At 44.6% G+C, this 57671-nt stretch carries 49 protein-coding genes, 1 pseudogene and 1 riboswitch (3 of these 51 only partly in view); of the genes and pseudogenes, 14 read left to right on the top strand and 36 right to left on the bottom strand.

The genetic code is table 11. The annotated features are described in order from the left end of the window. On the bottom strand, positions 1-7 hold the 5' end (the start) of the coding sequence (yxdM, locus tag RUW00_RS08955) for an ABC transporter permease YxdM (RefSeq protein ID WP_280144760.1). Its footprint begins 1862 nt before the window's first position; 7 of the gene's 1869 nt are visible here — the first part of the coding sequence; it begins with the start codon at positions 5-7; its stop codon lies beyond the left edge, outside the window. Continuing rightward, positions 1-755, bottom strand: partial view of an ABC transporter ATP-binding protein YxdL gene (gene yxdL / locus RUW00_RS08950; RefSeq protein ID WP_007614823.1) — the 5' portion only. The gene continues 19 nt to the left of window position 1, outside the view; the window shows 755 of its 774 coding nt (coding positions 1-755); its start codon is at positions 753-755; the stop codon falls past the left edge of the window. The genes yxdM and yxdL overlap by 26 nt, the downstream gene beginning before the upstream one ends. A gap of 143 nt (positions 756-898) precedes the next feature. Continuing rightward, positions 899-1876, bottom strand: a complete 978-nt coding sequence (gene yxdK, locus RUW00_RS08945) for a two-component system sensor histidine kinase YxdK (RefSeq protein ID WP_267543445.1) — start codon at positions 1874-1876, stop codon at positions 899-901. Further along, positions 1873-2560: pseudogene (gene yxdJ / locus RUW00_RS08940) on the bottom strand (two-component system response regulator YxdJ). Before yxdJ ends, yxdK begins: the two are co-directional and overlap by 4 nt. Positions 2561-2709: 149 nt before the next feature. Further along, complete coding sequence (locus RUW00_RS08935) at positions 2710-4149, bottom strand: sensor histidine kinase (protein ID WP_061861686.1); 1440 nt, start codon at positions 4147-4149, stop codon at positions 2710-2712. Beyond that, on the bottom strand, positions 4146-4868 hold the full coding sequence (locus tag RUW00_RS08930) for a response regulator transcription factor (RefSeq protein WP_014419282.1): 723 nt from the start codon (positions 4866-4868) through the stop codon (positions 4146-4148). Before RUW00_RS08930 ends, RUW00_RS08935 begins: the two co-directional genes overlap by 4 nt. 221 nt (positions 4869-5089) lie before the next feature. Here RUW00_RS08930 and RUW00_RS08925 point away from each other — a divergent pair, with 221 nt between their 5' ends. The 3 genes from RUW00_RS08925 to RUW00_RS08915 are packed head-to-tail and all read left to right on the top strand — an operon-like array spanning position 5090 to position 7507. Beyond that, the gene (locus RUW00_RS08925; protein ID WP_280144761.1) at positions 5090-6001 is read left to right on the top strand and encodes an ABC transporter ATP-binding protein; all 912 of its coding nucleotides are present in this window, start codon (positions 5090-5092) and stop codon (positions 5999-6001) included. After that, the gene (locus tag RUW00_RS08920) at positions 5998-6756 is read left to right on the top strand and encodes an ABC transporter permease (RefSeq protein WP_007614844.1); all 759 of its coding nucleotides are present in this window, start codon (positions 5998-6000) and stop codon (positions 6754-6756) included. Before RUW00_RS08925 ends, RUW00_RS08920 begins: the two co-directional genes overlap by 4 nt. Positions 6757-6772: 16 nt before the next feature. Then, positions 6773-7507: an ABC transporter permease gene (locus tag RUW00_RS08915; RefSeq protein ID WP_014419284.1), complete on the top strand. Its 735-nt coding sequence runs from the start codon at positions 6773-6775 to the stop codon at positions 7505-7507. Between the two features lie 263 nt (positions 7508-7770). Here RUW00_RS08915 and iolJ read toward each other — a convergent pair whose 3' ends face one another. The 10 genes from iolJ to iolA all read right to left on the bottom strand — a co-directional run bounded on the left by iolJ (position 7771) and on the right by iolA (position 19048). Then, positions 7771-8643: a 6-phospho-5-dehydro-2-deoxy-D-gluconate aldolase gene (gene iolJ / locus RUW00_RS08910; RefSeq protein WP_280144762.1), complete on the bottom strand. Its 873-nt coding sequence runs from the start codon at positions 8641-8643 to the stop codon at positions 7771-7773. Between the two features lie 2 nt (positions 8644-8645). Continuing rightward, positions 8646-9488, bottom strand: coding sequence for a 2-keto-myo-inositol isomerase (gene iolI / locus RUW00_RS08905; RefSeq protein ID WP_012118841.1), 843 nt, complete (start codon positions 9486-9488; stop codon positions 8646-8648). A gap of 87 nt (positions 9489-9575) precedes the next feature. Beyond that, a complete protein-coding gene (locus RUW00_RS08900) occupies positions 9576-10445 on the bottom strand; it encodes a sugar phosphate isomerase/epimerase family protein (RefSeq protein ID WP_007407833.1) in 870 nt (289 codons plus the stop codon). A gap of 19 nt (positions 10446-10464) precedes the next feature. Then, positions 10465-11499, bottom strand: a complete 1035-nt coding sequence (gene iolG, locus RUW00_RS08895; protein ID WP_014419289.1) for a bifunctional inositol 2-dehydrogenase/D-chiro-inositol 1-dehydrogenase — start codon at positions 11497-11499, stop codon at positions 10465-10467. 22 nt (positions 11500-11521) lie between these two features. After that, positions 11522-12817, bottom strand: a complete 1296-nt coding sequence (locus RUW00_RS08890) for an MFS transporter (RefSeq protein WP_205161014.1) — start codon at positions 12815-12817, stop codon at positions 11522-11524. Between the two features lie 12 nt (positions 12818-12829). Then, positions 12830-13726, bottom strand: a complete 897-nt coding sequence (gene iolE / locus RUW00_RS08885) for a myo-inosose-2 dehydratase (protein ID WP_209387762.1) — start codon at positions 13724-13726, stop codon at positions 12830-12832. A 15-nt stretch (positions 13727-13741) separates the two neighbouring features. Then, complete coding sequence (gene iolD, locus RUW00_RS08880; RefSeq protein ID WP_014419292.1) at positions 13742-15655, bottom strand: 3D-(3,5/4)-trihydroxycyclohexane-1,2-dione acylhydrolase (decyclizing); 1914 nt, start codon at positions 15653-15655, stop codon at positions 13742-13744. A 24-nt stretch (positions 15656-15679) separates the two neighbouring features. Further along, positions 15680-16672, bottom strand: coding sequence for a 5-dehydro-2-deoxygluconokinase (iolC, locus tag RUW00_RS08875; protein ID WP_007407838.1), 993 nt, complete (start codon positions 16670-16672; stop codon positions 15680-15682). Positions 16673-16695: 23 nt separating this feature from the next. After that, positions 16696-17511, bottom strand: a complete 816-nt coding sequence (iolB, locus tag RUW00_RS08870; protein WP_280144763.1) for a 5-deoxy-glucuronate isomerase — start codon at positions 17509-17511, stop codon at positions 16696-16698. Positions 17512-17584: 73 nt separating this feature from the next. After that, positions 17585-19048, bottom strand: a complete 1464-nt coding sequence (gene iolA, locus RUW00_RS08865; protein WP_280144764.1) for a methylmalonate-semialdehyde dehydrogenase — start codon at positions 19046-19048, stop codon at positions 17585-17587. Between the two features lie 444 nt (positions 19049-19492). Here iolA and RUW00_RS08860 point away from each other — a divergent pair, with 444 nt between their 5' ends. The 3 genes from RUW00_RS08860 (at position 19493) to RUW00_RS08850 (ending at position 22769) form a co-directional block, all read left to right on the top strand. Then, positions 19493-20248 (top strand): DeoR/GlpR family DNA-binding transcription regulator, encoded by a 756-nt coding sequence (locus RUW00_RS08860; RefSeq protein WP_007614879.1) that lies wholly within the window; start codon positions 19493-19495, stop codon positions 20246-20248. Between the two features lie 77 nt (positions 20249-20325). Beyond that, positions 20326-21258, top strand: a complete 933-nt coding sequence (locus RUW00_RS08855) for an aldo/keto reductase (protein ID WP_007407843.1) — start codon at positions 20326-20328, stop codon at positions 21256-21258. Between the two features lie 122 nt (positions 21259-21380). Then, positions 21381-22769: a sugar porter family MFS transporter gene (locus RUW00_RS08850; protein WP_007407844.1), complete on the top strand. Its 1389-nt coding sequence runs from the start codon at positions 21381-21383 to the stop codon at positions 22767-22769. A gap of 42 nt (positions 22770-22811) precedes the next feature. Here the strand turns inward: RUW00_RS08850 and htpG are convergent, their stop codons facing one another. Together htpG and RUW00_RS08840 are read right to left on the bottom strand one after the other, a co-directional pair. Next, entirely contained in the window at positions 22812-24692 is a 1881-nt protein-coding gene (gene htpG / locus RUW00_RS08845; protein WP_007614881.1) for a molecular chaperone HtpG, read from the bottom strand. A gap of 171 nt (positions 24693-24863) precedes the next feature. Further along, positions 24864-25112 carry a hypothetical protein gene (locus tag RUW00_RS08840; RefSeq protein ID WP_014306134.1) on the bottom strand — a complete coding sequence of 83 codons (249 nt, stop codon included), beginning with the start codon at positions 25110-25112 and terminating at the stop codon, positions 24864-24866. A gap of 127 nt (positions 25113-25239) precedes the next feature. Between RUW00_RS08840 and RUW00_RS08835 the strand changes: the two genes are divergently transcribed. Continuing rightward, on the top strand, positions 25240-26061 hold the full coding sequence (locus tag RUW00_RS08835) for an SDR family oxidoreductase (protein WP_007407847.1): 822 nt from the start codon (positions 25240-25242) through the stop codon (positions 26059-26061). Positions 26062-26117: 56 nt separating this feature from the next. On the opposite strand, the gene RUW00_RS08830 is transcribed toward RUW00_RS08835, so the two are convergent. The 4 genes from RUW00_RS08830 to RUW00_RS08815 all read right to left on the bottom strand — a co-directional run bounded on the left by RUW00_RS08830 (position 26118) and on the right by RUW00_RS08815 (position 30422). Further along, the gene (locus RUW00_RS08830) at positions 26118-26717 is read right to left on the bottom strand and encodes a response regulator transcription factor (RefSeq protein ID WP_007614886.1); all 600 of its coding nucleotides are present in this window, start codon (positions 26715-26717) and stop codon (positions 26118-26120) included. Further along, positions 26714-27850 carry a sensor histidine kinase gene (locus RUW00_RS08825; protein ID WP_014419302.1) on the bottom strand — a complete coding sequence of 379 codons (1137 nt, stop codon included), beginning with the start codon at positions 27848-27850 and terminating at the stop codon, positions 26714-26716. The genes RUW00_RS08830 and RUW00_RS08825 overlap by 4 nt, the downstream gene beginning before the upstream one ends. A 118-nt stretch (positions 27851-27968) precedes the next feature. Continuing rightward, positions 27969-29018 (bottom strand): Delta(5) desaturase DesA, encoded by a 1050-nt coding sequence (gene desA / locus RUW00_RS08820; protein ID WP_174532735.1) that lies wholly within the window; start codon positions 29016-29018, stop codon positions 27969-27971. A 246-nt stretch (positions 29019-29264) separates the two neighbouring features. Further along, entirely contained in the window at positions 29265-30422 is a 1158-nt protein-coding gene (locus tag RUW00_RS08815; protein ID WP_032875496.1) for a TetR/AcrR family transcriptional regulator, read from the bottom strand. 141 nt (positions 30423-30563) lie between these two features. Here RUW00_RS08815 and RUW00_RS08810 point away from each other — a divergent pair, with 141 nt between their 5' ends. After that, the gene (locus RUW00_RS08810; RefSeq protein ID WP_095271228.1) at positions 30564-31901 is read left to right on the top strand and encodes an aldehyde dehydrogenase family protein; all 1338 of its coding nucleotides are present in this window, start codon (positions 30564-30566) and stop codon (positions 31899-31901) included. Between the two features lie 37 nt (positions 31902-31938). Here RUW00_RS08810 and RUW00_RS08805 read toward each other — a convergent pair whose 3' ends face one another. Continuing rightward, on the bottom strand, positions 31939-33159 hold the full coding sequence (locus RUW00_RS08805; protein WP_280145421.1) for an outer membrane protein assembly factor BamB family protein: 1221 nt from the start codon (positions 33157-33159) through the stop codon (positions 31939-31941). A 130-nt stretch (positions 33160-33289) separates the two neighbouring features. Then, positions 33290-33709: a DUF5391 family protein gene (locus RUW00_RS08800; protein ID WP_014419307.1), complete on the bottom strand. Its 420-nt coding sequence runs from the start codon at positions 33707-33709 to the stop codon at positions 33290-33292. 142 nt (positions 33710-33851) lie between these two features. Here RUW00_RS08800 and RUW00_RS08795 point away from each other — a divergent pair, with 142 nt between their 5' ends. The 3 genes from RUW00_RS08795 to RUW00_RS08785 all read left to right on the top strand — a co-directional run bounded on the left by RUW00_RS08795 (position 33852) and on the right by RUW00_RS08785 (position 35933). Then, the gene (locus tag RUW00_RS08795; protein ID WP_007407855.1) at positions 33852-34163 is read left to right on the top strand and encodes an ArsR/SmtB family transcription factor; all 312 of its coding nucleotides are present in this window, start codon (positions 33852-33854) and stop codon (positions 34161-34163) included. A gap of 78 nt (positions 34164-34241) precedes the next feature. After that, positions 34242-35408 carry an MFS transporter gene (locus RUW00_RS08790; RefSeq protein ID WP_029972996.1) on the top strand — a complete coding sequence of 389 codons (1167 nt, stop codon included), beginning with the start codon at positions 34242-34244 and terminating at the stop codon, positions 35406-35408. Positions 35409-35477: 69 nt separating this feature from the next. Next, entirely contained in the window at positions 35478-35933 is a 456-nt protein-coding gene (locus RUW00_RS08785; RefSeq protein ID WP_004393190.1) for an RDD family protein, read from the top strand. A gap of 36 nt (positions 35934-35969) precedes the next feature. On the opposite strand, the gene RUW00_RS08780 is transcribed toward RUW00_RS08785, so the two are convergent. From RUW00_RS08780 to RUW00_RS08770, 3 genes are all read right to left on the bottom strand, one after another. Then, entirely contained in the window at positions 35970-36656 is a 687-nt protein-coding gene (locus tag RUW00_RS08780) for a VOC family protein (protein WP_267543438.1), read from the bottom strand. Between the two features lie 37 nt (positions 36657-36693). Beyond that, a complete protein-coding gene (locus RUW00_RS08775) occupies positions 36694-37584 on the bottom strand; it encodes a M48 family metalloprotease (protein ID WP_280144765.1) in 891 nt (296 codons plus the stop codon). Positions 37585-37732: 148 nt separating this feature from the next. Beyond that, positions 37733-38644 (bottom strand): restriction endonuclease, encoded by a 912-nt coding sequence (locus RUW00_RS08770; RefSeq protein ID WP_280144766.1) that lies wholly within the window; start codon positions 38642-38644, stop codon positions 37733-37735. 588 nt (positions 38645-39232) lie between these two features. Here RUW00_RS08770 and ahpC point away from each other — a divergent pair. Both ahpC and ahpF read left to right on the top strand, forming a co-directional pair. Next, positions 39233-39796 carry an alkyl hydroperoxide reductase subunit C gene (ahpC, locus tag RUW00_RS08765; RefSeq protein WP_004393188.1) on the top strand — a complete coding sequence of 188 codons (564 nt, stop codon included), beginning with the start codon at positions 39233-39235 and terminating at the stop codon, positions 39794-39796. 13 nt (positions 39797-39809) lie between these two features. Then, a complete protein-coding gene (gene ahpF, locus RUW00_RS08760) occupies positions 39810-41339 on the top strand; it encodes an alkyl hydroperoxide reductase subunit F (RefSeq protein ID WP_280144767.1) in 1530 nt (509 codons plus the stop codon). Between the two features lie 42 nt (positions 41340-41381). On the opposite strand, the gene RUW00_RS08755 is transcribed toward ahpF, so the two are convergent. Both RUW00_RS08755 and RUW00_RS08750 read right to left on the bottom strand, forming a co-directional pair. Then, a complete protein-coding gene (locus tag RUW00_RS08755) occupies positions 41382-42614 on the bottom strand; it encodes a Fic family protein (protein WP_065180360.1) in 1233 nt (410 codons plus the stop codon). A gap of 140 nt (positions 42615-42754) precedes the next feature. Then, positions 42755-44101, bottom strand: a complete 1347-nt coding sequence (locus RUW00_RS08750) for an amino acid permease (RefSeq protein WP_315956588.1) — start codon at positions 44099-44101, stop codon at positions 42755-42757. Positions 44102-44246: 145 nt separating this feature from the next. Next, positions 44247-44327, bottom strand: a riboswitch (glycine riboswitch). 298 nt (positions 44328-44625) lie between these two features. Here RUW00_RS08750 and fbp point away from each other — a divergent pair. Then, on the top strand, positions 44626-46551 hold the full coding sequence (gene fbp / locus RUW00_RS08745) for a fructose-1,6-bisphosphatase (RefSeq protein ID WP_014419314.1): 1926 nt from the start codon (positions 44626-44628) through the stop codon (positions 46549-46551). Between the two features lie 52 nt (positions 46552-46603). Here the strand turns inward: fbp and RUW00_RS08740 are convergent, their stop codons facing one another. The 7 genes from RUW00_RS08740 to RUW00_RS08710 all read right to left on the bottom strand — a co-directional run. Then, positions 46604-47068 (bottom strand): (2Fe-2S)-binding protein, encoded by a 465-nt coding sequence (locus RUW00_RS08740; protein WP_280144770.1) that lies wholly within the window; start codon positions 47066-47068, stop codon positions 46604-46606. Then, complete coding sequence (locus RUW00_RS08735; RefSeq protein ID WP_053573874.1) at positions 47061-47903, bottom strand: FAD binding domain-containing protein; 843 nt, start codon at positions 47901-47903, stop codon at positions 47061-47063. Before RUW00_RS08735 ends, RUW00_RS08740 begins: the two co-directional genes overlap by 8 nt. Beyond that, positions 47890-50220 (bottom strand): xanthine dehydrogenase family protein molybdopterin-binding subunit, encoded by a 2331-nt coding sequence (locus tag RUW00_RS08730; protein WP_280144771.1) that lies wholly within the window; start codon positions 50218-50220, stop codon positions 47890-47892. Before RUW00_RS08730 ends, RUW00_RS08735 begins: the two co-directional genes overlap by 14 nt. Positions 50221-50225: 5 nt before the next feature. Next, complete coding sequence (locus tag RUW00_RS08725) at positions 50226-50846, bottom strand: NTP transferase domain-containing protein (RefSeq protein WP_280144772.1); 621 nt, start codon at positions 50844-50846, stop codon at positions 50226-50228. Beyond that, positions 50843-51859 (bottom strand): XdhC family protein, encoded by a 1017-nt coding sequence (locus RUW00_RS08720; RefSeq protein ID WP_268540397.1) that lies wholly within the window; start codon positions 51857-51859, stop codon positions 50843-50845. Before RUW00_RS08720 ends, RUW00_RS08725 begins: the two co-directional genes overlap by 4 nt. 69 nt (positions 51860-51928) lie before the next feature. Beyond that, entirely contained in the window at positions 51929-52945 is a 1017-nt protein-coding gene (locus RUW00_RS08715) for an FUSC family protein (RefSeq protein ID WP_280145422.1), read from the bottom strand. Between the two features lie 995 nt (positions 52946-53940). Beyond that, positions 53941-57671: the 3' portion of a type ISP restriction/modification enzyme gene (locus RUW00_RS08710; RefSeq protein ID WP_095271269.1), read on the bottom strand. Its footprint extends 949 nt past the window's final position; only the last 3731 of its 4680 coding nucleotides appear in the window; its start codon lies beyond the right edge, outside the window; it ends in the stop codon at positions 53941-53943.

Genomic DNA, 57671 nt, shown 5'->3' with positions numbered 1-57671 from the left:
AGGTCATTTGCGTTTCCCCCCAGCATAGACAGCACATCAAGAATCTGTTCATAAAAGACTTGGCGGTTTTCCCCGCGGTAAATCTCATTAAACAGTTCGCCGTCTTTTATAAAGATGACGCGGCGGCAGTAGCTTGCCGCAACCGGATCATGGGTCACCATCAAAGCCGTGATATGATCATCCTGATTCAGGCTCTGCATCGTTTCCATGACGTCTTTTGACGCTTTGGAATCAAGGTTTCCCGTCGGTTCATCGGCCAGAATGAGTGACGGCTTATGAATGACCGCTCTTGCGATGGCGGCCCGCTGGCGCTGTCCGCCGGATACTTCAAACGTCCGTTTGTTGAGCAGGTCTTCGATTCCGAGCTTTGCCGCGATGCCGTGCAGTTTTTCTTCCATGACAGACGGCGCTTCTTTTTCAAGCGTTAACGGAAGCATGATATTTTCACCGATTGTCAGTGTGTCCAGAAGGTTGAAATCCTGAAACACAAATCCGAGCTGCTTGCGGCGGAAATGAGCGAGCTTTGTCCGCTTCAGGCGGTGCGGGTTTTCTCCGTGAATCAGGATATCGCCTGAATCCGGACGGTCGATCGTTGAAATGATATTCAAAAGCGTTGTTTTTCCGGAGCCGGACGGTCCCATCACCGCCGTGAACCCGCCTTCTTCTATTGAAAACGAAATTTGTTTTAAAGCTTGATAGGACACTTGTCCTTTATAGGTTTTATTTATATGTTTGACTTCAAGCATATTCGCCATGAAAATCCTCCTTATGGTTTTATTCTTGTTGATCTGGGCTGCTTTCATGTAGTGCCGGGGCATTTAACATAAAAATCCCCTTGACGTAAATCCATGTTATCAAGGGGAAACAAAACGAGCTATGTTGTTTTCTTAACGCAGCCTTACATTTTTGTAAGAAATGAAAATCGGACCGATGTCCCTTCACCGGGGGACGAGCTGATGTCCACCGTATGATTGAGCTTGCCCGTAATTTCTTTGACGAGATGGAGGCCGATCCCCGTAGATTCTTGGAAACGCCGCCCGTTTTCGCCGGTGTAATAAGGGTCAAACACCCGCTTGATATCTTGCGAGGGAATGCCGACACCGTAATCTTTGACTTCAAGCACCGTCCTGTCTTCATCGCGGAAGACATTCAGCTCAAGTCTGTCACTCTTGCCTGCCGAATACTTGACCGCATTTGTGACCACTTGGCCGATCGCAAATTTGAGCCATTTCGCATCGGTGTAAATCTGATGATCATCGCGAATGTCCATTTTCGGATAAACGCGGTATTGAATAAAGAATCGTTTATAGCTTTGAATGACTGATTGGAGAAGCTCTGATAAGGAAACCGCTTCGACTTTAAAATCCCGCTCAAACAGGTCAAGCCTTGATGAATAAAGAAGCGTCTCCAGCCCGAATTCAATCTGCCGAACCTCTTTTTTGATTTGTTCAAAGACGGGCTCATCTTCTTCCTGAATGATTAAATTAATGACCGACAGCGGCGTCTTTACTTGGTGCACCCATTGATTCATATACGTCACCCGCGCGTCAAGCTTGGCTTCGGTCTCATGAAGCTTCTGGTGCTGCAGCCGGACCAGCTCCATCTGCTTTTCATACAGCTCTGAACAGAACACCGAAGAACCGAGATACGGGATGTCCGTCCCTTCCTGCTCCGAGCTGAGCCAATGATACACGCCGCGGTCTTTGTACCAGCGGTAGGCAAGATAACCCGCCAAAATAAGAAGCTGCACGCCCAATATGTAAAACAGGTGGGAAAAAGAATGAAGACCCGCAAACCAGTAATAAAAGAAGACAAACAGCCCTTGAAGGAGAAAAAGCAGAATCAGCACGGCATGAGACCGGAGAAACAGCTTCATGACAGCGCCCTCAGCTGGTAGCCTTCGCCCCGCACCGATTCAATGGAAACAGGCGCATTCAGTTCCCGCATTTTTTTTCTGAGCCGCGTGATATACACGTTAAGTGTATTATCATCGACGAAAATGTCGGTGTCCCACGTTTTTTCCATGAGACGGTCTCTTCCCGTCACCTTTTCTCCCCGCTCCAGCAGCACTTCCAAAAGCTTGCTTTCTTTCTTAGAAAGCTCGCTTTTTTCGTCCTGAAAGCGCAGTTCAAACCGTTCCACAAATAGCTGCACACCGGCATATTCAACCACTTTCTCTCCCTGCTTGGCGGCGTACTCTCCGTATGCCCTGCGGATCTGGCTTTTGATTTTCGCCAGCACAATATCATAAGAAAACGGTTTTTCGATATAATCATCTCCGCCGTTTTCAATCGCCATCACCTGATCCATTTCCCCGCTTCTGGCTGAGATAAAAATGATCGGGCTTGTAGAATGCGCGGATCTGGCGGCACCAATAATAGCCGTCATAAGACGGCAGGTTGATATCAAGCAGCACCACATCAGGCTTTTCCCGCAAAAAAACATCAAGAACAGCCGTGAAATCCGCGGCGGCCACGGTTTGATATCCGTATTTTTCAAGGTAATTCTGCAATAGTCCGCGAATGTCTTCACTATCTTCCACAATCATGATTTTATTCATGCAACCATCCTCCAAAAGGATACGGCTTTTCGGAGCCCTCATTATTTGATGCCCCCATCATAATGCTTTCATCGGTTCTCTGCAACATGAGAAAGCGGGCCTTTATAAAAGACCCGCTTCTCCCTTTCTCAATGTAAGATCGATTATTTCTAATTGACATTGTTATACTTAGATGGCGGACTCGGAAAGGTCATTTTAAATCTTGTGCCAACTCCCGGCTGACTATATATATCAATATTTCCCCCATGTGCCTTGATAATTTGTTGAGCAATAGCCATTCCTAATCCAGTCCCTGAGTTATTTGACGAAGCGCTTATCCCTCTGAAATACCGATCAAATAAACATTCAACCGTCTCTTCGTCCATTCCTATCCCATCGTCTTCTATTATAATTTGTATTTCATTGTCATGTAACACGTCCTGATATAATATGACCTTTATTTTAGTGCCCGGAGGATTATGTTTAATACAATTAGCAATCAAGTTTTCAACTGCGCGCTTTAGGTACCTTTCATCCATATTAAAAAGTATCTTATTGTGACTGGATTCTAAAGCGAATCTCTTATTTTCTGACTCCGGTAGCAGCTTCATTTTTTCTAAAGTGTCATGAATTACTTTCACTACGTTTTTTTCTTCAAGATGGATTGGAAGCGACTCATTTTTCAATTGAAAAGTTAAGTTGAAATCTTCAATCAGCTTTTCCATATATTCGACACGTTCTTCCATTATTAAGGAAAAATCACGCACTTGCTGATTTTCCCACTCATATTCATTTGAAGATAAAAGAACCGTATATCCCTTAATAACCGAAAGAGGGGTTTTTAAATCATGTGAGACACCGGCCATCCACTCTTCTCGTGTCTTTTCCAATAATTCTCGCTCAGCCTTATTCCTTTGAAGCGTTGAGGTAAGTTCAGACAGAGCCTGCATTAATTCTTGATAGGTCTTATATCCAGATTTATTATGTCTATATTTGCTTGAATGAAACTTCCAATCATAAGGTTCTTCATATTTTTCTTTAGACAAATTCTCAATCCAAGATACAATAAACAGCAGGGGAGCACCTAGTTTTTTTCCGTAAAATATTGCAATGACAATCCCTGCCATAATAATAGAAACTATCCACAAGTTATTCACCCAATAGAAAAAAGGGTTATTTTTTTCCATCGGCTTTCCCAATACCCATGTTAAATCCTGATTGTTTTTCGTTTCATACCACGTAGATAATTGATAACCTTTTTTGGCAGGATACATGTAATCTGATATTAACTCTCCAAGAATATAATGCTTAGGTATATTTTTAGGTTTATTAAAAGAAAAAACCTCATCTCCTTGTTCATCTAAAATTTGAATCCACATCCGGTTCTCTAATAAATCTTCTTTTGCTTTCGTATTTATTGAAAATTGTTTATCTGCAACAACTGTTTGGTCAACAATTTTTTTTAAGGATAAGTGCGGCGTTTCCATTTTATTCTGACCTAAGACGAGGCTGAAAAATATGATACTGCCCACAATGAGCAGACCCCAAATAAACATGAGTAAAAAAAGTCTCGATACGAAGTAAAATGCTATCCTATTTCTCAGCTTCAAAATAAATCCTCATCTATAGGCTCTGCTTCAAATATATAGCCCTGTCCTCGAACCGTTTTAATCCATCTTGGTCTGCTCGGGTCTTCCTCTAATTTTTCACGTAATCGTCTTACATGTACCATTACAGTACTATCTCCGCCATAAAACTCCCCCCACACATCTTTATAAATTTGGTGTTTACTTAAAATTTGATTGGGATGTTCACAGAAATAAATCAGAAGTTTCATTTCCTGAGCAGGGCAATCTATTCTTGTCCCGTTAACAACAAGTCTTCCGGTATTGGGATCTATTTTAAAATATTCATAATCGTATACCTGTTTTAGAGGGTAAGAAGAAGAGAGTTGAGTCGTTCTCTTTAATTGGGCTTTTACACGAGCTACAATTTCTAGTGGATTAAATGGTTTAGTAATATAGTCATCTCCCCCAAAACTAAACCCTTGCAATTTATCTAAATCTGTTGTTTTTGCCGTTAAGAAGAGTATCGGCACATTTGTATGCGAGCGTATTTTGCTGCATAAGGTGAAGCCATCAGTGTCCGGAAGCATGACATCTAATAAAATAATATTTGGAAGTTCCTGATCGATTTTCAGAAGGGTTTCGCTCCCTGTCATAGCTGTGGAAATATTGCTGAAACCTTCCTTTTCAAAGCAAGTTATTAATAAGTTTAAGATATGTTCGTCATCATCCACCATGAGGATTTTGTTCTCTTCTAACGTCATAAGTTACCCTCCTTTTTTTCTCATTTTAAATGAAATCGAATACATAAGAGTTGGAAAAGGAAAGAATTTAGCTTTTGTTTAGATTTCAGAATATTCTTATCAAATAATCAATTTTACTATATGCAGTCAATAAACCAGGGATGTCGTTAAGTGAATGTTTAGGAAGAGTTTCGTTTGTGTTTAAAGAACATCGCTTATGATAAAAGTGAGGTGAGAGACAAATGAATGATCAAATAGTGGTAACACACGATCTGACTAAAAAGTATAAAAAGCATACTTCTGTTGATGGATTAAACTTAAGGATGAGGCGTGGCGAAATTTATGGTTTTCTTGGACCGAATGGTGCTGGTAAAACAACAACCATCCGAATGTTATTAGGTTTAATTAAACCAACAAAAGGAAACATCGAAATCTTTGGCCAAAACCTAAACAAGAATCGTTTGCAGATATTGCAAAGAATCGGGTCACTGGTAGAATCTCCAACTTATTATGGTAATTTAACAGGTTACGAAAACTTAGAAGCTGTTAGGAGGTTACGAGGACTTCCGGAACAACGGGTCAATGAAGTATTGGAAACTGTAAGGTTATCTAAAGTAGCAAATCGACTGACTAAGGAGTATTCCCTTGGAATGAAACAACGTTTGGGAATTGCAGTTGCCCTGTTAAGCAGTCCTGATTTATTAATTCTGGATGAACCGACAAATGGTTTAGATCCATCCGGTATCCAAGAAATAAGAGAGCTGATTAAAGAATTGCCTAAATCGGGAATGAGTGTTATTGTATCCAGCCACTTATTGAGTGAAATAGATCAAATGGCTACTCAAGTGGGAATTATCAACAATGGAAAAATGATTTTTCAGGACTCGATTGCAAGTTTACATCAAAAAAGAAAACCACTATTAAAAGTCGGTGTTAGTGACGTAATCGAAGCAAAAACAATATTAAACAGGAAAGGATTAAAGGTTGATTTACAAAAAAATTATTTGTGGCTGTCTCAAACAGAACCGGAATTCGTTTCAGAAATCAATTCCATACTTCTTCATTCAGGGCTGTCTGTATTTCGACTTGAAGAAAAGACACGATCACTTGAGGATATTTTTTTAGAATTAACCGGTACAGAGGGAAGTCTATGAAAAAGTTATTATGGGCAGATCAATTAAAACTGAAACGTTCGTCGTTATTGATTGTAGTCTTATTGGTTCCCTTACTCATTATAGCATATGAGTTGGTAAATCTTACCTATCGATCTGAATACGTGGAAAAACAAGCTGAAATGTTCCATGCTGGATCAATGTGGATGTATTTACTGTATGATAACAGTTTGTTATTTGGTCTGGGTTTTCCATTAGCCGCCACACTTTCTGCGTCAATAATAGCAAATATAGAGCATCAAGCAAACGGATGGAAGCAAACCCTTTCTTTTCCTGTATCTAGAATGCGAATTTATGTAAGTAAATTTATTTGCTTAGTAGTCAGTTTATTTATTTCGTCAACAATCTTCTTGCTCGGCATGGTACTGCTGGGCAAACTGGTAGGATTCGAAGGTAGTGTACCTTGGGGACTTTTGTTTGGAGATAGTTACAGCATGTTAGTTACAGTACTGCCTATAATGGCATTCCAGATATGGTTATCTATGGTGTTTAGCAACCAAGCATTCTCAATTCTTGTAGGATCAGTATCATCTATAATGGGTTTGTTTTTGGCAGCTGCTCAATCAACGAGATGGTTTCCGCTGGCTTATCCTAGTCAATCTTCGACAGTCATTCTGCAGTATGAAGGTATAGGATATAACCCAGATCTTTCATCTTACCTTTGCATTAGCCTTTTCTTAGGGATAATTATATTATTTCTAGGCTCTATTCATTTTGCTAAACGGGATGCTTTGTAAAAAGGAGGCGAAATACTTGAAAAACATTTTATTTGTAGAACGTTTAAAGCTTAAGCGATCAAAGTTATGGATCATCTACTTATTAGGGCCTTTGTTAGGTGTATCCCTGGCATACACTAACTTTATTAAAAACTATAACCTTTTTATGAATCCCGGAGACAATCCCTGGGTAGAGGCTTGGACACAAGTTGCCTTATTTATGGGCCCTTTTGTATTGCCTATCGTAGTGGGAATTTTCGCCGCCCTTGTTTGCAGGGGGGAACATGTAGGAGGCGGTTGGAAACAGCTTCTAGCCTTACCAGTCAAACACTCAGATATCTTTCTGGGAAAGTTTCTAACAGTGGTCCGCATGATATTCATTAGTATGTCCATTTTAATCCTCTTATTTATTGGATTCGGTTATATGTTAGGCATAAGCGGGAGTCTTCCTTTACTTACAATTCTAGGTTATGGAATTAGAGGGATCTTAGCTTGTTTACCATTAATTTTATTGCAGCTTATTGTTTCAATCAGGTCTAAAACATTTGGCATACCACTCGCTGTTAGCATTGTTTTTACATTACCGGCCATTATTATTGCCAGTACACCATTAGGTCAAGTATATCCATGGACACAGCCTATGTTAGCAATGTCACCCGAAGATGAATCACCGATTCAATCAAATTTCCTGTTTTACTCAATTATGGTAATAACGTGTCTCGGTCTCCTGGTTTACGGAATAAGAAGTTTTACTAAACGAGACCTTACGTAGGGTATATGCGGTATAAACTTATGACTTATAGATTATTTCAACAAAAAAGAAAGTTACCGACATCATCGATAAAGAAAAGGATAATAACGAATTCTAGTTTTCATAACTATAGTAAACGAGGGGGCAAGCTGTATACAATTCGCTTGGATTGAAAGGGCCTGTAAAGGTTGAACAGGTTGATTTGATTGTGATACTTTGGTGAAACGCAAGAAGGAAATAAACGGAAAGACGAAAGCACTCACGATGTTGTGAGTGCTTTTTCATCAGCCGACCTGCTGTTTTACGGCTTTACCGGCTGATCCGAACTCTCTCATTTTACTTCGCACTGTCTCTTCCACGGCTTCAATGCCGGGTGTCATGTAGCCGCGCGGTTCGTACAGATCTCCGTTTTCCTGAAACATGCGGCGTGTTTCGTCTGTCCAGGCTACCATACATTCCGTGTTGATATTGATTTTCGCGTGGCCGAGCGTGATGGCTTTTTTGACCTGATCCTGCGGAATCCCGGATGCTCCGTGAAGAACGAGAGGAATATCAGTCATGCGGGAGATTTCCTCCATTTCCTTAAATCCGAGATTCGGCTCGCCCTGATATTTGCCGTGGACGGAGCCGAGGGCGGCGGCCAGCGCGTCGATATTGGTTTCTTTGACGATCCGCTCACATTCGGCGACATCGGCATAGCGGACCCCGCCGACCAGCCCGTCTTCCATGCCGCCGACCGTGCCGACTTCTGCTTCTACTGAGACGCCGTGCTTAGCGGCATAATCGGCGACTTCTTTTGTCATCGCGATGTTCTCATCAATCGGATGATGGGAGCCGTCAATCATCACTGAGCTGAATCCGGCGTCAATGGCCTGTCTGCAGCGTTCCGCACTGCTTCCGTGATCAAGATGGAGCACAACGGGAACGGTAATCGCCATTTCTTCTATTAACGCGCCGACCATGGCGGAAATCGTTTTAAATCCGCCTAAATAGTCGACCAGACGATCGGAAGCCGCGGCGATGACCGGCGATTGCTCCTTTTGCGCCGCTTGCAGAATCGCCTTCGTCCATTGGAGGCCGTTGATATTAAACTGGCCGACTGCATAATGCTCCCGTTTCGCTTCTGCAAGAAGATGTTTCATGGTGACAAAAGCCATGTTCACGCCTCCTTCATGAAGTATTTTGATACGACGGCTTCCGTTGTTTCCTTTGCCGTTTTGATCGTTTCCTCCGCAGTCAGCTTATAATATTCAGGTCTGAACAGCTCTACGGAGACAACATCATTGAATCCGATTTCTTTTAACGCTGACAGATGGGCGTCTAAGTCAATCGCACCCTGTCCAGGCCAGACGCGGTCTTCATCCGTTAAAAAGCCGATCGGGAAGTCCTCTGTATCGTCGATATGATAGATGAAAATTTTCTTTCCGTCCGCCTGCTTCAAACTCTCAATATTGGAGCCCATCGCGTGGAAATGGAAGCTGTCAAACACCAGTCCGACATTATCGCGGCCGACAGCGTTCACGATGTCATACGCCTGTTCAAATGTATTGACCGTGCATTGCGGATGGCCGACAAATTCAAGGGCAATGTTTACGCCGTACGGCTCCGCGATGTCCGAAAGCTCAGTCAGCACCTCTGCGCTGCTCTTTTTGATCTCTTCTTTCAAGATTTTCCGCTCTGTCACAAGCGGCACGGCCACTACGTATTTCACGCCGAGCGTCCTGCAGGTTTCCATCATGCTTTTGAATTCCGAAATGATCTCCCTATAGCCCTTCTCATCACGGTTGTTGAAGAAAACCAGTGCGTTCAGGGCAAGCGGTTTAATGTGATGGGTTCGAAAATATTCCGCCAGATCGGCCAGTGAATGGTCTTTTAAGTATTCCGGCAGCTTATCCATTGTGCGGATTTCAATATAATCATAGCCGTGCTTTTCGCACAGTTCTAAATCCTGTTTCAGGTTTGAATTCTCCAGCGTAGTCGCTTCATTAAAGCAAAGTTTCATGTCAGCCTCTCCCATCCGCGTTTTCGATATGAAGGGAGTCCGGCTGGAGGGCTTTTTTGCCCCGCTCCGCCGAACTCCGTACTCAGCTTATGCCATACCCAGTTCTTCCTTTAATTTCTTAAGCGTGGTCCGGCTTGATTCATCCGCTCTTTCGCCGACCCAAGCAAAAACGGCGTTCGTCGCAATTCCGTCGAATTTCATCTCTCTCATCTTTCTGAAAATCGTCTCAAAATCAACCTCGCCTTGCCCGATGTCCAAATGCTGGTGAACCGTTACTTTCGCATCAGGCGGGTTGACGATGTAACGCAGGCCGTGCGCCGCTTTATGATTAAAAGTATCTGCAAATAAAACATGTGTAAGGCGGTCGCCGGCTTCATCAAACATGGTCGCAATATCGCCTTTTCCGTCATCATAGAAGAACGTATGCGCAGTCGAGTAGACAAGATTGATCCAATCCTTGTCAAGCGCGCGGATCATATCCATCGCGCCTTTGTGCGTTTCGATAAAATCGTATGGGTGAGCCTGAAGATTGAGTTTAACGCCTTCTTTTTCAAAAACGGGCAGCAGTTCATCCATGGATTTGATAAATTTTTCTTCACTTGTCAAAGGATCATATTTTGAACCGCTGAATTCACTGTTCATCAAATCCACTTCAAGTTCAACCGCAATTTCGATCGCCCGTTTCCAGTTGCGCACGGCGGCCTGTCGGCGGTCTTCATCAGGACCCGCCCAGTGGTAAAGCGGAAGAAGAGAGGACAGCTTCACACCTGTATCCTTTAAAAGGCGCTTCAATTGTTTGATTTTTGCTGAATCGACTTTCGGATATTTGTAGAAAGGACAAAAATCCTCGCGCGGGGACAGTTCGATATATTCGTATCCGAGTTCCGCCGTTTTATAGACCATTTCTTCTAACGTTAAATCATCGCGGTACATGGATGGATCTAAGGCCAGTTTCATTTCTTTCACTCCCGATCTATTATTTGTTCACAGTCGTAAATGATTGGTAGAATGCCGGTTTCTCTTGCAGCGCCACAGGCTCTTTCTGCCCGGATTCCTGAGCTTTTACGCACGCGTCAGTTGTCACTGCGGCAATATAACCGTCCCATGCCGTCGGACCGCTGACTTCGCCTTTTTTCCGGATCGAATCAATGAAGTCTTGAATTTCCACATCATACGCAGCCACAAATCGGCGCTGCCAATCCATCAGGATATCGGTGCTGAATGTCCCTTCTTTTCTCAAACTGATGCTTGACGGTTCCGGAAGCTTGATGACGCCGTCTTCCCCGACGATCTCACATTGAATGTCATAGCCGTATTTACAGTTCACGTAGATTTCGGCATTGATGACGATGCCGCCTTTTGTTTCAATGATGACCATCTGCGGATCTTTCAGATGCGGCAGCGCATTTTTTGATTTCTTCGGATAGATGACCTGTACGGATTCATAGTCGTCATTGACGAGCCAGTGGAGGACATCAATTTCATGAACGAGCGTATCGACGACGGCCATGTCCGTTGAATAATTCGATGCGACTGTCGGGTTGCGGTGCGCACAGTGAATCATCAGCGGCTCGCCGACCACGCGGTTGTCGATCGCTTCTTTCAGCTGAACGTAACCGCTGTCATATCTGCGCATAAAACCTACCTGCACCAATCGTTTTCCCGTCTTCATTTCTTCCTCGACAATGCGCATACAGCCTTCTGCCGTTGTCGCAAGCGGCTTTTCACAAAACACGTGCTTGCCGTGCTGAATCGCTTTCAAAACGCTGGACTCGTGAGCCGGGCCCCAGCTTGTCACTAAGACGGCATCCACATTTTCAGCAGCGAGGAGGCTGTCGTCATCAGGATAAACGGAGGCGTTCAAATTGAAATCCTGAACGGTCTGCTGCGCGGCCTCCTGATTCACATCTGTGACAGCGGTAATTTCCGCTCCGGACAGCTTATTTGTGATGCGGTTGATGTGCTCTTTTCCGATAGCACCGGTTCCGATAACACCTATACGTAAATTCATTGATCGCCACTCCTTCTGATAATCAAATAATGGTTCTCGTCTTTCTTTTCTCGCTGCCGTCCTGAGGAGCGCCGTAAAGTTCCTCCTGTATCTGTTCAAGCGACTTGCCGGACGTATTCGGCGCGAAGACAAGTCCGATGATCATACTGGCCGTCACACATATGAGCAGAATACCGGCCATAAAACCGATGCCGAATTGTGACATGATGACCGGCACAAATAAACTCCAAATGCCGATTGAAATACGGACGAGAAAGAACATGAGCCCTTGTGCTGACGCTCTGTATTCTGTCGGGAACAGCTCGCTTGCCCACAGCTGGTAGTTCGCCTGCTGGCCGGCTCCGTTATTGATGCCGATCGCTAAAACAAACAAAAGCAGCATCGGGAGCCCCTGAAACGGCAGTAAAAACAGCGACCAGCCGACAACGGCCATAAATGCGCAAATTCCGAACACCGTTTTCCGATATTTATCTGCAAAAGGCATGAAGATACAGGCGACGCCGAGCCCGGTGAAGATAAACAGGGCCATCTGCAGAATGTTGGCCGTATTTGCGGATACGCCGCCGACCTGCTGGTAGATGTACGGCATGAAGAACCCCATGACGCCCGCTGCGAGATTCCATACGAGAAACACACCCATTAAAAACAAAATGTTCTTGAAAAATTTCGGCTGAAGCAGGTCAAAATAAGATGTTTTTTTCACGGCGGCAGGCCGCTCTTCACTGTTTTTCCAGGCATCCGACTCAGGTAAACGCTTTCTTATCACATATGTGATCAGGGCGATCACCAATAGATGCGCAAAGACAATTTTATTTCCTAAAAGCCCGAGGTCACCGACCAAAACGGATAACAGCAGAACCACAACGGCTCCTGCGGCCCACGCCACCTGCGCCACTCCGCAATGCCTCGCCCGGTTTTTCTCGGGGGCGTTTTCCGCGATAATGGTCCATGAAGCCGTAATATCCGCGCCTACAGAAATCCCGATAATCATGTATCCGCATAACAGCATGGGAAAGTTGAATCCAAACAAAACCAAACAAATTCCTAAGGCGTAGACGAGCATACTGTTTGTGTATACAGCTTTTCGGCCGACCTTATCAGCCAAATACCCGCCGAGCAGCGCTCCGATGGCCGCTGATATCGCGTTTGCGCTGAAGGCGCCGAGCAATCCGATCTGGCTGTCGGACAGCTTTAAATAGCTGACCCACATAGATAAACCCGCTGATCCTGCCACGATGGAACCTGCATCAATGTAATTGGCTAATGCTGCGGCGATGGTCCTTTTGCTGAAAGCTGATTCCGCCTTGGCATTATTCATATAAGTCCCCCTCTAATTTGCAGGATCAAGCAGTTCACTGTCGATGTACTTTCTCGCAATCAGCGCGTACTCAAGCGGATTGGCGACTGCCGGGTCTTGTTCGGCTTCGATGACGATCCAGCCTGAATAATCATGACGGACGAGCGCTCGGTACACTTCGGTAAAATCGATGCATCCGTCTCCGGGAACCGTAAAAATGCCCTGTAAAAACGACTGCCTGAATGACTTGCCTTCCTGTCTGCACCGCTCCATAATGTCAAACCGCGCGTCCTTGAAATGAACGTGTCTGATCCGATCCATATGCTTGTTGAGAATTGTCATATAGTCTCCGTCCGAGATATAAGCATGGCCGGTATCATAAAGTAAATGGACATACCGCGGGTCCGTTCCATCCATCAGCCGGTCAACTTCTTCCGCCGTCTGGACGCCTGTGCCGAGATGATGATGAAAAACCATGTCCAGCCCGTATTCGTCAGCGATTTTCCCGAGACGGTTCAAGCCCTGGCACAGCGTATCCCATTCTTCATCTGTGAAGTGCGGTTTTTTCTTAAATACATCAATGTCCAAGCCTTGAACACTGTACGTCTGTTCAGAAACGGTGGTGACATCCGCTCCGACTTTCTGCAAATAGTCACAGTGTTCTGTAAATTGTTCAGCCGTTTTTTCAATACCGTCTTGAATGATAAAGCTGCTGAACCATTTCCCCGCAATCCGTAAGTTCCGGAGAGCCAGCTCCTTATTGAGGACGGAGGGTTCAGGGAAAAACCCTCCCACTTCCGTACCTTGAAAGCCGGCGACAACAATATCGCTTAACAAATGCTGCAGCGTATTCCCGGCTCCGATTTCCGGCATATCGTCATTGCGCCACCCAATGGGAGCGATGCCCCACAGAATATCTTGTTTGCCCATCGTGATGCCTCCCCTCTAGTACTGCTTCGCAGACTTCAGCTTCATCTCTTTCGCTTCGTATGCCCGCTGAACACTTTCCTGCTCCGACACTTCCGCCACGCCGACATGCCACCAGCTGTCATAGCCGTCCGTCATCGTTTTCGGCAGAACCTTCATTTCAATTAAAGTGGATACGTCTTGCGTTTTCGCATCTTCAAGCGCCGCTTTCAGTTCTTCAACCGTATTGGCTCTGTATGTTTTAGCGCCGTAGCCCTCTGCCACCTTCGCGTAATCAACGTTTAAAATCTGATTGTCCTCTGTGCGGAACTCGCAGAAATAACTGCCGCTCCCGTGATCCATCTGCAGGTTGTTGATACAGCCGAATCCCGAGTTGTCAAAAAGCAGGACATTGATTTTTTTGTTATATTGAAGCGCGGTAATCAGCTCTGAGTGCAGCATCAGAAAGCTTCCGTCGCCGACGAGTGAATAGACTTCTTTGTCGGGATGGGCCAGCTTGAGGCCGAGCGTGCCTGATACCTCATACCCCATGCAGGAATAGCCGTACTCGAGGTGGTACGTATTCGGGACGTTGGAATGCCACAGCCGCTGCAAATCTCCCGGAAGAGATCCCGCCGAACTGATGACGACGCTGTCTTCAGGAATCGTGTCATTGATGGTCAACAGCGCCGTTGTTTGCGGCAGCTCAGTCTCGAGCGCGTCGGCATACTCGTTTAACACGTCCTGTGAGAAATGGTTCTTAATTTCCGGTTCGAACGCGTCACGTGTAAAAGTGACCTTGCCGAGCCGGTCCCGTTCAGCCAGCCATTCATCTTTCCAATCTTTAATCGCCGTGCCGAATGCACTTTTATATCCGTCTAATAAGCCGTGCAGCCTGCCGAGCGTCACTTTCGCATCGGCTACGACCTGAAACGCGTCAAGCTTGTAAGCCTGCATGCGGCTGACATTGATATTCAAAAATTTTGCTTTGTCAAAATCAAACGCTGTTTTCGAGGATGTCGCAAAGTCCGTGTAACGTGTGCCGACACCGATGATCAGATCAGCCTGGCGGGCGGCTTTGTTTGCGGCGAGTGTGCCCGTGATGCCCATGCCGCCCAGATTGTTGGCGAAATCGGCTTCAACCGTTGACTTGCCGGCCTGCGTTTCGACAAGCGGAATGCCGTATGTTTCAGAAAGCGCGATTAATTCCTCACGCGCGCCGGAGTACTTCGCGCCTCCGCCCACTAAAATGACGGGACGGCTGCTCTCCTTAATTCTCTCCGCGGCGCCTTTCAGCTCACGCTCGCTCGGCTGCATCCGGTCAATGTAATGAACGCGTTTTTCAAAGAAGCTTTCATCAAAATCAAATGCTTCTCCCTCTACATCCTGAGAAATGCAGATGGTCGCCGGGCCCGCTTTTGCCGGATCTGTCATCACTTCAAACGCCCTGATTAAGCTGCTCATCAGCTGCTCGGGGCGGGTAATGCGGTCCCAATAGCGGGACACGGGCTTTAACGCATCGTTTGTCGTGACGGCGGCACTGTATTCCTGCTCCACCTGCTGAAGCACCGGGTCAGGCTGCCTCGTCGCAAAGGTATCGGCCGGAAGCAGCAGCACCGGGATATTATTGGCCAGCGCCGTACCCGCGGCAGCCGTCAAGTTAGCGGCACCCGGACCGACTGATGTCGATACCGCGTAAATTTTTCTTCTCAGCATCTGCTTGCTGTATGCCATCGCGGCATGCGCCATGCCTTGTTCGTTTTTGCCTTGATAGACTTTCAGGTGCCCGGCGTCCTGCTCAAGCGCCTGCCCGATCCCCAACACATTTCCGTGGCCGAAAATCGTGAAGATGCCCTCAACGAACGGCTCTTCTTTTCCGTCAACATGAATGTACTGCCGGTTCAAGAATTTAATCAGCGCTTGTGCTGTCGTTAAGCGAATTGTCTTACCCACAAACGATCCCACCTTTTATACGTTCTATTTACCGTTAAGACTGTGCTGCGCTTCAATCAGTTCGATGATTTCACCGGCAGCCGGCATTGCCTCTGAGGAGCTGTGTTTGCTGACGACGATGGAAGCGGAAGCGCTCCCGTATTTTAAAGCCGTTTCAATATCCCGGCCGCTGACAAGTCCGTAGATGAAGGCTGACGCATAGGAATCACCCGCTCCGAAGGTCTTCAGCACCTTTGTTTTATAGGCGTGCGCCCGGAAAACTTCTCCCGATCTGCTGTATGCGTATGATCCGTCAACGCCGTGCTTAATGACGACAAGGTCAGCGGAGTGCGCAAACAAATGGCGGACGGTTTCATCGTTATTTCCGCCGCTGCGGTTTTCCATTACGTCAAATTCGTCACGCGTACCGATGACGATATCAGATTGTTCCGCCACCAGCGTGTAGTACACGGCTGTTTCTTCTGCCGATTGCCATGTATACGGACGGTAGTCGAGCTCAAACACGACTTTTACGTCATGTTTTTTTGCGATATGCACCGCTTTTAAGACGGCTTCGCGCGACGGGCTTTTCGCAAGCGCCGTGCCTGACACGAGCAGCATTTTCGCGTTTGCGATGTAACCTTCATTGACTTCGGACGGCTCAAGATACAAATCCGCCACGTCATCCCGGTACATCAGAATGCTGCACTCTTCGGGACTGAGAATTTCCGTAAAAGCGAGCCCGGCTTTGCGCCCTTCTCTGTCAACGGTCATTTGTGACGTATCAACGCCCTTTCCCTGCATATAAGAAACGATGAATCTGCCGTGCTGATCATCCGGGATTTTGCCGATAAAACCGGCTTTTAATCCGAGCTTGGCGCTGCCGATCGCAATATTTGCCGGGGAGCCGCCGACATATTTAGAAAACGTCATCGTTTCTTCCATCGGCCGGTTGTATTCCGCCGCGTTCAAATCAATACACGCGCGCCCGATCGCGACAATATCAAACTCTTTTTCCTCATTAAATGTATATTTCATCGTTATCTGCCACTCCTCACTTGTTAGCGTTCCAGGATCCATTCATGGGCCGGATCATTATGAAACTTCCATTTTCGTGTCGGTCCCGCCATTACATTCAGGTAGTAAGAGGTATACCCGTCCGGAACACCAACCGGGTGATAGCCCGCCGGCACGATGACAACGTTTTCATTTTCTGCGGTCATCGTCTCGTCAATCGAGCGGTCGTCCGTGTACACACGCTGGAAGACAAACCCCTGCGGCGGGTCCGTTTCATGGTAATAGGTTTCTTCTAAAAAGGATTCAGCCGGCAGATTGTCTTGGTCATGTTTATGGGGCGGGTAGCTCGACCAGTTGCCGCTGTCCGTGTAAACTTCAACAACGAGAAGGCTGTTTGCCGATGGATCTGAATCGGGGAGAATATTATGAACGGTTCGTTTGTTTGCCAGCTTGCCGCGATGTTCCACACCGTTGTCTTCCGCTTTAATCAGCTTTGTCGGAAGCTGGTGTTCGGACGGAGAATAGCACAGCGCGACCCTCGCCCCGCTGACCGCTGTGATTTCAAAAGAGCGGTCATTGGACACATAAACGCTGTCCGTCGGTTTTCTTTCAAATACGCTTTCACGGGTGCCGATGCTTTCAAATGTCTGATCATAATCAGTGACGGTGATTTTTCCCGTTACCGCAACGATGCAGCACTCCGTCTTTTTCAAATCTTCTGTATATGCGGAACCGGGAGTGAGGTCAACGACTTTGAATCCGACGTATTTGAGGTCTGAATTGGCTGAATTGACGTCATGTATGATGTTCACGCCTTGAGACATCTCATCGGCCTGCGGTTTGCGCAGCAAATGACTCATGTTTATTCCTCCTTAATTGATGGTAAAAGAAAACCCGGACGGAATCACAAAGCCGTCCGGGCCGGCTGTCAGATCAATTGAAGTCAGGAGACGGGTATCGTGCCGTCACGACTTTTTTACGTGTATAGAAGTCGACGCTGTCTTTTCCGTTTGCATGCAATGTGCCGAAGAAAGAAGACTTCCAGCCTGAGAACGGGAAGAATGCCATCGGAGCCGGCACGCCAAGGTTGATGCCGAGCATCCCCGCGTCAATATTCTCACGGAAGTAGCGGATCGCGTTCGCATTTGAAGTGAACAGACACGCGCCGTTCGCAAATTCAGACTGGTTGGCGATGTCCACCGCTTCTTTTAAGTTTTTCACGCGGATGACCGACAGAACGGGCGCAAAGATTTCATCTTTCCAGATCGTCATATCCGTCGTCACGTTGTCAAAAATCGTCGGTCCGACGAAATAGCCGTCTTCCGTTGCGTTTTCACGCCCGTCACAAAGAAGTCTCGCTCCTTCTTCGATGCCTTTTTCAATATAGCTGTGCGTGCGTTTTTTGTTGTCCTCGCGGATGACCGGGCCTAAGAACACGCCGTCATCCAGTCCGTTTCCGATCTTGATGTCCGCTGCTTTTTCCTGTAATTTCGCCATAAACTCATCAGCGATTCCCTCTTCAACCGTCACAACCGCGCATGCCATGCAGCGCTCTCCTGCCGAACCGAATGCCGCACCGATAATGTTTGTCACCGTATCTTCAAGGTGGGCGTCATTTAACACGATCGTATGGTTTTTCGCGCCCGTTAACGCCTGCACGCGTTTCAAATGTTCGCTGCCTTTTTTGAAAACATACTCGCCGACGGGTTTTGAACCGACGAATGAGATGGCTTTAATCTCCGGATGTTCAAGAACGCCGTTTACGACGTCATGCGTGCCATGCACGACATTGAAGACGCCCTTCGGCAGACCGGCCTGTTCAAACAGCTCTGCCAGTTTTTCCGTTAACAGCGGCGTGCGCTCAGACGGCTTCAGAATGAACGTGTTTCCTAATGAAATCGCCATCGGGAACATCCAGCACGGAACCATCATCGGGAAGTTGAACGGTGCGATACCGCCGACCACCCCGATCGGGTAGCGGTAATTCGCCGCCTCTACATCCGTCGCAATAGAGGCAAGTGAATCGCCCATCATGAGTGACGGCGCGCCCGCTGCGAATTCGACGTTTTCAATTCCGCGTCCCACTTCACCGAGTGCTTCTGTCGTGTTTTTACCGTTTTCCAAAGTGATCAGACGGGCAAGCTCTTCTTTGTTCTGCTGGAGAAGTTGCTGATAGTTAAATAGAATTCTCGCACGGCGCGGCACTGCCGTCTTTGACCATGTTTGAAACGCCTCTGACGCTGAGCGGACGGCGTATTCCACATCCTCCCGCGTAGAAATCGGAACCTGGCACATCACTTCTTTTGTAGCCGGATTGACAACGTCTTCATATTGATCTGTCTTACTTTCAACCCATTCACCATTGATGTAGTTTTTCAGTTTTCTGATCTCTGCCATTCTCATTGCCTCCTTAAATAGTAAACATCCTGTTCAGCTGGATAATAACGGATGAATATATTCATCTTTTACATATAAAAGACATGAATTAAACGCTTACAAATGCTAAAATGATGGTGACTCCCAATCTTCCCATGTAAAAGTTGGTCATGTACCGGAAAAAGCAAACGGTTACATCTTTCACTTTTGATTTTACAGGTTATATTTTGGTCATTTCTTGGTTACATTGTAAGCCCAACACATCTTCAAGTCAATCTAAAAAATCAAAATTTTTTCATTATTTTTATCATACTTTTTTTGATCGGGAAAACAGGAACTTGGAGAACCGTGTCGAATCGTACAGTGTGAACCCTCTTTTTTATCATTTGTTAAGTAACTATTGATTAACTTCTGGTGTTTATTATATATTTTAATTACTTTAAGAATTCTAGAAGGAGTTTTTTTATGAAACTGATGCGGATTCAGGAGATGGAAGAATACATTCTCAAACACGGAGCCACTTCGCTGGATGAGCTGTGCGAGGTATTCAATGTCTCTAAAAACACGGTCAGACGCGATATTAATAAGCTTGCGGAAAAAGGGGTTATCAAAAAGGTGTACGGCGGCGTGACATCAGCCGAAAAATCTGTGCTCGTCCCTTTTGAGAACCGCACCATTCAACATCAGGATGAAAAAATCAAAATCGCCCGCTATGCGTCACGGTTTATCGAGGATCACGATCTTGTGTTTATTGATTCCGGCACAACGACCAAATCGATGCTGGAGACGCTTGATCCCGATAAGAATGTAACGGTTTTGACGAACAGCCTTGATATTATTAACGCGGCTTCATCCATGAAAAATATCGACCTGATCATCATCGGCAATAACTACAAACGGAAGACAAGGTCGTTTGTCGGCATTGATGATCCGAGCACACTCAATAAATACAACATTAACAAGGCGTTCATGTCCGCTACCGGGACAACGATCACCCACGGCCTGACGAATTCCGACTTACTGGAATACGAGGTGAAAAAGAGAATTTCCGAAAAGGCGAACGAAGTGTATCTGCTCGCGGATCATTCCAAATTCGGCAAATCCACACTTTTGACTTACGCGCCTTTCGACCGGCTTCACAGCATCGTCACTTCTCAGCAGCTCGATGAGGAATATACGAAGTATTGCCAAGAGCATCAAATCGACATTCACTTGGCATAGCGTTATAGTTAATAGAGAACGCTGCCGTATTTTTCCGGCAGTCGCTATGATATCCAATTTTTTCAGGGGGCGAAAACATGAGCAAAGTAACAATCGGCAAAACTGACCTAAAGGTATTTCCGATCGGTTTGGGAACAAATGCGGTCGGCGGACACAATCTCTATCCGAATCTGAATGAAGAAACGGGAAAAGAATTGGTCCGGGAAGCGATTAAAAGCGGCGTTACCATGTTAGATACCGCCTATATTTACGGTGTGGGCCGTTCTGAAGAATTAATCGGCGAGGTGCTGAAAGAATGCAACCGCGAGGATGTCTTCATCGCCACAAAAGCCGCTCACAGAAAAGAAGGCGATGACTTTGTTTTCGACAACTCACCGGCCTTTTTGAAACAATCGGTCGAAGACAGCTTGAAACGCCTGCAGACTGATTACATCGATTTATTCTACATCCATTTCCCGGATGAGCACACGCCGAAGGACGAAGCCGTTCAAGCATTGAATGAGCTGAAAAAAGAAGGAAAAATCCGTTCCATCGGCGTATCCAATTTCTCTTTGGAGCAGCTGAAAGAAGCCAATAAAGACGGCTTAGTCGACGTGATTCAAGGAGAATACAACCTGCTGAACCGTGAGGCGGAAAAGACTTTCTTCCCTTATACGACAGAACACGGCATCTCATTCATTCCGTACTTCCCGCTCGTATCCGGACTGCTTGCCGGCAAATACGACGAGAACACAACCTTCCCTGAAGGCGACCTGCGCAATGATCAGGCGCATTTCCAAGGGGAGCAGTTTAAAGAAAACATCAAAAAAGTCAACCAGCTCAAACCGATTGCCGAAAAGCACAATGCCGATACGGCGCATATCGTGCTTGCCTGGTACTTGGCGAGACCTGAAATCGATATCCTGATTCCGGGCGCCAAACGCGCGGATCAATTAAAAGACAACATGAAAGCAGCCTCCATTACGCTATCTGCTGAAGAAATCGCGTTTATCGACAAGCTGTTTTCCTAAGAAAAAAAAACACGCCTTTTAAAAGGGGCGTGTTTTTTTTATGTTTATATTTTTCTCTTCGGGGAATGAAATAGTTATCTAAATAAACTATTATGCGTTCCAAAAGATGAGGAGGATCATCTGTGAAGAAAAACACCAAAAAATACCTGATTTACTTTTTCGGAGCATTAGGCGGGCTGCTTTACGGCTATGACACCGGTGTAATTTCAGGGGCTTTGTTATTTATTAACAATGATATTCCTTTAAACACGCTGACCGAGGGATTGGTCGTCAGCATGCTGCTGCTCGGTGCAATTTTCGGGTCCGCCTTAAGCGGGACATGCTCTGACCGATGGGGCCGGAGAAAAGTGGTTTTCGTCCTTTCACTCATTTTTATTATCGGCGCGCTTGCCTGTGCGGCTTCGCAAACCGTCACTATGCTGATTATCTCCCGTGTCATACTCGGGTTAGCCGTCGGCGGCTCAACGGCGCTGGTTCCCGTTTATCTATCTGAGATGGCGCCGACAAAAATACGCGGAACGCTCGGCACATTGAATAACTTAATGATTGTAACTGGAATTTTACTCGCATATATCGTGAATTACATATTCACCCCGTTTGAAGCTTGGCGCTGGATGGTCGGTCTCGCCGCAGTACCGGCGGCGCTTTTATTAATCGGAATCGCGTTTATGCCGGAATCTCCGAGATGGCTCGTCAAACGCGGCCGTGAGCAGGAAGCCAGACAAGTCATGGAAATGACCCACGACAAAGAGGATATCGCCGTTGAATTGGCGGAAATGAAACAAGGTGAAGCTGAGAAAAAAGAATCTACACTCGGCTTGCTGAAAGCCAAATGGATCCGCCCTATGCTGCTGATCGGGATCGGCCTCGCCATCTTCCAGCAGGCGGTCGGTATCAACACGGTGATTTACTATGCGCCGACCATCTTTACAAAGGCCGGACTCGGCACTTCGGCGTCCGTTCTCGGCACGATGGGCATCGGTGTCTTAAACGTCATCATGTGTATCACCGCCATGATCTTAATTGACCGGATCGGCCGGAAAAAACTGCTGATGTGGGGAAGTGTCGGCATTACCTTGAGCCTGGCGTCACTATCAGCCATTCTCCTTCTGGCCGGCCTGTCAGCTTCAACGGCTTGGCTGACCGTGCTGTTTCTCGGCATCTATATCGTTTTCTACCAGGCGACATGGGGTCCCGTCGTATGGGTTCTGATGCCGGAGCTGTTCCCGTCAAACGCACGCGGAGCCGCAACCGGATTTACGACTTTGATTCTGTCGGCAACCAACCTGATCGTTTCACTGGTATTCCCGCTTATGCTGAGCGCCATGGGCATCGGCTGGGTATTCGGAATATTCTCAGTCATTTGCCTCTCATCCTTCTTCTTTGCCGCTTACATCGTTCCCGAAACGAAGGGCAGAAGTTTAGAAGAAATCGAAACGCACTTGAAAAAACGGTTCTCCTTAAAGAAGCGCAGCAAACAAAATCAAATTCTTAAACAGCGCACACTGTAATAAAAAAAGGAATCGCCCCCGCCGGGCGATTCCTTTTTAGCGTCATACCATAACTTTGCAGATGTCATTCGTAAACTCGACCGGATCATGGATCGGCAGCCCTTCAATCAGAAGCGCCTGATTGTACAGCAGGTTTGTGTATAATGCCAGCTTTTCCCGATCTTGTCCGTGCGCGTTCTTTAACGTCTCAAACACTTCGTGATTCGGGTTGATTTCCAGCACTTTTTCCGCTTTGACCTGCTGGCTGTCAGGCATGGCATTCAACACTTTTTCCATTTCGATCGTCACTTCGCCGTCTGTCGCAAAGCAGACCGGATGAGATTTTAAACGTTTCGATGCTCTGACGTTCTTTACTTTATCCGCAAGAATCTCTTTCATGCTTTCGAACAGGTCTTTATATTCGTTTTCTTCGGCTTCAGTCTGCTTTTCATCTTCGTCACTGTCGATGCCTAAATCGGCGCTGGATACGGATTTGAACTCTTTTTCCTCATAGCTTGTCAGCATTTTGATCGCGAATTCATCAATATCTTCCGTGAAATATAAAATCTCGTAGCCTTTGTCCGCCACCATTTCAGTTTGCGGCAGCTTTTCAATCCGCTCATATGAATCACCGGACGCGTAATAGATATATTTTTGATCCTCAGGCATTCTGGACACATATTCGTCCAGAGTGACGAGCTTTTTCTCCTTAGATGAATAGAAGAGAAGCAGATCTTTTAATACGTCTTTATTCGCGCCGAAATCATTATAGACGCCGAATTTCAGCTGTCTGCCGAAAGATTCATAGAAAGATTCGTATTTTTCCCTTTTGTTCTTCAGCAGGCTCTTCAGCTCGGCTTTGATTTTTTTATTGATGTTTTTCGCAATCAGCTTCAGCTGGCGGTCGTGCTGCAGCATCTCTCTGGAAATGTTCAGCGACAGATCCTCAGAATCCACCATGCCTTTTACAAAGCTGAAATGATCCGGTAGCAGGTCGGCGCATTTGTTCATGATCAGCACGCCGTTGGAATACAGCTCCAATCCTTTTTCGAATTCCTTCGTATAATAGTCAAACGGCATGTTTTCCGGAATAAACAAAATCGAATTGTAGCGCACCGCTCCATCGACGCTGATATGCACGTGGGTCAGCGGTTTATCAAAGCCGTAATGCTTCTCGGCGTAAAAAGCCTCGTAATCCTCATCCGTCAGCTCGCTTTTGTTTTTTCTCCAGATCGGCACCATGCTGTTGACCGTCTGTTCTTCCTGAACTTCTTCAAATTCGTTCTCGCTGCCCTCTTTCGGCTTGTTGACCGTCTCTTCCATTTTGATCGGGTAGCGGATAAAATCAGAGTACTTTTTCACGATCGCTTTGATGCGGTAGTTTTCTAAAAACTCATCATAGCTTTCATCTTCTGTGTTTTCTTTTATTTTCAAGGTGATTTCCGTACCGACGGTTTCCTTGTCACACGGCGCGATCGTGTAGCCGGCAGCCCCTTCCGACTCCCACACATACGCCTCGTCACTGCCGAGCGCTTTACTTTTCACCGTGACTTTATCAGCCACCATAAACGCCGCATAAAATCCGACGCCGAACTGGCCGATAATGTCATGGCCGTCTTTCGAGTCATTTTCTTGCTTGAAAGCGAGTGAACCGCTTTTCGCAATCGTGCCGAGATGCTGTTCAAGCTCGTCTTTTGTCATCCCGATACCGGTGTCTGTGACGGTGAGCGTTCTCGCTTCTTTGTCCGCCGTCACTTTTATGTAGTAATTGTCTTGATCAAACGTTAATGAATCATCGGTTAACGCCTTGTAATAGATTTTGTCAATCGCATCGCTCGCGTTGGAAATTAACTCGCGGAGAAAAATTTCCTTCTGCGTGTAAATGGAGTTAATCATCATGTCCAGCAATCGCTTGGATTCTGCTTTAAACTTTTTTTTCCGCACTTCAGATCTCTCCTTTAATTATGCTTTGATGTTATGTAAAATCTTTTCAGCATCTATTTATCATATACAGTGACAATTGTCAACTAGCATTAGCAGATGCATATATTGTAAATTTAACATGTTAATGGATTCATTTCACCCATTTTATCAATAAAAAAGAGAGAATGTTGATCATCCTCTCCTCTCTGCTTCTTTCCGGCGGCCGAATTCCTTCTTCATCCATATGTATGACGGGTAGAAAAACAAACTAAATAAGATAAGAGATCCCAAGTTTCGCAAAGACTCATGCAGAACATTTCTTACAGTGAGAGGAAATGTGATGTCCTGAAATAGAATAGAGATAACGGTGTAAATCACAAATCCCATAGGAACAATGGCATAACAATAAAACGCTATCTCCTTCTTATGCTGTATCTTCAAAATATGCAAACCTCCAATGATGTATATACATAATATTAACATATTTAATAGGTATTTAGAAACAGACCTCCGTATGTTTATCCCCCTATTCAGCGGGAACAGATATAAAAAAAGGAGGAATCGTAATATGGGAAGATTAACAGACAAAACCGCAATCATCACAGGGGCCGCGACAGGCATCGGACAAGCGACGGCACGGGTTTTCGCCGATGAAGGCGCCCGCGTGATCTGCGGTGACATCAATGAAAGCGAACTGAATGAAACCGTCAGCGCCATCAGAAAAAACGGCGGAGAAGCAGAAGCCTTTCACCTTGATGTATCAGACGAAGAAAACGTAAAGTCTTTTGCAGACGGCATTCAGCAAAAGTACGGAACAATTGATATTCTGTTTAACAATGCCGGTGTTGACCAAGAGGGCGGAAAAGTCCATGAATACCCGGTCGACCTGTTTGACCGGATCATCGCCGTCGATCTGCGCGGCACATTTCTGTGCAGCAAATATCTGATTCCGCTCATGCTCGAAAAAGGAGGCTCCATCATCAACACCTCCTCCATGTCTGGCCGGGCCGCAGACCTTGACCGCTCAGGCTATAACGCCGCAAAAGGCGGAATCACGAACCTGACGAGAGCGATGGCCATTGATTACGCCAGAAGCGGAATCCGCGTCAATTCCTTATCGCCGGGGACGATTGAAACGCCGCTCATTGATAAATTGGCAGGCACGACAGAAGACGAAATGGGCGAAGCGTTCCGTGAAGCCAACAAATGGATCACGCCGCTCGGCCGGCTCGGAAAACCGGAAGAAATGGCAGCCGTCGCGCTCTTCCTCGCTTCAGACGACAGCTCTTACGTAACGGGAGAAGACATCACCGCAGACGGCGGCATCATGGCATACACTTGGCCGGGAAAAATGCTGATTGATAAGAAGTGGAAGGAAGAGACGGAGTGACGGTAAAAAAGAAACAAGCCAGTGCAAAAACACTGGCTGAACAAGCTGAGGGCGGGTTACTTAAACCAGCCCTTTTCCTTTGATCGGGTAATGGCTTCAATTCGATTTTTCACTTCTAATTTATCAAGGATCATCGAAACGTAATTGCGGACTGTGCCGCTTTTAATGCTGAGGGCGTTTGCGATTTCTTTCGTGTTTTTTCCGTCTGCGACAAGCTCGAGCACCTCTTTTTCCCGTTCGGTCAGCGGGTTTTCTTCACTATAGATGTCCTCCATTAATTCAGGTGCGTAGACGCGTCTTCCTTTCATGACGCTGCGGATGGCGCTGACGAGCTCATCGCTCGGGCTGTCCTTGAGCATGTACCCGCTGACGCCTGCTTTTAGCGCCCGCTGAAAATAGCCGGAGCGGGCAAAGGTCGTCAAAATGATGATTTTCACACCGCTGTCCTTGAGTTCTTCTGCCGCTTCAAGGCCTGATTTCCCGGGCATTTCGATATCCATCAGACAAATGTCGGGCGCATGTTTTTCCACGAAATCGATGGCATCCTGGCCGCTTGTGCCTTGGCCGACAACCGTCATATCCTCTTCTAAATTCAACAGCGAACCGAGTGCGCCGAGCAGCATTTGCTGATCCTCGGCAATGAAGATGTTGATCATCTGCTACCATCCTTTTCTTTTGATTTTGAATCATTCGGGATTCTCATGGTCAGCTTTGTTCCGGCGGCTGTATCGATGGCTAAACTGCCGTTTGCGAATTCAAGACGTTCCCTCATTCCAAGCAGGCCGTGCCCCTTTGAAAAAAAGCGGTCTTCTTTGCATTGAAAGCTGCCGTCATCTTCCACCGTAATGACAACCTCTTTCCAAAGCTGCTGAATGGTGATGCGGCATACTTTGGCGCCGCTGTGTTTCACGACATTGGTGACGGCTTCTTTAATGCACATGCTGACGATGTTTTCGTTCAGCAAAGAGATATGTTTTGGCGCTTCTTTTTCTTCATACACAAATTCAATTCCTGCCGCTTCAAGAATTTGCCGAACATTGCCGAGCTCATCCTTCAATCGGATGCCTTTCATCGACGAGACGATTTGTCTGACCTCATTTAAGGAGGTGCGGGCCGTCTGCTGAACGCTTTTCAGCTCAGTGCGGGCCTGTTCAGGGTCCTTGTATATCAGCTTTCGGGCGAGGTCGCTTTTCAGTCCGATTAAGGAGAGCTTTTGTCCAAGTGTATCGTGAAGGTCCCGGGCGATGCGCTGCCTTTCTTCCAGCTTCACAAGATCGGCGATTCGTTCATTTGCATATTCTAATTTCTCCTCAAGGCGCTCTCTTGCCTTTCTGCTTCGAATGGTGAGCGGGAGCAGGATGGCACTGATCAGTGTAATGACGATAAACGGAATTTGGGTCAAAAACCACCCTTTTTTCAGAACAAGGCTGAAGTTGACGGCAACCGCCGCACTGATGATATGAATGTAATATAAGATGTAAAAAGGAACTTTGTCTCGGATATGGCCGATGAAGTAGGCGATAAAGAAGGCGAAATAAATATAGCTGAACAGCATAACTGAGCCGGTCGAAATGCCGATCAGAAGAAGCGCCCATAAGTAAAGCGGCCAGCCTTTTGCAACAAATGCAAAGCGGTATGCGCCAAAGAAAACAAGTGTGAAAATGATGCCGGCCACGATGACAAAGGTAGAAGAGCTTTTAAAAATAAAATAAAAAGGCAAGATGAAAAAAATCGTCCATATATAAGGAGAAATCCCATTCAGTTTTTGAAATTTAAAATACTTCTTCATCTTTGTTCCACCTTCTGCTGCTTGTGTCTACCATCACTTTATCAAAACACCGCCTTCATTGCATCCTCACGCATGAAGAGAAGGCCCTTTCTGATAAAAGAAAGAGCCGCGCGCCATATCAGGCATTTTTCTTTAAAGGTTCTTTCGGCACCGGATGGGGCGCCGGTTTTTTCCGCGCCTCCCGAAAGGTGACAAATTGCTTTTCGTCCTCATCCCACAGACGGAATTTCATGGATTCAAGACTTGTTTTAAGCGTAATGGTCGGTACGTTTTTTAAAGGCTCGTGCCCCTCATGAGCGGCTTCCAGCTTGTAGTTCGGCACTTTCGGGCTTAAGTGGTGGACATGATGGTAGCCGATATTGCCCGTCAGCCATTGCAAAAGCTTCGGAAGCTTGTAAAAGGAGCTTCCTTCTACCGCGGCCTGCACATAATCCCAATGCTCATCGGCTTCAAAATAAGAATCCTCAAACGTGTGCTGAACATAAAAGAGCCAGACGCCGATTGACCCCGAAATAAGGAAAATCGGACCCTGAACAAGCAAAAAGTTTTCCCAGCCGACAAGCAGGCACGTCGCAGCAGCTAATAAGACAATCGCCGCGTTCGTGAAATAGGTGTTCCAGCGCTCCTTGCGGCGGGCGCCTTTTACATTGAAACGGTTTTTAATCAGAAATACGTAAATCGGGCCGAGAATAAACATAATAAACGGATTGCGATAAAGTCTGTAGCGTATTTTTGTCCAAGCTGACGCTTCGTTGTATTCCTTGACGGTCATCATCCAAATATCGCCGGTGCCCCGTTTATCTAAGTTGCTGCTCGTCGCATGATGAATGGAGTGGCTGCGCTGCCATTGAAGGAACGGAAACAGTGTCAGCACACCTGAAATAAAGCCGAACAGCCGGTTCAGCTTCTTTTGTTTGAAAAAGGATTGATGGCAGCAGTCGTGGAAAATAATAAAGATTCTTGTCAAAAATCCCGCTGCTATAACAGTAAAGGCGAGGGTCAGAAGATAGGAGACATTGAGGCTGAAGTAAGCAAGAAACCAAAGGGCAAAAAACGGCACAAACGTGTTGAAAAGCTGAATGACACTATGCTTTGTATCGGCGCCGGAAAATGCGGCAACCTGCTTTTTTAAAGACGCTTGTTTTTGAGTTGCGGCGTGATTGATCATGAATGTCATGTCCCTTCTTTTTCATTATGATCCCAAGTATAACGGGGCGCCAGACGCTTTTGTAGTAGCAGCCATCATGCCCCGAATATGACATTTGTCATGTTTGGCGGCAGAATGCTGATCAGGCGTCATATAGAAGGTTTCTTTTTTATAAGGGATAAAGCCGGACACTTCATAGCGGCACTTCTCAAAGAAAACAGCAAAAAAGAACCCGGCCTGTTTTCGGCTGAGTTCTTTTCATCATCCTCACAGCAAAATCACCCGATACTTCTTCACATCCAAAAACTGCAGAAACTCCCGGGCCAGCATGTCCGGCGCGTGGTCTTTTCCTTCATGAAGACGATATTGAATCAAACCGACGAGCATGGACGCGACATAATATGCATAGAGTTTTTTGCCCGCCTGAATGTGCAGAGGCTGATGAAGATAAAACGATTGCAGCGCTCTGAACATTTCCGGGATGACGTCAGGCACTCCCGAACCCTCTCTCAGAAAATGGACGAGCGGCATGCCGTCCGACAGTGCGGAAAAGAGACGGACGAGCGCGGCTTCCGCTTCTTCCATGGAACAGTCGGCAGGCTCTCCTTTTACCGTCAATAATCCGATCAGATCCCGGCATGATTGATGGATGATCGTTTTCAGCAATGCTTCTTTGTTGGCGTAATGGTCATAAAAAGTGGCACGGCGGAGGTTGCTTTGACGGGCAATATCGGAAATCGTAATCGCCGCGTACTCTTTTTTTTCCGCCATTAAGCCGATCATGGCTTCTTGCAAGGCCTGCCTCGTCCGGGTCACCCGGCGGTCGGCGGGCTTTTTTTCTTCTTGTTCCGGCACCCGGCGGCCGAACAGCCAGTAAAACCGTTTTTGAGAAATCAAATCCCACACCTGTCCGCTGATCGCTTCCGGGGATGCCCCGGGCTCCTCATTCAGCCAGTACAACACAATGGCATACGTATATAAAGCGCGGTAATGAATGTACATATCCTGTTCAGTCGGTGAGAAATCCGCATTGACCGGTGACAGCAGCACATCATGCCGGAACACATCTTTTAAAAAAGCATGAAAGTGAAAATACGGCATTTTATGACGGTCCATCATCGTTTGAAAAAACTCCCGATGCCGGTCAACAAAAGACAGGGTCGGATGCACTTTTTGCCATCCGCCATGTAAATGAAGCACATCTTTATTCTTCAGCGAATCATAAAGCGCTTCGCTCAGCCCGTCTTTCATTTCTTCCTCTATATCCTCTAAAATCGCATATTTATCTTCGTAATAAAGGTACAGTGTCCCCCGGCTCACATGCGACCGTTCGGCGATGTCCTTCATGGTCACACGGCGGATATCCCGCTCTCCAAGCATGGCCAAAAGCGCTTGTTTGATGTCAGTTGTCACAGAATCCGGCATAAGAGACACTCCTTTCATTAGACAGATCACCGCAATTTGTACGGTAACGTATAGATGTGTTTACGCTGTCTTTGCCGCAAAAACACATCACATTATAATAGGCCCTGAAGAAACAAAAAAGCAACCAGAGGAGGAAGACCGATGGATCAGCATATAAAAGCAGACATCAAACGCGTCTTTGAGCTTCAGAAAAAAAATCAAAAAACGCTGCGTGCTTCAACAGCCGGGCAGCGCAGAGAAAAGCTTCAGCGCTTTTTAGATGCCGTCACCGCACATGAAGAAGAAATCATCGAGGCGATCAGACGGGACGTCCGCAAGCCTTATCATGAGGTGAAAAGAGCGGAAACGCAGGGAACGATCAAGGCGATTAAAGATAATATGAACAATCTCGACACCTGGATGGCGCCGAAACGCGTCGGCTCATCCGTCAGCCCCGACGCTGACGGCGTATTAATGTACGAGCCAAAAGGCCTTACCTTAATTCTCGGCCCATGGAATTATCCGTTTATGCTGACGATGGCTCCGCTTGCGGCTGCCATTGCGGCCGGCAACAGCGCGATTGTGAAGCTGTCCGATTTTACGATGGAGACGAGCCATATCGCCGCGACAGTTATTCGCGAGGCATTTCAAGAAGAAGAAGTCGCCATTTTTGAAGGTGAGGTCGATGTCGCCACAGAACTGCTCGACCAGCCGTTTGACCACATTTTCTTCACCGGAAGCACGAATGTCGGTAAAATCGTCATGACGGCAGCGGCGAAGCACTTGTCGTCCGTCACGCTTGAGCTTGGCGGAAAGAGTCCGACGATCATCGACAGCGGCTATGATTTGATGGACGCGGCGAAAAAAATCGCCGTCGGCAAATTTGTCAATGCGGGGCAAACATGTATCGCTCCTGACTATCTCCTTATGAAGAAAGAAGTGCAGAGCACCTTTACAGATCTCCTGCAAACCATTGTCAATGCAGGTTTTATGGAGGATGATCATACGGTTGACCGCAACAAATTCACGCAGATTGTCAACGACCGCAACTTTAACCGTGTCAAAGCCCTGTATGATGATGCCATTGAAAAAGGGGCGAAAACGGCGTTCGGCGGCGTATTCGATGCGCATGACCGCACGATTTCTCCGACCGTGCTGACAAACGTCACGCCTGATATGAAGATCATGCAGGAAGAAATCTTCGCACCGATTCTGCCGATTATGAATTACGAAGATATCAGTGAAGCCGTTGATTACATCACTGAACGGGACAAGCCCCTTGCCTTGTATGTATTCAGCCATAATCAGGAGCTGATTGATTATGTTCTGCAGCATACGACGTCCGGCAATGCTTCTGTCAATGATGTCGTCGTTCATTTCACTGACGTCAACCTTCCGTTCGGCGGTGTCAATACGAGCGGGATCGGTTCATATCACGGTGTGTACGGCTTTAAAGAATTTTCTCATGAAAAAGGCGTATTTATTCAAGCCTCTAAATAAAAAAAGAATCCGCGCAGATGACGCGGATTCTTTTTTATTATTTTTTTGCCCCGAATGCGAGCAGTTTCGTATAAGTGCCGACATAGAGCGTGCCGTCTTCAGCCAGAACCGGGGAGGAAATGACATTGCTGTCTGTTTGATAGCGCCATTTTTCATTACCGTCAGCGTCAACCGCATAGACGTTTTTATCGTCAGAGCCGAAGTACACATTGCCGTCCGCAGCAATCAGCGGCGCCGTTCTTACAGGCCCGTCCGTATAGAAAGACCAGTTCATATTGCCGGTTTTGCTGATGGAAAACAGCTCGCCGCTTCCGGAACCGATATACACATTGCCGTTATGGTCGATCGCTAATGAAGAGCTGGAGAAACCGTTTAACGGGAACGTCCACTTTACAGCACCTGTTGATGTATAGGCGTATAAGTTGCCGTCCTGGTTTCCGGCGTAAACGGTGCCGTCTCTATCAATAACCGGATAGCCTTTAAACCCGTTGGACGTCGTTTTTGACCATTTCACTTGGCCTGTTCCGGAATTGATCGCGTAAAAGATATTATTGTACGTTGCCGTATACAGCGTTCCGTTTGATGCTAACACGGGAGCGGAGCCGACCACGCCGTTTGTTTTAAACTTCCACTTTTGCGTCCATGTCGAAGGCGACGTCGGTTTAATCGCATAGATATAGTTATCCAGCGTCGACACATACAGCGTGCCGTCAGAGCCGATAGCCGCATCTGAACTAGGCGCTCCGCTCAGCGGAACCGATGTTAAAATGTTTCCGGTTTCTTTGTCGATGAAATATAGTTTTTTATCGTGAGAAGGAAGATAAATGACACCGTTTGTTCCGAGCACCGGAGTCAGCGTATAGGTCGTCCCGAGGTTTTCCGTCACCCATTTCACAGTACCGTCCGGATGATACGCCGTCAGCTTCCCGTCTTTTGATTGAATAAATACGGTGCCGTCCCCGTCAACCGCGGCTCCCGCACCGTTTTGAGGATTGGCCGGAACATTCTTTTCCCATTTTAATGCGCCATCGGCAGTGCTTGTAAACCGGCTTTCTCTTGACCAGTTGAACATCGTCGGAGACATCGCCTGCGCGTCATACCGTCCCGCCAAGAAACCGGATGCCGCATGATTTTGTTTAAATACCGTTTCCGCAGCTTGAGCAGCCGCCGGATGCAGCCATTTTGCCCCCGGCAGATCAGAAACCGCTCCCACAGATAAAGCCGCAGCAACCGCAGCGCCGGCCGCCAATGTTTTCATTCGCAATGAAGCTGTCTTTTTTTTCAATGTCAGTTCCTCCCGTTTCTATTAAAAGCTGCTATATCACTTTGATCATACCATAATTAACCTATGAAATATTTGTATTTTCAGTATATTTATAGAACAAATGTCACATAGCCTGCTGATGCTTCGGGGATGATCGAAACGCGGCAATATACCACACCACGTTGACGATAAAAGCCGCGCCTGACCAAACGAGAAGACCGTAATAAAGAGACAGCTCCTGCCCTAAGGAAATTGCGGTCAATAACGTCACCAACAAGACAGCCGCGCAAATGATAAACCCGATTCCGCAAAAAACGGCCATGATGATTTTCATGACACGAATACCGAGAATATACATAATGAGCGGGACCGCATATATAACAAGGATCTGGCCGACGGCGGCCCACATGCCCGCGGAATTAAAACGATTCGCGTTCGGCCCCGTTTCCGCAAGCGGAGAAAGCGAGACGAGGACCGGCAATAAACAAAACAGCAGAGCGGAAAGCAAGGTCACCGCAACCGTATTTTTTTTCTTTTGATTCATGTGAATATCCTCCTGACAATAACCCGGCTTTTTTACCGGTAATCTGATAATATGTTATATTTTAGCACGATTTTTACTTAATTTGAGAATGTTTTGTTAAAAACGAATTTACAAATCCAGAAAAATAGATATAATAAACGTTATGGAACCGATATTGATTCATAAAGCGTTATCTAACAAAACACGAAGTGATATTATGACGTGGCTTAAACACCCGGAGGACCATTTTGATGAAAGACCTTATCTTGATCAGGGACTCAGTTTCCGCACCGGAATTTGCGTCGGTGATATTCAGGCAAAGTCGGGGCTTGCGCAGTCCGTCATCTCCAGCTACCTGCTGACCATGCAAAAAGCCGGCCTGCTGGAATCCGAACGAATCGGAAAATGGACCTATTACAGAAGGAATGAAAAACAAATTAAAGCCTTTGCTGACTATGTTCAGCACCAGCTATAACCATGAAAGGAGGGCTTTTTTTGTCCTAACATATCTATTTTTCTGTATATGTAGTTATAAAAGGAGGCATACATAACAATGAAAAAAAGCAGCTCCATCTTCATTCTGTTTTTGGCATTAGGGGTTTTCGGAATTATCACGACCGAAATGGGCATTATCGGCGTTCTTCCGCAAGTGGCGGACAGATTTCATATTTCTGCTTCAAAAGCGGGGTGGCTTGTCAGCATTTTCGCGTTCATCGTCGCTGTGTCGGGACCGTTTTTAACCTTGCTTGCTTCAGGCATAAACCGGAAATACATTCTGCTTTTGGCGGTGCTGATGTTTGCCGTTTCAAATGCGGTCTACGCGTATACGGCGCATTTCAGTGTCATGCTGGCGTTTCGGATCATTCCGGCTTTATGCCACCCGGTGTTCTTTTCTGTAGCGCTTGCGGCCGCGGCCCGGCTTGTCCCCGCCGGCCAATCCGGAAAAGCCGTAACGAAAGTCTTTTCAGGCATCACCGCCGGCTTTGCGTTCGGCGTGCCTTTCACGTCTTATCTGGCGGATCGTCTCTCCCTTGAATCAGCATTCCTATTCGGCGCTATCATCAGTCTCATCGCATTCACGGGCATTCTTCTCTTTTTGCCATCCATGCCGGTCACAGAAAACATGTCTTTCAGAAGCCAGCTCGGCATCCTTCGCAAGCCGGTCTTGTGGCTTAATATCGCTGCCGTCACCTGTCTCTTTGCGGCCATGTTTTCTGTCTACAGCTATTTTGCGGAGTACCTCGGACGGGTGTCCCATATGAACGGCACATGGGTCAGCTTCATGCTGATGAGCTTCGGAGTCATTATGATAGCCGGGAATTTCGTCTTCGGCGCTTTGTTATATAAAAATATGAAAAAGACCGTCATCCTGTTTCCGCTTCTTTATACAGCCGCCTACTTGCTCATATACGGGTTTGGGACGTCTTTCGCGCCGATGGCCGTCCTCGTCTTCGTATGGGGCGCCGTTCATTCCGGCGGGCTCATTGTCAGCCAGACATGGCTTACTGCGGAAGCAAAGGAGGCCCCCGAATTCGGCAACAGCCTGTTTGTCTCTTTTTCCAACCTCGGCATCACCATCGGAACGGCGGCGGGCGGCTGGTTTATTTCCCATTTAGGAATCCATCAGCTGATGTGGTGCGGCATCATGTTTGCCCTTCTGGCTTTCGGGCTGATCATGGGACGCTTGGCATGGGGAAAGAGGCTGCTCGCAGAAGCTTAAGCTCCGTTGCAAAATCCGGAATGATTACGTATAATATTCCAGATTAAAGCAAGGGAGAGAAAAAGATACATGGAAAGACCGGCAGGATTTTGGATTCGGTTTCTGGCTTACGTCATTGATCAAATCATCATAGGAATTCCGATTTTTATCATTCAATTTATGGTCTCTTTTTTATTTGCGGCAGGCGTTGCGGCGGCTGACCCCTTCATGACCGAAAATCAGTTTAACATCTCTTTTCTGGTGTTCGGCGTCATCCCGATTCTTGTGAGCTCTTTTGTGATCAGTATCTTATATTTCAGCCTGCTCACGGCCTCAAAGATGCAGGGGACACTGGGAAAAGCATTGCTCGGCCTTAAGGTCGTCAATGAAGATGGCGGACGCATTTCCATCGGCCAGGCCTTCGGACGCGCTTTCGCATATATCATATCTAAGCTCATTCTTTATATCGGATTCATCATGGGCGCCTTCGGAGAGAAAAAAACGCTGCACGACATCATGTGCAGCACCCGTGTTGTCTATAAATAATGTCCCCAAGTCCGGGCCTTTTGAGCCCGGGCTTTTTTATGACGGCTGTGCCCGCCTGATGTCAATGCCGCCCTTTCCGTCAGCCTCAATGCGGATCGTCCCGTTCACAACGACAGACAGCGGATGGAACTCCGCATGCTGATCAGAAAAAATCCAGCGGCGGCCGCTCGGCCCTAAAAGCAAAAACGCCCCATCATTGTAATCACCCATAAAATGAAACCCGTTTTCACTAAGAGGCGCATGCTTTCTCACCGGAATGCCGAAACGCTGCAGCTCCCTCCCGGTTGATACGACCTCGGCAGCCGTCAGATTCACCTCACCGATATTCAGAACGGACTCAATCGAAAAACGTTCCGCGCTTGGCGGCGATGTGTCTCTCGCGATGAATTCCGCCAGATTGTTGGACGGATCTTTAAAATAAAAGGAACGCGCCTGAATATGGGAGAAATACACCTCATCCTCCCCATCTTCCGTTTGAAAAACGACTTTATCCTTTATCCACGCCTTCGCCTCATCAAAACGATTATTCGGAATGTTAAACGCAAAATGATACGTCGGTTGAGAGTGAGAATCGGCGCGCCTGAATTCCAACTCACTTTCTCCCGCCTTGATGGTAAACGAATCACCGGACTCATCAATTAAAGGAAAACCTAACACCCGTTCATAGAAGTGTTTCGTCTCCTCCAACGCACAACTGTACAAAGTAATGTTATTTATTTGCATGATCATACCCCCTTTGGTTATAAAGACAATGAATGCATCAATATTCTTGTCTGACTCCGTTCAAAAATGATTCAATATTCTCAATTCGGTAAGCAGTATAGGGGTGAGTGGAAGCTAATAAAGCGATAAAACCTTTTCGAACGTCAATATGTTCACGTTCAATCCGATAGAAAAATTCTAACAGCTCATCTCCGAAACCCGCTTTCGCAGCTACTTCATCTGCCCGATATTCAAAATCTCTGCTTCCGATATTCACAAAATAAAATCCCAAACGGCAGTACGTTATGTAACACCATCCGACCAGCCTGAAGAATATATTTAATAACCCCCCAGACACAGAAGGATTTGATCCGCCGTTCAGAAGCCCTTCAATACACCCCAGAATAAAACATATAAAGAATCCCATCACATACAGCGGCAACAGTGCGATACTCAAAATAGTAAAACTGGAATTAAACATCACAAGGTGTAATGTGTCTTTAAAAGCAAGATGCGCATACTCATGGGCCAGTACCGCTTTTAGCTCACCATCACTTAAATTTCTCATAGTCGCCGAAGTCAATCCTATCGTTTTAAACCCCAGTGCAAATGCATTAATACCCTCATCATCTATTAAAAAAAGATCCGCTTTTTTCACATGAGGATAATGTCTTTGTACGCTTATAAAAACTTCATCGTTTAACCTTTCAAGGTACTCCTTTTCTCCAATGGTTGCCGGGCGCCTTAACCCGGCCCTTATTCTATTTCTCCAGTCCCCAAAAAGTCCGTAATTCATAAAGAATAACAATCCGTAAACGGATAAAAAAAGAAGAACCGTTGGAAAAAGCGCCAAAGGAAATAATGTTCTGAAGATCATAATTGAAATCAAAACTGTCAGCCCAGACCAAACAATGTATAAATAATTGAACTTTGTTTTTCTAACTTCCATTTTTGATCACCCTTTTTTTATTATGTTTGAATGATTTACCACTACTTAAACTGTCTTTTTATTATCGGTTCCGAAAATAGCATTGTAAAGATGTTCATCCAATTTTTTCCGAAAAAGAGGTGCTGTTTTTAACAGCACCTCTTTTTAATCACTCTTCAAAATAATCCAGGTCTACTCTCTTGATAACAAAAGTATTCTCTAAACTAACCCCGATATTATAGTTGAACATTAAATCCGTCAGCCTCTCCCCATCAATTAATATAATTTTTTTATCGATCACTTTAACATATTCTTTTGCGCCATCAGTAAATACAGATGTAGTAATAAACACACCCTTTTTCGCTTTTTTCCCATCCAGGCTGCCCGCAAATTTTTGTATTTCCGGCCTTGAAACAGAATCTTTCCACCTCTTGGCTTGAAGATAAATCATATCCAGCCCTAAAATGTCTTCTTTGATAACTCCATCTATGCCGCCATCTCCAGATCTCCCTATAGCCGTGCCTGCATCTGTTAATGAACCGCCGTATCCAAGAGCAACAAGCAATTCTACGACTAGTTTTTCAAAAAAGGCAGGAGAACATTTGTATATTTGGTTCAGTAACTCTTCTTTAATCTCATTTTTAACAGCATTATAATTCTGTTCAATGATTTCATTGGGAGTTCTGGGCTCTGAAGTAATCGACGGCTCACTTTCCTGTTGATTGCTGTCTTTACCCGTTTGTTTGAATCTCTGAAAGCTCTTATACTTCATTAGAAATCTATTATCTATACTGGCGACACTCGGGTCATTAATTATTTCTAAGCCTTCGCTGGTGATCTGAAAAACACCCCGTCTGACAATGTCGATTAAACCGGCTTTACTTAAATATGTTCTTACCCAACCGATTCGATTATGAAGTACTTTTTGGTTTCCGCTGGGTAATAATTTTTCTGCATCTTCCTCTGACAGGTTTAACTCTTTTGCTAATTTCACGTATAAGTCTTGTAATCTGTGCTCCTTTTTATCTGAAAGAATCTTTAAAAAAGGGTACATAAATTCTTGATATCCTGGTATGGTCAACTTCTACACTCCTATTTAACGTCTTTGTTAAAACCGGCTTGATATTTATATTATTTTTGCGTTCCTAACACCCCTGCGTAAAACCATCTTCATTTCACACTTAAATCTCTTTCAAAATCACTCATGATGATATATGAGGTATAGCTAATATGAGAACATCCGCTATCCATAATTGAATAAGTTCAAAACAAATATATATCTTTAAATTCCAGTCACCGGACTCATCATTTTTTTTAAAACCTAACACCCATTCACAAAAGTGTTCCTGAACAAAGTTACTTTATTTGCATGACCGTCCCCTCTTTGGTTTATACTACCATATAGAGGGTGGATTCTTGATATTATTCTGCACCAATTGAGAATCCCCCTTTCGCCCGGCGCTAAACATGACAAACAGCGCCAAACCGCTTATACCAGGCGTTTTTTAACGTCTGAAGCAAAAAAAAGCAGAAAATAATACCCCATATAGCTTGACAAAAAATAAATGTTATTTAATAATCTATATATAATTAGAATTATTATTGAAAGATAAAGTGAATGCTTTGTCTTTTTAATATATTTCAAATCACATTTCAGGAGGAAGATATTATGTCTTTAATCGGAAAAGAAGTACTGCCATTCGAAGCAAAAGCTTTTAAAAACGGTGAATTCATCGATGTAACAAACGAAGATTTGAAAGGTCAATGGAGCGTTTTCTGCTTCTACCCAGCGGATTTCTCTTTCGTTTGCCCGACTGAACTTGAAGATCTTCAAGGACAATACGCTGCACTGAAAGAATTAGGCGTTGAAGTATACTCTGTTTCTACAGATACTCACTTCGTACACAAAGGCTGGCATGACAGCTCTGAAAAAATCGGCAAAATCACTTACGCAATGATCGGTGACCCATCTCAAACGATCTCCCGCAACTTCGACGTTCTTGACGAAGAAACTGGTCTTGCTGACCGCGGAACATTCATCATCGATCCTGATGGCGTGATCCAAACAGTTGAAATCAATGCAGGCGGTATCGGCCGTGACGCAAGCAACCTTGTAAACAAAGTCAAAGCAGCTCAATACGTTCGTCAAAACCCAGGTGAAGTCTGCCCGGCTAAATGGGAAGAAGGCGGCGAAACACTTACACCTAGCCTTGATTTGGTAGGTAAAATCTAAGGAGTGCATTCCATTGGTACTTGATGCAAATATCAAAGCACAATTAAATCAATACATGCAGCTAATTGAGAACGACATTGTTCTCAAAGTAAGCGCCGGTGACGATGACACTTCTAAGGACATGCTGGCTCTCGTTGACGAGCTGGCTTCCATGTCATCTAAAATTTCAGTTGAACAAACTGAATTAAACAGAACACCGAGCTTCAGCGTTAATCGTACCGGAGAAGACACAGGCGTTACATTCGCCGGTGTTCCTCTCGGCCACGAATTTACATCATTAGTGCTGGCATTGCTTCAAGTCAGCGGCAGAGCGCCTAAGGCTGATCAAAAGGTCATTGACCAGATTAAGAACATCAGCGGAGAATACCGCTTTGAGTCTTATATCAGCCTGACGTGCCACAACTGCCCTGATGTCGTCCAAGCATTAAACATGATGAGCGTGCTGAACCCGAATATCACACATACAATGATTGACGGCGCGGCATTCAAAGAAGAAGTAGAAAGCAAAAACATCATGGCTGTTCCGACTGTTTTCTTAAACGGTGAATCTTTCGGAAGCGGCCGTATGACCATCGAAGAGATTCTCGCGAAAATGGGCAGCGGCGCAGATGCGTCTGAGTTTGCCGACAAAGACCCGTTTGACGTTCTTGTTGTCGGCGGCGGACCTGCCGGCGCAAGCGCGGCGATCTACACGGCGCGTAAAGGCATCCGCACCGGTGTCGTCGCTGAACGCTTCGGCGGCCAGGTACTCGACACCATGAGCATCGAGAACTTCATCAGCGTCAAAGCGACTGAAGGACCGAAGCTCGCCGCAAGCCTTGAAGAGCACGTGAAAGATTATGATATTGACGTCATGAACCTTCAGCGTGCGAAACGCCTTGAGAAAAAAGACCTCTTCGAACTTGAACTTGAAAACGGCGCTGTACTGAAAAGTAAAACAGTGATCCTTTCAACAGGTGCCCGCTGGCGCAATGTCAACGTACCTGGTGAGCAAGAGTTCAAAAACAAAGGTGTTGCATACTGCCCGCACTGTGACGGACCATTGTTTGAAGGCAAAGACGTAGCCGTTATCGGCGGCGGAAACTCCGGAATCGAAGCGGCGATTGACCTTGCAGGTATCGTCAATCACGTGACTGTGCTGGAATTCGCGCCTGAACTGAAAGCAGACGAAGTCCTGCAAAAACGTCTTTACAGCCTGCCAAACGTCACTGTGCACAAAAATGCACAAACGAAAGAAATCACTGGCGATCAAAACGTAAACGGCATTACGTTCGTTGACCGTGAAACAGGCGAAGAAAAACACGTTGAACTTCAAGGTGTATTCGTCCAAATCGGTCTCGTGCCTAATACAGAATGGTTAGACGAAACTGTCGAACGCAACCGCATCGGCGAAATCATCGTCGATAAGAGCGGCGCGACAAGCGTTCCCGGCCTATTTGCCGCAGGGGACTGCACAGACGGCCCGTACAACCAAATCATTATCTCCATGGGATCAGGTGCAACTGCCGCTTTAGGCGCATTTGATTATTTGATCCGGAATTAATGTGAAAGCCGCCATTCATATGGCGGCTTTTTTAAATATGAATTAAGAAGGCAGTATCTCCTCTAAACAATCCTCCCTGATTTTATAAGATTTTGGCCTTCTGCTTACCAGCTCAACAAATCCTTGCTGTTCTAAATAATCCATTACTCTGTTAATTTTATGTCTCGATTTATTTGAGAGCTCCATTAAATCTTGCACCGACAGCGTAACCTGATCATTTACAAATACATTAATCGTGATAATGATATTAAAAATATCACGTTCATCTTTATAATCAGCCCATTGATCGCTATCAATATAGTTCCTAATTCGTTTCAGTTTCATTAAATTAAATTCAAGATCCTCAATAATCCCTTTTTGTCCTGACAGAAGCAATTCCAGCATATCCATTAAATAAAAAGTCAGCTCTCCCCGGTTTAAAGGTGCGGGAATTTCCTCTAATGCCTTATAATACTTATCTTTGTTCTTATTAACTGCGTAAGAAAAAGTGATGGCTGAATATTTTTCTAAGTATCGGGACAAATAACTCCCAACGATAAGGCGTCCTGTTCTTCCATTGCCGTCATAAAAAGGATGAATGTATTCATAGTAGTAATGAGCTGTCATGTAACGATACAGCTGGGGATGTGTTTCATCATGAAGATAAGCAATTAAAGCCTCAAGCGCTTCTGTTATCTTCTGTTCAGAATTAACGCCGATATGGGTGGTCATGTTCCCATCGTTCACTTCAACATAGCCTTTTCTGAATAGCTCACCATCCGGCGCATCTTCTGCTCCGATTTCATCTGCGACCAGCTCGTCATATAATTCCCTAAAGTCATGAATGCTTGTAAACGACGGAATTCGGTCTATAAATTGATATGTTTTCATCAATCCGACAAACCGCTTATGTGAGGGCTCGGATTGTTCTAACGCTTTAAGAGCCTCTTTCAATTCTTTTTTTGTACTGCGGATTCCTTCAATTTCATTATTACTCTGTGCTTCATTAATAATTAATTTATCAAAATAAGGTTTGACGGCAAATTCGGGGAGCTGACTGATAAGGGATGAAATTTTGGAACTGTTTAACAACACTTCATTATTCAGCTTCATGAGTTTATGTGTATTCACATAGAATAACTCAAATGAATCGCCCGTGGGTCGGCCTTTTCGGAACCCCCGTATGTTTAATGATGTTGAATAACTGCCATAGCTGCTTGTTCTCTTTTTACATTCTTTCTCATATGAATCAGCATCCATTTTATAAAAAAGCTTAGATAACTTCTCATACTTCATATTACCACCTCGCTTAATTTAAAATTATACACTTTTTTAAAATTATACAATCATTATAGCCTGATTTCTAACAAATATTCCCGCTTTCCAATCAAAACAAAAAACGGCGTACTGCATGGCAGTACACCGTCTGAAGCAATTCAATCTGTCTTTCTCCCTCTCGCCCGATAGATAAGAAATAATCCAATAAACCACAGCGGCGTTAGCAGCAAAGCCGGGCGTGTTGCATCCGCAAACAGCATAATCACCAGAATGACGGCAAACAGCGCCAGCACGGCGTAATTGATAAACGGCGCAAACGGCGCCTTGAAAGACGAGCTTGCGTGTAAGTCCGGACGGGTTTTCCTGTATCTGATATGACAGACAAGAATCACGCCCCACACCCAAATGAAACAAATCGCGCTGATGGTTGTCACGATGCCAAAAGCCGCTTCCGGTATCAATTTGCTTAAAAGAGCGCCCGCTGACAGCACAATAACCGATATCCATAATGCGCGGCTCGGCACATGATTTTTATTCAGCTTCGCAAAACTTGCAGGCGCCTGTTTCGTTTTGCTTAAGTTATACAAAATCCGGCTTGTTGAAAACATCCCGCTGTTACAAGCAGAAGCAGCAGACGTTAATACGACAAAATTAATAATTCCCGCGGCTAACGGGATGCCGACCAGACTGAAGGTCCTCACAAAAGGACTTTCCGCCGCATTCAGCTGCATCCACGGGTTAATACATAAAAGAATGAGCAATGCCCCGACGTAGAAAAATAAAATCCGCAATGGAATTTTATTGATAGCGGACGGAATATTTTTTTTCGGATTTGACGTTTCCGCCGCCGACACACCCACTAATTCCACACCGACATAGGCGAAAATCACCATCTGGAACGAAAGCAAAAAACCTGAAAGTCCGTTCGGAAACAAGCCGCCGTGCTCCCACAGATTCGCCGCTGAAACCGTTCCGGTATGCGTTTTGAACCCAATCACCAGCAGAACCACACCGATGACAATTAACGCGAGAATCGTGACTACCTTAATTAAGGCGAACCAAAACTCCAATTCTCCAAAAATCTTAACCGTTAACAGATTAAGCCCTAATAAAATGAGCAAACAGATAAGTGCCGGAATCCACTGCGGAATATCAAACCAATATTTCACATACACACCGACGGCGATCACATCCGCCATAGCCGTCATAATCCAGCAAAACCAGTAGGTCCAGCCGGTGACAAACGCTGCACGCGGCCCTAAATACGCCTCGGCAATATCCGTTAATGATTGGTAGCCCGCTTTAGATAACAGCAGTTCTCCCAGCGCCCGCATGACGAAAAAAAGCGCAATTCCTACAATAAAATACGCAAAGATGATAGAAGGACCCGCCAGCTGAATCGCCTTACCGGACCCTAAAAACAATCCGGTGCCGATCGTGCCGCCAATGGCGATCAGCTGCACGTGCCGATTCGATAAGTCCCTCTTTAGCTCTCGTTGCTCCACATCTGACTCCTCCTTACCTCTCTAGTGAACGACGAGCAAAAAAAGCCAATAAAAAAAGAGATTGGATGCCCTCCAATCTCATGGTCATAAGAATATCAAATTATATCTGCGCCGCCGACAATCAACAGCATGACAAATACATATTCGGTACTCTTCTGTCCTTTTGCCTGAGATTGTGAACCCTTCGGCGCCGCGGAAAACCCGCGGTCTCTCCAGAAGCCGCTCCTGCTGTAGTGCGACCCACAGCAATCATAGCCTGCTACGTATTGAGTTTCTGATAGAAATACCTATCAGCTAACTTTTTATTTTAATGGAAGTTGAATTCATTGTCAATAGGGGGATGAGCTCACGGCGTTATCCCGGTCCAATTTTCGATGCCTGAAGCGCCGTATTTTCCGTTTTCATTGTCTCAAAAAGGCGTTATGCGGTACTATCATATAAGGTCTAATGATTTAAACATTATGTCATACTTTAAATTCACCTTACCATACAATGGCTCGTAAATAAAAAGGGGATGGACGAGATTGGAAACGAAATATTTAGATCTGCTCGCACAAAAATACGATTGTGAAGAAAAAGTGGTCACGGAAATCATTAATCTGAAAGCGATACTGAACCTGCCGAAAGGAACCGAGCATTTCGTCAGTGATCTGCACGGGGAGTATCAGGCATTCCAGCACGTGCTGCGGAACGGTTCAGGAAGGGTAAAAGAGAAGATCCGCGATATTTTCAGCGGCGTCATTTACGATAGAGAAATTGATGAACTGGCGGCTTTGGTCTATTATCCTGAGGACAAACTGAAGCTGATCAAACATGACTTTGATACGAAAGAGGCATTAAACGAGTGGTATAAAGAAACGATTCATCGGATGATTAAGCTCGTTTCTTATTGTTCTTCCAAGTACACCCGCTCCAAATTGCGCAAAGCGCTGCCCGCCCAATTTGCTTATATTTCTGAAGAGCTTCTGTACAAAACAGAACAAGCCGCCAACAAGGAACAATACTATTCCGAAATCATAGAACAGATCATTGCGCTCGGCCAGGCCGATAAGCTGATCACCGGTCTTGCCTACAGCACGCAGCGATTGGTGGTCGACCATCTGCATGTTGTCGGCGATATTTATGACCGCGGACCGCAGCCGGATAAAATCATGGAAGAGCTGATCAACTATCATTCAGTGGATATTCAATGGGGGAATCACGATGTTCTCTGGATAGGCGCTTATTCCGGCTCAAAAGTATGCCTGGCAAACATTATCCGCATCTGTGCCCGCTATGACAATCTGGATATTATTGAAGACGTTTACGGCATCAATCTGAGACCGCTATTGAACCTTGCCGAAAAATATTACGATGATAACCCGTCTTTCCGCCCGAAAGCGGACGAAAACAGACCGGAAGATGAGATTAAACAAATCACAAAAATTCATCAGGCGATCGCGATGATCCAATTCAAGCTTGAGAGCCCGATTATTAAGAGACGGCCGAACTTTAATATGGAGGAACGTCTGTTACTGGAAAAGATTGATTATGATCGCAATGAAATCACGCTGAACGGAAAAACATATCAGCTGGAAAACACCTGCTTTGCGACGGTGAATCCTAAACAGCCTGACGAGCTGTTAGAAGAAGAAGCGGAAGTCATGGACAAGCTGCTGTTCTCTGTTCAGAACTCCGAAAAGCTGGGCCGCCATATGAATTTTATGATGAAAAAAGGCAGCCTTTATTTAAAATATAACGGCAACCTGTTGATTCACGGCTGTATTCCCGTCGATGAAAACGGCAGCATGGAAACGATGATGATAGAGGATAAAGCTTATGCGGGTCGTGAGCTGCTCGATGTATTTGAACGGTTCTTACGAGAAGCGTTTGCCCATCCGGAAGAAACCGATGATCTGGCGACAGATATGACGTGGTACTTATGGACAGGCGAATACTCTTCCCTCTTCGGAAAACGCGCCATGACAACCTTTGAGCGGTATTTCATTAAAGAGAAGGAAACGCATAAAGAAAAGAAAAACCCGTATTACTATTTGCGTGAAGACGAAGCAGCCTGCCGAAACATCCTGAAGGAATTCGGCCTCAACCCGGATCATGGCCATATCATCAACGGCCATACACCGGTAAAAGAAATCGAAGGCGAAGATCCGATCAAGGCAAACGGAAAAATGATCGTCATCGACGGCGGCTTCTCCAAAGCCTACCAATCCACAACAGGCATCGCCGGCTACACACTCTTATACAACTCTTACGGCATGCAGCTCGTCGCCCATAAACACTTCAACTCCAAGGCCGAAGTGCTGAGCACCGGAACCGACGTCTTAACAGTGAAACGATTAGTCGACAAAGAGCTGGAGCGGAAGAAAGTGAAAGAAACAAACGTCGGTGAAGAACTGATGAAAGAAGTGGCGATTTTGGAGAAGCTGCGGGAGTATCGGTATATGAAGTGAAGAATATGGAGTTCAGAGATGATTCTCTGGGCTCTTTTTTTACGGTTACGAACTAAGAAGTCCCTTTCCCTGTATATAAAACGGATTTAACCGCTTCTTCAATCTCCCTATAACCCGTACATCTGCAAATATTGGACTCCAGCCAATTTTTTATCGTGTCATCACTTGCATTCGGCTCAGTATTCACTAAAGCATGACAATTCATGAGAAACCCCGGTGTGCAATAACCGCATTGAAACGCGAATTTTTCAATAAAGGCCTTTTGAATCGGCGTATTGATCAGTCCTTCAATTGTCGTAATGTCCTTTCCTTCCCCTTCTGCCGCAAGCATTAAGCAAGATTTCATCGGCACCCCGTCCGTTAATACCGTACAGGCGCCGCAATCCCCATTTAAGCAGCCCGGCTTTGCACCAGTTAATCCGAGACGAAGACGAAGAGCAAATAACAAAGTATCAGCCGGTCTGACCGTAATCTGTCTTTCCTCGCCATTTACTTTCAACGTAATAGGATCAGACATTTGGACCTCCTTCTAATTCCCGTAAGGCATCTAAAATTGTATGTTGCAAGACAAATATTCGGTATTCACTTGAGCCTTCTGCATCATCAAGAACAGGTTTGGGTACATATTGTAAAGACCTGCGTACTCTTTCTTCGGCTGATCGGCTTTTATCGTTAAGCACAGCCTCCATTTCAGCAGAACGAAACGGAAATGGACATACGCCGCTGAAGGCCATTCTGATCTCATCATCTTTTTTCAGCGCACAGACTGTCACCAATGGATACCCGACATTCCACTGCTGTCTTCTTTTGATACTGACAAATGGCAGGTCAACGTACGCTCGATCGACAACGACATGAAATAAAAAATCTCCTTTTTGCAATTGTATTTCCTTGTTAAATACTTTATTTATGGGACGGTAATGAATCCCCGCTCTCCCTGCAATCCCTATCAAACTATCGGAAATTAACAACGGCAGCACGGCCTCACGGTAATAGATGCCCCCGCAAATGTTTCCGCCCAGGCTGATCTTATTTCGAGTCGTCCGATCGGCTATTTCACTGACTGTTTTACTTAATAGCGGAAATGGATTTTCTTCCTCCAGTTTCGTTAATGACACGCCCGCTCCGATCACCAGATCATTTTCATAAAAGCGGATGGTTTGAAATCCCGGAAGCGCGTTCATATCTATCACCGCATCCGTATAGATGATATTCAGCCTTCCTAACGTGATAATTTCCGTGCCGCCGGAATAATACATTGGTGTTTTCTTTTCGGCCGCAAGCGAGTGAAACAGACGGGTTGTTTCTTGAATGGTCTTCGGTTTAAAATAGTCAAAATCAAACGGTATCATCTTTCCACCCCTCTTGCGTCCTCCATAATTGTTCGGGAATGAGAGGAAGTTGATTCAATTGGACACCTAAAGCGGCGGACAGGCAATTTCCCAATGCTGCCGGCATCCCCAACAGTCCGTGTTCCCCGCCGCCGCGCGCCCCATAAGGCGCAATCACATGCGGGGTTTCAACAAATTCAATGATATATTCAGGCTGCTCTCCATAGTGAAGGGGGCGGTATGTTCTAAGCTGAGGATTTAATACTCTTCCATATGAATCAAATACAAAGGTCTCTCTTCCTCCAAATGCAATTCCCATACTCATCGCCCCCATCACTTGGCCCCTTGCCGCTTTTTCATTCAGTACAGTTCCCATATCCACAACAGAATAGGCTTTAGTAATTCTGTAAGTATAATCCCGTTTATCCAACTCAACTTCAATTCCCTGAGCACCGACAGCCCATTCGGGTCCCGGCTTTCCTCTTCCCGTTTCCCGGTCTAAATTCGTCATCCGGGTTAATGTGTAATTGCCGCTCGCAATGATTTGGCCGCCAATGGTATTTCCATTTGGAAACGTATATCCGTAAGCAATGTCTTTTATGTCAACATGTACAGAAGGATGATCTATAAAATAAACCTTTCCGTCGGCAACTTCCAATTCCTCGACAGGAACCCGCAACACACATGATGCCACATCCTTCAGCTTTCGAATGGCTTCCTCCGCTGCATTCAGTACGGCTCTTCCGGCCATTAACGTCCCTCTGCTCCCCACGGTTTTCCAATGCTCGGGTGTTGTTTGTGTATCTATAAGCATTTTTACATGAATTTTGCTTATATCCATTTTCATTCGTTCCGCCAGGATTTGGGCTAGCACTGTTTTTGTCCCTGTTCCAATTTCCACTACCCCTGACATCAAATTAATGCTTCCATCGGGATTAAAGGTTAAAAGAACCCCGGACGTTGCATTTGTATCAAATGTTGAAGTTTTCCAAATGCAGCTGATTCCCTTCGCTCGTATCTTCCGGCCGTCGATTTCAATTCGCTGTCCCTCGTCCCAATTCATTAATTCCTTCAATCTTTCAATGCACTTCGGCACATTTCCGACCGTGCTTGAATTGAGAAGAACTTGAGTCGGTGTGGTATCACCGGGGCGAATGGCATTTTTATAGCGGAGTTCTAACGGGTCCATGTTCAGCTTTTCCGCCAATACATCCATCGTCCGCTCAAAGGCAAATAACACTTCAGCATGGCTGTAGCCCCTGAATGCACTTGGATATGGATGATTCGTATACATACAATATGAATCACACCGTATATGGTCGATAGCGTACGGACCCGTACAATCAACCACCGCAGCCCGGCTGATGTCCACTCCTTTATCAGAATACGCTCCGCCATCAAATAAAAACTGAATGTCTGCCGCCTTTAAGATTCCATCCTTTGTAGCCCCTAATTTGACAATAGCATCCAACCCTATATGAACGGGAGATGTGATCAAATCCTCTTCTCTCGTATTAAATAATTTGACGGGCCGGCCTCCGACTGCTTTTGATGCCAAATAGGCAATCACCTCTAATTGAACGGCTGCTTTTCCCCCGTACGCTCCTCCTACTAAAGGCGTTTTGACGATAACCTTTCCGGGTTCGATTCCAAAGTACCACTGCATTAATTTTTTAATGGCAAAAGGAGCTTGAGAGGATGTGGTAATGATAATCTCCTCATCCGCGCGAATTTCAGCGATCGAGCACCTTGTTTCCATCGCAGCGTGATCAGAAGGGTTAAAGGAAATCTGGAATTCTGCTGTCACATCACTTTCCCTAAACCCGTCTTCAATATTTCCTTTTCTAACCTTATCCAGGTTTGCGATATTTGTCTTCGGAACCGGGAATACACCTTTTGTCTTCTCATAGCGGTCCGCATTTTCATGGACGAGTGGCGCATCCTTTTGAAAGGCCTCACGGGGGGAATTGACGACGGGAAGAGGTTTATAAGATACTTTGATGGCATCCGCTGCCTTTTTAGCTGTAATTGGATTTTCCGCAACAACAACAGCAACCGGCTCACCATGGTATCTGACCCTTTTATAAGCAATCGGCGATCTGTCTTTAATTTCCTCACCTGCAAGCGGAAAAGGTTCATCACCCAATATCGCTCTCACTCCGGGAATCTTCCAAGCTTCTGAAAAGTCCATAGACACAATATCGGCATGCGCATATGGACTGGTCAGCATTTTTGCGTGTAATGTGCCTGTTTCTTGAAAATCATCCGTATATTTCGCTTTACCCGTCACTTTTTCAAAGGCCTCTTTCCGAATGACACTCTTCCCGATATACTCCAACTCATTCACTCCCCGAATTTATTCAGCAGCAGCGTATAATCTTCAGCTGTATCGACGTCATAAAAAAGCAAAGGGTCTTGAAAGCTGATCATTTTTCCCGTCTTGATCATACTTTCACGGATCACATGCCGGGCGCCCTGGTCTCCCTTTAACTGATGCAATACCGGAAAACATTGATTGGAGAATAAAATGGGGGGCATAGGAAGATGATGATTTTCAGCGGCGATAAATGAATAACGGCGCTCCTTTTGATAGGAATCAATTAACGTATTGATAATATCTGCGGTGACAAACGGCTGATCTGCAAGGAGAATGATAACGGCGTCAGCCTCATACTCTGCCGCTTTTTGTAAACCGCATTGTATAGAATGGCCTTGGCCTTTACCCGCTTGCTCACATTCTGCCTGACTCCACTTATTTGATATGGGATCTAAAAAGAAAAAATCCGAAAGCCAATGCAGTGAATCTCCCTTTCTCGTAATAACAAAAATATGATCTACTTCAGATAACAAGGCATTTTTAAGAGCCATACTTCCGAGGGAGACGCCATTGAGAAATAAACTTCGCTTATCCGTTCCCATGCGTCTGCTTGTACCGGCTGCCAGGTAAATGGCTGCTGTTTTCATAAGCGAGACCTTTGCTTTCGCATTTTTTTAATCATCTCGCCGACAATACTTACAGCAATCTCCTCAGGGCCTTGTGCCCCGATGGGAAGTCCGACAGGGGAATGAATATCTGCCGGAATCTCAGCCCCGCCTAATAGCCGCTCCGTGCGCCTTCTGGGGCCTAATACGCCTTTATAAAACACATTCTCGTTTTTTAATGTATGTAAAATGATCTGATCTTTTTGAAAGCTGTGCGTCATAATGACAACAAAATCCCTTTTTGTCATGCTCAGCCCTTCCATGACTTCTTCCGGTGCTCCCGTAATCAAACGGCCGGCTTCAGGAAAATGCCCGTGATGACATAAAGCGGGACGCCAGTCAATCACCGTCACATGAAAACCCGTACCGGCTGCCAACGAAACTAACGGCCTCGCATCTTCCCCTGCTCCGAAGACATATAAACAAGGTTTTGGCACCATCTGATGGATAAAAAATAAATCAGATGTATGTTCATCCCTTTTGATTCCCTTTTCTATCTGTCTCAGTTTTTGAATACGGCTTTGTTCCATAACATCCCCGGTTCCAAACACGCTGCCGTCTTCAGCTATATACAGATCTTCCTTCGGCTCTAACGTTTTAGTGAATCGTTTCATTCGGGTCACAGACTTTTTTTCATCTAAGCATGTCTTGACTGTCATCAGATTTCGTTCCAATTCCCCTTTTACAGGCTCAAGTAAAACCGTCAAAACACCATTACAGCCAATGCCCTGTCCCCAGGACAAATCGTCCTCCGCGCTCATATCAAAGCGGACAATCAACGGCTCTCCTGCAGCCCAGACCTGTTCTGATCGTTCAACGAGATCTTCTTCCAGACAACCGGCGGATAACATTCCGACTCTTGTTTTATCCCCTAAAATCAGCATGGAAGCCCCTTCTTTCTTATAAGCGGACCCCTCTGTTTTAATGATGGTAGCCAGTACCTTAGCTTTCTTAGTATTGGCGATGACATCCAAAATCCGGTGTATATCATCCATCCCATGTCCCCCGCTTTTACCTGATCATATCTGCATCTTTATATCCGTATTCTTTATTTCCGGAAAACATTACAAACGCTTCAGCAATTTCTTCGTTTCTAAAAAAAAAGAGTCTTTATAGACCTTATGACCGGGCGGCAGGTGCGACAGCATGTCGGAACGGAGAGATTCCAATAACATGACCTGTTCCTTCTGTTTCCAATTGTCTGTTTCACCATGCTGTATGCCTTTAAAACCCGCAAAGTATTCACTTAACACTTGTAAATCATTCCCCAGCTCCCTTTTGTCACTTGAAGATAAAGCTCCTTCTTTTTCCCATTCTTTTAACGTTTTCACTATATTTGATAGATACTCAAATCCGGCGCTCAACTTTTGCATCTCTATTTGATAGCTTGAAATGATGTTTTTATGTTTTTTTCTGACGGGGTTGAATTTTAAGCTGTCAGAGGCTGTTTGCAGCATCTCTTTTGCCGTATGCAGCTCCTGCAGAAGATGGTTCATTTTATATTCCATAAGGTTCCCTTTTCCTTGTCCCCACTCTGATTGCACCCATTTGGAAAGGTCTGAAAGTGTGCCGGAAAGCTGACGAGCCAATGTTTGAAAAGAGTCCGCTGCCTTTTTTGTGTAGTCCGGCGGAAAAAGGAACATGTGAACCAGAATGGCGATGATGACGCCGATCACCGTATCGATGATTCGGTCGAATGCATAATCTTTAGAGTTCCGTTCAAACGTAAAGACCAACAAAATGGTGAGCGCTACCTGATGTAAAACCGTTACATCTATTCGTAACCACTTCGCAATGTAAGTACCGCCTAATAGGAACAGCCCCAGCATCCAGCCATTCATTGGCAAGTGACTGACAAGATAGGACGTTAGCATGATCCCAATCGCAGTTCCAGCAATACGATGAAAAGAAAAGCGAATCGACTGATCTATCGTTGGCTGCAAACATAAGATAACAGATAGAGGCGCTAAATAGGGATGATCAGAGCCCGCCAGTTTTGCCGCTTCCCAAGAAACCGCAGAGGCAATCGCCATCTTCCAAACCAAAGATGTTTTGTTTTGACTTTTTTTACTTTTCTTCATCATACGCCCCCTCCTTTCAGAAACCTTTTACACTAGGTTTCCGTGACGCAAAGGGATTTATACTGATATATGGAAAATGCGGAAGAAGCTGTTGTTCAAAGGGGGATTCTTGAATGACAGCTTCTTTTTGGGGTTGGGGAAACATTGGGAAACGATGCATTATTGAGGACTTTATGCAGTAAAAGGGCTTTAAGAAACATGGGGCGGCAGGTTTGGCAAGAAAAGAACTATATAGCCTTGGGTTTCCCACATGGGTAAAGTTGGATATACAAAAAATCTATTATCGTCATATTGAGTTACGCTAGGTTAACAAGGGCATCTTAAAATCATAGAGAGGTGCATTAAAATTATGAATTCATTTTGAAGTATTTTTTTCTAACAAGATTCTTCTTATATTACAAAGGTTTAAGAAGAAATACCAAAATTGCACTAATCTTAAACAAAGTTACTGGAGTCATTTTTATAGGTATGGCAATTAAACTCCTTACTAAATTACTACTTAAATTAAACTAATGCCCCTCTTTAAAAATTCAAGTTAAGTGTGGTTACTGATAAAAGAAGCCTCATCAAAGCAACCTCTGATGAGCTTTTTTTATCAGTATTAACTTTAAGCAATGAAGAAACCCTCATTTACTTATAGTCCGGTTCTACGTGATGTTTTTAAACGAGGTTAACAGTATTAAGTTGAGTTCGTATTTTTAGCTAGTTTCCCGAAAGTCGAATTACAGCTAACAAATGCCTGAAAATGAAACTTGCATTCGCCACGAATCTCTCTTTATAAAATTTACCACGAGACCCTTGAAGGTATCAAAGAGATATACCTTTAGGAAAAAACCAAGTATGCTAATCAATAAGATTTTTTCACCGATGATTGAAGATTTTTTACAAACTAAAATAGTTTGATATGGGATTTTATAGAAAGAAATTGAACCATTTTGAACCAAGATGAATGCTGGTTGAATACCAAATTGTATTTGATTCAGAATATTATCCCACTACTCAGACACACATGATTTTTCTATCTTTAAAGAAGGCATTGAATCAATGATTTTTACTGTTTCAATAGATACTGAAATCAGTTTTAGTATCAATTCAAATACGTATTTCTCACCTTTATAATCATTTGGTTTTTGTTTTATTAAACTTTTAGGAAATTGTTTTTCTTGGTATTGATCAGCAATCCAAGCAACTGGAGATTTTCCATTCACTATATACTCAAAAGCCTCTTTAGGTACATCTTTTATTGTAAGATCTTGATTAACTATAATATCATTATTCTTTATTCTAATCCTACCTACTTTTTTATTACTAGAGTTTCCCCCTTGAATATTAGCTTCAAACAAAGGAGCTTCTTCATAATTCAGATGTAAATCAACCAATTTTTCACCAAATCTAATAAACTTCTCTTTTTCTTCCAAAATGGGTATTTTAGGCAAGGACTTTTTCAAGTCATTTTTAAAACGTTCTTTGAATTCTTTATGATTTAAGATTGCATAAACATAAAAAAATACCTCAATATCATTTTTAAAATCAAATTTTTCAACAATTTTTCCGTTAATATTTGAATCCATCTCAAACAGTTGGTCCAGATCATTTAAAGTGTATTTTAAAGGAAAACCTTGACCTTTTTCCATTAAGTCAAGATTTGGAACTACATTTGTAACAAATGCTGAAAAATCTCGTTTTGCTCCAACTCCTGTTAGATACAAAATCAACTCTCCATCCATATTTAAATCTTTATATTTCCCAGGATTTTCATTCATATCTTTGTCATAATAGAGCCATTTCTTCACAAACGGTCTATACATACTCAACGTAATATTTTTTTCGTCAAACTTTATCTTTTCTTTTTTCTCAAGCTTATTTTTTAATCCCCTACTCCACTTAACAAACGATTCATCTTGATTAATTTCATTTTTGGGATTTACTACTTTCTTCAATCTCGAAACTTCCGAATTATAATTTGTAATCATTTTTTTCACATTTTCAATCAATGTCTCACGATTAAAAGAATATACCCATTGGTCTCTAGAAGTATTTACTCCCAGTGCTTTATTTAGGAAAACTCCATCTTTTCCTTCAAAAATAGGTTCATACCTATCGAATTCTTCACTTTTTTGATTAATCCAATCGTTATTTGCATCAGGAATAATTTTAGTCCAAGTATCACTTAAACCTTTTACAGATGCAAAATCAGATATTATTGATAGCTTCTCTTTCCTTGATAAATAATCACCAATATCATGATAAAAAATTTCATGGTTATCCGTACCATCCTTTACCAAAATAAAAATAGCGATAGGCGTTCTACTTCCTGAACCAAAAATTTTCCCCCCTTCTTTTTTTGATTGTTCACCCTGCGTATATTGATCTCCCCTCAAATTAAAACAATAAATGGCGTTAAATTCTTCATACCATTTTTTTCTTATTCCGTCAGTATTCTTTCCATCAATAATTGTATTAGGTGAAACAAATGCAATCACTCCTCTAGAAGAGATTCTCTTACTTGCCCACATATACGCTCTGATATATGGATCATATAAACTTTTCAAACTTTTTGAATTGGTATATGCAGCATATTCTTCAGTAATAAGTGAATCTAATTTAAGGTATTTTACATTTTGATTGTTCTCATTTTCATTACTTTGACCGCCTGAGTATGGAGGATTTCCTAAAATGACGTTTATCGGAAGACCCATTTGGTGTTTCAGTCGCTGATCATTATTTCCAAAAAATTCATCATCCATGGTAGCTTCCTTTTCTGTCGAGCCAAATGTATCTGTCAAAACTATACCAGTAAATGGAGAGTATTCACTGCTACTACTTATTTCATTATAGGTAGTTTCAATATTGATAGCAGCAATGTAATAACTTAAAAGTACTATTTCATTTGCGTGAAGTTCTTGGCTATACTTTCTTGTAAAATCGGTTAAAGAAATATCTCCATTATCTAGTTGTTGCTTTAGTAATGACAAAATACGAACTAAAAAGGTTCCCGTACCAGTAAATGGGTCTAAAATGTGTACATCATTACTGGCTATAGATTTCGCAAAGTGTTTTTCCAAAATGTTATCAATGGACTTCACAATAAAATCTACAACTTCAATAGGCGTAAACACTATCCCTAATCTATCTGTAGTAGATCTAAAACCTGTGCGAAAAAACTTATCATATAGGGTGATAATAATTTTTTGTTTTGCCTCTGCATTATCTATGCCTTCTGCCCTTTTCTTTACGGAATCATAAAAAGGTTGTAATTCCTTTTGTTCTTTTTCAAATCCATATTTAGAAAGTTCATATACAATTTCCTCCATAGCTAAACTAACAGGATTATTGCGAACGAAACTATACTTCTCAAATAATGCCTCAAATATTGGTAATGTAATTAAGTGTTGTGCCAACATTTCAATTGCTTGATCGTTAGTTATTGAATCATTAATGTTGTGACGAAGGCTTGAAATAAACTTTTCAAATGAGCTATTTGCAAGTTTACTTTTTTCTAGAATAATTTTTATATAATCAATATGTCTTCGTGCTATTTTGGCGACATCTTCTGACCAATCTTCCAAATAGCGACGGTCACCAACCTTTTTAACTATCTTTCCATAAATAGCACCTTCAACAGCTTCCCAATCTAATTCTAATTCTGTCTGATAATAAGCTTTGTCATTAGAATAAGAGTCAGCATTTTTGAAGGTTGGATCGTCTGGTGCGCCACCAACACCTATCAAACTGATTTTATCAGGCTTTTCTTTATTCAATTCTAACTTATTGATTGTCGCCTCAAACCGCTCATCAACAGATCTCAAAGCATTTAATACCTGCCAGATCACATCATAAGTTTTATTGTTGTCGAGAATTGCTTCTGGCGTTTCTCCAGCTGGTATAACAATCGGAAGTATGATGTACCCATAATCTTTATCAGGAGACTTTCTGATGATTCGACCAACTGCCTGTACAATGTCAACTTGTGATTTGCGAGGAGATAAGAAAATAATCGCGTCCAAATTAGGGACATCAATACCTTCTGTCAAAAATCTTACATTTGAAAGTATACGCGCTGAATTATCAGGTATATCCTCACTTGCTAACCAATCGAGCGCCTCATTTTTTTGCAGTGCATTCATGCTTCCATCTACGTGCCGAACTTCCGCTTTAAAACCCTCTTCCGATTCTAGATAGTCATTAACTATATTCTCAAACTCATTGGCTATGCGTTGACTATCCTTTATAGTTCTAGAGAACGCTATGGCTCGTTGCATTGGATCTCCGCTGACTGCGTTTGAAAAGCTCTCCCTTTTCACCATACCATTCCAAATACCTATAATTCGACCGATATCATCTAGTCCCAAACCGTTCTCTGGATTTGAAAGTGATTTTTGCATATCCTTCTGAATTACAGACTCGTCCACAGCAAGTACCATTAATTTATAATCCGTCAATATATCTTGCGATATAGCATCTCCAAACCCCAATCGATAAAAGACGGATCCGTACCTAGATTCATCATCCATACTAGAGATAATGATAGAATTTTCTTCAGCTTTTTTCTTGGCTTCCATACCATATAATTTTGGCGTAGCAGTCTGGTAAAGGCGTTTAACCCCTTTAACATGACTATCACTGTGTACTTTAACAAAGCTACTGTCTTCTTCACCGAGTCCTTTTGCTCCAGTTGTTCTATGGGCTTCATCAGCGATAATCAAATCAAATTCAGGAAAACCAT

The organism is Bacillus sp. IS1 (assembly GCF_032461585.1).
Lineage (GTDB): Bacteria > Bacillota > Bacilli > Bacillales > Bacillaceae > Bacillus > Bacillus velezensis.
Note: the sequence above shows the minus strand (reverse complement) of the source record. Positions and strands in the feature narration are given on the sequence as shown.

Coding starts and splice junctions, on each gene's coding strand:
- RUW00_RS08715 (WP_280145422.1), bottom strand. CDS start 52,945: ATGAAGAAAAGTAAAAAAAGTCAAAACAAAACATCTTTGGTTTGGAAG.
- RUW00_RS08790 (WP_029972996.1), top strand. CDS start 34,242: ATGAAAAAAAGCAGCTCCATCTTCATTCTGTTTTTGGCATTAGGGGTT.
- desA (WP_174532735.1), bottom strand. CDS start 29,018: ATGATCAATCACGCCGCAACTCAAAAACAAGCGTCTTTAAAAAAGCAG.
- RUW00_RS08855 (WP_007407843.1), top strand. CDS start 20,326: ATGAGCAAAGTAACAATCGGCAAAACTGACCTAAAGGTATTTCCGATC.
- yxdK (WP_267543445.1), bottom strand. CDS start 1,876: ATGAAGCTGTTTCTCCGGTCTCATGCCGTGCTGATTCTGCTTTTTCTC.
- iolI (WP_012118841.1), bottom strand. CDS start 9,488: ATGAAACTTTGCTTTAATGAAGCGACTACGCTGGAGAATTCAAACCTG.
- RUW00_RS08835 (WP_007407847.1), top strand. CDS start 25,240: ATGGGAAGATTAACAGACAAAACCGCAATCATCACAGGGGCCGCGACA.
- RUW00_RS08780 (WP_267543438.1), bottom strand. CDS start 36,656: ATGCAAATAAATAACATTACTTTGTACAGTTGTGCGTTGGAGGAGACG.
- RUW00_RS08740 (WP_280144770.1), bottom strand. CDS start 47,068: ATGTCTGATCCTATTACGTTGAAAGTAAATGGCGAGGAAAGACAGATT.
- RUW00_RS08800 (WP_014419307.1), bottom strand. CDS start 33,709: ATGAATCAAAAGAAAAAAAATACGGTTGCGGTGACCTTGCTTTCCGCT.
- RUW00_RS08900 (WP_007407833.1), bottom strand. CDS start 10,445: ATGAAACTGGCCTTAGATCCATCCATGTACCGCGATGATTTAACGTTA.
- RUW00_RS08830 (WP_007614886.1), bottom strand. CDS start 26,717: ATGATCAACATCTTCATTGCCGAGGATCAGCAAATGCTGCTCGGCGCA.
- RUW00_RS08755 (WP_065180360.1), bottom strand. CDS start 42,614: ATGAAGTATGAGAAGTTATCTAAGCTTTTTTATAAAATGGATGCTGAT.
- iolJ (WP_280144762.1), bottom strand. CDS start 8,643: ATGGCTTTTGTCACCATGAAACATCTTCTTGCAGAAGCGAAACGGGAG.
- iolB (WP_280144763.1), bottom strand. CDS start 17,511: ATGAGTCATTTGCTGCGCAAACCGCAGGCCGATGAGATGTCTCAAGGC.
- RUW00_RS08795 (WP_007407855.1), top strand. CDS start 33,852: ATGGAACCGATATTGATTCATAAAGCGTTATCTAACAAAACACGAAGT.
- RUW00_RS08785 (WP_004393190.1), top strand. CDS start 35,478: ATGGAAAGACCGGCAGGATTTTGGATTCGGTTTCTGGCTTACGTCATT.
- ahpC (WP_004393188.1), top strand. CDS start 39,233: ATGTCTTTAATCGGAAAAGAAGTACTGCCATTCGAAGCAAAAGCTTTT.
- RUW00_RS08735 (WP_053573874.1), bottom strand. CDS start 47,903: ATGATACCGTTTGATTTTGACTATTTTAAACCGAAGACCATTCAAGAA.
- iolA (WP_280144764.1), bottom strand. CDS start 19,048: ATGGCAGAGATCAGAAAACTGAAAAACTACATCAATGGTGAATGGGTT.
- iolG (WP_014419289.1), bottom strand. CDS start 11,499: ATGAATTTACGTATAGGTGTTATCGGAACCGGTGCTATCGGAAAAGAG.
- RUW00_RS08890 (WP_205161014.1), bottom strand. CDS start 12,817: ATGAATAATGCCAAGGCGGAATCAGCTTTCAGCAAAAGGACCATCGCC.
- RUW00_RS08815 (WP_032875496.1), bottom strand. CDS start 30,422: ATGCCGGATTCTGTGACAACTGACATCAAACAAGCGCTTTTGGCCATG.
- RUW00_RS08925 (WP_280144761.1), top strand. CDS start 5,090: ATGAATGATCAAATAGTGGTAACACACGATCTGACTAAAAAGTATAAA.
- RUW00_RS08805 (WP_280145421.1), bottom strand. CDS start 33,159: ATGAAAACATTGGCGGCCGGCGCTGCGGTTGCTGCGGCTTTATCTGTG.
- RUW00_RS08860 (WP_007614879.1), top strand. CDS start 19,493: ATGAAACTGATGCGGATTCAGGAGATGGAAGAATACATTCTCAAACAC.
- iolE (WP_209387762.1), bottom strand. CDS start 13,726: ATGGGCAAACAAGATATTCTGTGGGGCATCGCTCCCATTGGGTGGCGC.
- RUW00_RS08720 (WP_268540397.1), bottom strand. CDS start 51,859: ATGGATGATATACACCGGATTTTGGATGTCATCGCCAATACTAAGAAA.
- RUW00_RS08920 (WP_007614844.1), top strand. CDS start 5,998: ATGAAAAAGTTATTATGGGCAGATCAATTAAAACTGAAACGTTCGTCG.
- RUW00_RS08825 (WP_014419302.1), bottom strand. CDS start 27,850: ATGAAGAAGTATTTTAAATTTCAAAAACTGAATGGGATTTCTCCTTAT.
- RUW00_RS08810 (WP_095271228.1), top strand. CDS start 30,564: ATGGATCAGCATATAAAAGCAGACATCAAACGCGTCTTTGAGCTTCAG.
- RUW00_RS08725 (WP_280144772.1), bottom strand. CDS start 50,846: ATGAAAACAGCAGCCATTTACCTGGCAGCCGGTACAAGCAGACGCATG.
- iolC (WP_007407838.1), bottom strand. CDS start 16,672: ATGAAATATACATTTAATGAGGAAAAAGAGTTTGATATTGTCGCGATC.
- RUW00_RS08930 (WP_014419282.1), bottom strand. CDS start 4,868: ATGACGTTAGAAGAGAACAAAATCCTCATGGTGGATGATGACGAACAT.
- RUW00_RS08775 (WP_280144765.1), bottom strand. CDS start 37,584: ATGGAAGTTAGAAAAACAAAGTTCAATTATTTATACATTGTTTGGTCT.